The sequence below is a fragment of the Falsihalocynthiibacter sp. BN13B15 genome, assembly GCF_041205415.1.
In the GTDB taxonomy this organism is placed as follows: Bacteria; Pseudomonadota; Alphaproteobacteria; order Rhodobacterales; family Rhodobacteraceae; genus Falsihalocynthiibacter; species Falsihalocynthiibacter arcticus.
The window spans coordinates 169,589-227,259 of record NZ_JBGFCE010000006.1 but is presented as its reverse complement, the minus strand read 5'-3'; the positions used below and the strand labels follow the sequence as shown (position 1 = coordinate 227,259).

General features: G+C 54.1%; 46 protein-coding genes, 1 tRNA gene and 2 pseudogenes (2 of these 49 running past the window's edge). 32 read left to right on the top strand and 17 right to left on the bottom strand.

What is annotated here, in order from left to right:
* Positions 1 to 67: the end of a glutathione-dependent disulfide-bond oxidoreductase gene (yghU, locus tag AB9F26_RS12600; protein WP_335585853.1), read on the top strand. 788 nt of this gene lie to the left of the window's left edge; only the last 67 of its 855 coding nucleotides appear in the window; its start codon lies beyond the left edge, outside the window; its stop codon occupies positions 65 to 67.
* Between the two features lie 66 nt (positions 68 to 133).
* On the opposite strand, the gene AB9F26_RS12595 is transcribed toward yghU, so the two are convergent.
* The 3 genes from AB9F26_RS12595 to AB9F26_RS12585 all read right to left on the bottom strand — a co-directional run bounded on the left by AB9F26_RS12595 (position 134) and on the right by AB9F26_RS12585 (position 1,818).
* On the bottom strand, positions 134 to 535 hold the full coding sequence (locus AB9F26_RS12595; RefSeq protein WP_369768197.1) for a rhodanese-like domain-containing protein: 402 nt from the start codon (positions 533 to 535) through the stop codon (positions 134 to 136).
* A gap of 118 nt (positions 536 to 653) precedes the next feature.
* Positions 654 to 1,631 (bottom strand): zinc-binding alcohol dehydrogenase family protein, encoded by a 978-nt coding sequence (locus AB9F26_RS12590; RefSeq protein ID WP_369768196.1) that lies wholly within the window; start codon positions 1,629 to 1,631, stop codon positions 654 to 656.
* A 112-nt stretch (positions 1,632 to 1,743) separates the two neighbouring features.
* Positions 1,744 to 1,818, bottom strand: a tRNA-Gly gene (locus tag AB9F26_RS12585).
* Between the two features lie 137 nt (positions 1,819 to 1,955).
* Between AB9F26_RS12585 and AB9F26_RS12580 the strand changes: the two genes are divergently transcribed.
* Positions 1,956 to 2,180, top strand: coding sequence for a hypothetical protein (locus AB9F26_RS12580; protein ID WP_335585856.1), 225 nt, complete (start codon positions 1,956 to 1,958; stop codon positions 2,178 to 2,180).
* 436 nt (positions 2,181 to 2,616) lie between these two features.
* On the opposite strand, the gene AB9F26_RS12575 is transcribed toward AB9F26_RS12580, so the two are convergent.
* A complete protein-coding gene (locus tag AB9F26_RS12575) occupies positions 2,617 to 6,057 on the bottom strand; it encodes a pyruvate carboxylase (protein ID WP_369768195.1) in 3,441 nt (1,146 codons plus the stop codon).
* A gap of 342 nt (positions 6,058 to 6,399) precedes the next feature.
* On the opposite strand from AB9F26_RS12575, the gene AB9F26_RS12570 reads away from it, so the two are divergent.
* A complete protein-coding gene (locus AB9F26_RS12570; RefSeq protein WP_369768194.1) occupies positions 6,400 to 8,763 on the top strand; it encodes an ATP-dependent helicase in 2,364 nt (787 codons plus the stop codon).
* A 436-nt stretch (positions 8,764 to 9,199) separates the two neighbouring features.
* Here the strand turns inward: AB9F26_RS12570 and AB9F26_RS12565 are convergent, their stop codons facing one another.
* Positions 9,200 to 9,412 carry a DUF1127 domain-containing protein gene (locus tag AB9F26_RS12565; RefSeq protein WP_335585859.1) on the bottom strand — a complete coding sequence of 71 codons (213 nt, stop codon included), beginning with the start codon at positions 9,410 to 9,412 and terminating at the stop codon, positions 9,200 to 9,202.
* Positions 9,413 to 9,667: 255 nt separating this feature from the next.
* Here AB9F26_RS12565 and AB9F26_RS12560 point away from each other — a divergent pair, with 255 nt between their 5' ends.
* The 21 genes from AB9F26_RS12560 to recN all read left to right on the top strand — a co-directional run bounded on the left by AB9F26_RS12560 (position 9,668) and on the right by recN (position 34,628).
* Positions 9,668 to 10,741 carry a P-loop NTPase gene (locus AB9F26_RS12560; protein ID WP_369754645.1) on the top strand — a complete coding sequence of 358 codons (1,074 nt, stop codon included), beginning with the start codon at positions 9,668 to 9,670 and terminating at the stop codon, positions 10,739 to 10,741.
* A gap of 623 nt (positions 10,742 to 11,364) precedes the next feature.
* Positions 11,365 to 11,865 (top strand): division/cell wall cluster transcriptional repressor MraZ, encoded by a 501-nt coding sequence (gene mraZ, locus AB9F26_RS12555; RefSeq protein ID WP_062628378.1) that lies wholly within the window; start codon positions 11,365 to 11,367, stop codon positions 11,863 to 11,865.
* A 3-nt stretch (positions 11,866 to 11,868) separates the two neighbouring features.
* Positions 11,869 to 12,861, top strand: a complete 993-nt coding sequence (gene rsmH / locus AB9F26_RS12550; RefSeq protein ID WP_369768193.1) for a 16S rRNA (cytosine(1402)-N(4))-methyltransferase RsmH — start codon at positions 11,869 to 11,871, stop codon at positions 12,859 to 12,861.
* Entirely contained in the window at positions 12,861 to 13,223 is a 363-nt protein-coding gene (locus AB9F26_RS12545) for a cell division protein FtsL (RefSeq protein WP_335585862.1), read from the top strand. The genes rsmH and AB9F26_RS12545 overlap by 1 nt, the downstream gene beginning before the upstream one ends.
* Positions 13,220 to 15,004 (top strand): penicillin-binding protein 2, encoded by a 1,785-nt coding sequence (locus AB9F26_RS12540; protein ID WP_335585863.1) that lies wholly within the window; start codon positions 13,220 to 13,222, stop codon positions 15,002 to 15,004. Before AB9F26_RS12545 ends, AB9F26_RS12540 begins: the two co-directional genes overlap by 4 nt.
* A gap of 48 nt (positions 15,005 to 15,052) precedes the next feature.
* A complete protein-coding gene (locus AB9F26_RS12535) occupies positions 15,053 to 16,543 on the top strand; it encodes a UDP-N-acetylmuramoyl-L-alanyl-D-glutamate--2,6-diaminopimelate ligase (protein ID WP_369768192.1) in 1,491 nt (496 codons plus the stop codon).
* Entirely contained in the window at positions 16,540 to 17,967 is a 1,428-nt protein-coding gene (gene murF / locus AB9F26_RS12530) for a UDP-N-acetylmuramoyl-tripeptide--D-alanyl-D-alanine ligase (protein ID WP_369768191.1), read from the top strand. The genes AB9F26_RS12535 and murF overlap by 4 nt, the downstream gene beginning before the upstream one ends.
* An 11-nt stretch (positions 17,968 to 17,978) precedes the next feature.
* Positions 17,979 to 19,061 carry a phospho-N-acetylmuramoyl-pentapeptide-transferase gene (mraY, locus tag AB9F26_RS12525; protein WP_039001319.1) on the top strand — a complete coding sequence of 361 codons (1,083 nt, stop codon included), beginning with the start codon at positions 17,979 to 17,981 and terminating at the stop codon, positions 19,059 to 19,061.
* A 126-nt stretch (positions 19,062 to 19,187) separates the two neighbouring features.
* Positions 19,188 to 20,582, top strand: coding sequence for a UDP-N-acetylmuramoyl-L-alanine--D-glutamate ligase (gene murD, locus AB9F26_RS12520; protein ID WP_335585866.1), 1,395 nt, complete (start codon positions 19,188 to 19,190; stop codon positions 20,580 to 20,582).
* 138 nt (positions 20,583 to 20,720) lie between these two features.
* The gene (gene ftsW, locus AB9F26_RS12515) at positions 20,721 to 21,911 is read left to right on the top strand and encodes a putative lipid II flippase FtsW (protein WP_335585867.1); all 1,191 of its coding nucleotides are present in this window, start codon (positions 20,721 to 20,723) and stop codon (positions 21,909 to 21,911) included.
* Entirely contained in the window at positions 21,911 to 23,023 is a 1,113-nt protein-coding gene (locus tag AB9F26_RS12510) for a glycosyltransferase (protein ID WP_369768190.1), read from the top strand. Before ftsW ends, AB9F26_RS12510 begins: the two co-directional genes overlap by 1 nt.
* The gene (murC, locus tag AB9F26_RS12505; RefSeq protein ID WP_335585869.1) at positions 23,020 to 24,432 is read left to right on the top strand and encodes a UDP-N-acetylmuramate--L-alanine ligase; all 1,413 of its coding nucleotides are present in this window, start codon (positions 23,020 to 23,022) and stop codon (positions 24,430 to 24,432) included. The genes AB9F26_RS12510 and murC overlap by 4 nt, the downstream gene beginning before the upstream one ends.
* Before the next feature lie 19 nt (positions 24,433 to 24,451).
* The gene (locus AB9F26_RS12500) at positions 24,452 to 24,715 is read left to right on the top strand and encodes a DUF2484 family protein (protein ID WP_369768189.1); all 264 of its coding nucleotides are present in this window, start codon (positions 24,452 to 24,454) and stop codon (positions 24,713 to 24,715) included.
* 57 nt (positions 24,716 to 24,772) lie between these two features.
* Positions 24,773 to 25,711, top strand: a complete 939-nt coding sequence (murB, locus tag AB9F26_RS12495; protein ID WP_369768188.1) for a UDP-N-acetylmuramate dehydrogenase — start codon at positions 24,773 to 24,775, stop codon at positions 25,709 to 25,711.
* Positions 25,712 to 25,938: 227 nt separating this feature from the next.
* Positions 25,939 to 26,853 (top strand): D-alanine--D-alanine ligase, encoded by a 915-nt coding sequence (locus AB9F26_RS12490; RefSeq protein WP_369768187.1) that lies wholly within the window; start codon positions 25,939 to 25,941, stop codon positions 26,851 to 26,853.
* Positions 26,841 to 27,773, top strand: a complete 933-nt coding sequence (locus tag AB9F26_RS12485) for a cell division protein FtsQ/DivIB (RefSeq protein WP_335585872.1) — start codon at positions 26,841 to 26,843, stop codon at positions 27,771 to 27,773. Before AB9F26_RS12490 ends, AB9F26_RS12485 begins: the two co-directional genes overlap by 13 nt.
* Positions 27,770 to 29,104, top strand: coding sequence for a cell division protein FtsA (ftsA, locus tag AB9F26_RS12480; RefSeq protein ID WP_335585873.1), 1,335 nt, complete (start codon positions 27,770 to 27,772; stop codon positions 29,102 to 29,104). The genes AB9F26_RS12485 and ftsA overlap by 4 nt, the downstream gene beginning before the upstream one ends.
* A 179-nt stretch (positions 29,105 to 29,283) precedes the next feature.
* Positions 29,284 to 30,879 carry a cell division protein FtsZ gene (ftsZ, locus tag AB9F26_RS12475; protein ID WP_335585874.1) on the top strand — a complete coding sequence of 532 codons (1,596 nt, stop codon included), beginning with the start codon at positions 29,284 to 29,286 and terminating at the stop codon, positions 30,877 to 30,879.
* 211 nt (positions 30,880 to 31,090) lie between these two features.
* The gene (lpxC, locus tag AB9F26_RS12470) at positions 31,091 to 32,011 is read left to right on the top strand and encodes a UDP-3-O-acyl-N-acetylglucosamine deacetylase (protein WP_335585875.1); all 921 of its coding nucleotides are present in this window, start codon (positions 31,091 to 31,093) and stop codon (positions 32,009 to 32,011) included.
* Positions 32,012 to 32,119: 108 nt separating this feature from the next.
* On the top strand, positions 32,120 to 32,959 hold the full coding sequence (locus tag AB9F26_RS12465) for an outer membrane protein assembly factor BamD (protein WP_335585876.1): 840 nt from the start codon (positions 32,120 to 32,122) through the stop codon (positions 32,957 to 32,959).
* A gap of 16 nt (positions 32,960 to 32,975) precedes the next feature.
* On the top strand, positions 32,976 to 34,628 hold the full coding sequence (gene recN, locus AB9F26_RS12460; protein ID WP_335585877.1) for a DNA repair protein RecN: 1,653 nt from the start codon (positions 32,976 to 32,978) through the stop codon (positions 34,626 to 34,628).
* Positions 34,629 to 34,693: 65 nt separating this feature from the next.
* Here recN and AB9F26_RS12455 read toward each other — a convergent pair whose 3' ends face one another.
* Positions 34,694 to 36,064, bottom strand: coding sequence for an FAD-linked oxidase C-terminal domain-containing protein (locus AB9F26_RS12455; RefSeq protein ID WP_335585878.1), 1,371 nt, complete (start codon positions 36,062 to 36,064; stop codon positions 34,694 to 34,696).
* Between the two features lie 101 nt (positions 36,065 to 36,165).
* Between AB9F26_RS12455 and AB9F26_RS12450 the strand changes: the two genes are divergently transcribed.
* Positions 36,166 to 37,827, top strand: a complete 1,662-nt coding sequence (locus AB9F26_RS12450) for a chloride channel protein (RefSeq protein ID WP_335585879.1) — start codon at positions 36,166 to 36,168, stop codon at positions 37,825 to 37,827.
* Here the strand turns inward: AB9F26_RS12450 and AB9F26_RS12445 are convergent.
* From AB9F26_RS12445 to AB9F26_RS12425, 5 genes and pseudogenes are all read right to left on the bottom strand, one after another.
* Positions 37,824 to 38,108: pseudogene (locus tag AB9F26_RS12445) on the bottom strand (DUF427 domain-containing protein); the annotation flags it as partial. The gene AB9F26_RS12450 and the pseudogene AB9F26_RS12445 sit on opposite strands and share 4 nt — an antisense overlap.
* Before the next feature lie 69 nt (positions 38,109 to 38,177).
* Positions 38,178 to 39,977: pseudogene (locus AB9F26_RS12440) on the bottom strand (aminopeptidase P family protein); the annotation flags it as partial.
* Positions 39,978 to 40,012: 35 nt separating this feature from the next.
* Entirely contained in the window at positions 40,013 to 41,890 is a 1,878-nt protein-coding gene (gene cobT, locus AB9F26_RS12435; RefSeq protein WP_369768186.1) for a cobaltochelatase subunit CobT, read from the bottom strand.
* 28 nt (positions 41,891 to 41,918) lie between these two features.
* Positions 41,919 to 42,890 (bottom strand): cobaltochelatase subunit CobS, encoded by a 972-nt coding sequence (cobS, locus tag AB9F26_RS12430; RefSeq protein ID WP_335585881.1) that lies wholly within the window; start codon positions 42,888 to 42,890, stop codon positions 41,919 to 41,921.
* 236 nt (positions 42,891 to 43,126) lie between these two features.
* Positions 43,127 to 43,762, bottom strand: a complete 636-nt coding sequence (locus AB9F26_RS12425; RefSeq protein WP_039001333.1) for a DnaJ domain-containing protein — start codon at positions 43,760 to 43,762, stop codon at positions 43,127 to 43,129.
* 121 nt (positions 43,763 to 43,883) lie between these two features.
* Between AB9F26_RS12425 and AB9F26_RS12420 the strand changes: the two genes are divergently transcribed.
* Positions 43,884 to 44,147 carry a BolA family protein gene (locus tag AB9F26_RS12420; RefSeq protein WP_335585882.1) on the top strand — a complete coding sequence of 88 codons (264 nt, stop codon included), beginning with the start codon at positions 43,884 to 43,886 and terminating at the stop codon, positions 44,145 to 44,147.
* A 3-nt stretch (positions 44,148 to 44,150) separates the two neighbouring features.
* Here the strand turns inward: AB9F26_RS12420 and AB9F26_RS12415 are convergent, their stop codons facing one another.
* Together AB9F26_RS12415 and gatB are read right to left on the bottom strand one after the other, a co-directional pair.
* Positions 44,151 to 44,567, bottom strand: a complete 417-nt coding sequence (locus AB9F26_RS12415) for a DUF4177 domain-containing protein (RefSeq protein ID WP_369754626.1) — start codon at positions 44,565 to 44,567, stop codon at positions 44,151 to 44,153.
* Between the two features lie 121 nt (positions 44,568 to 44,688).
* Positions 44,689 to 46,200 (bottom strand): Asp-tRNA(Asn)/Glu-tRNA(Gln) amidotransferase subunit GatB, encoded by a 1,512-nt coding sequence (gene gatB, locus AB9F26_RS12410; RefSeq protein WP_335585884.1) that lies wholly within the window; start codon positions 46,198 to 46,200, stop codon positions 44,689 to 44,691.
* 190 nt (positions 46,201 to 46,390) lie between these two features.
* Here gatB and AB9F26_RS12405 point away from each other — a divergent pair, with 190 nt between their 5' ends.
* Positions 46,391 to 46,990 carry a transglycosylase SLT domain-containing protein gene (locus tag AB9F26_RS12405; RefSeq protein WP_369768185.1) on the top strand — a complete coding sequence of 200 codons (600 nt, stop codon included), beginning with the start codon at positions 46,391 to 46,393 and terminating at the stop codon, positions 46,988 to 46,990.
* Position 46,991: 1 nt separating this feature from the next.
* Here AB9F26_RS12405 and AB9F26_RS12400 read toward each other — a convergent pair whose 3' ends face one another.
* Together AB9F26_RS12400 and pepN are read right to left on the bottom strand one after the other, a co-directional pair.
* The gene (locus AB9F26_RS12400) at positions 46,992 to 47,744 is read right to left on the bottom strand and encodes an SDR family oxidoreductase (protein WP_335585886.1); all 753 of its coding nucleotides are present in this window, start codon (positions 47,742 to 47,744) and stop codon (positions 46,992 to 46,994) included.
* Positions 47,741 to 50,299: an aminopeptidase N gene (gene pepN / locus AB9F26_RS12395; RefSeq protein ID WP_335585887.1), complete on the bottom strand. Its 2,559-nt coding sequence runs from the start codon at positions 50,297 to 50,299 to the stop codon at positions 47,741 to 47,743. The genes AB9F26_RS12400 and pepN overlap by 4 nt, the downstream gene beginning before the upstream one ends.
* Positions 50,300 to 50,528: 229 nt before the next feature.
* Here pepN and AB9F26_RS12390 point away from each other — a divergent pair, with 229 nt between their 5' ends.
* From AB9F26_RS12390 to alkB, 4 genes are all read left to right on the top strand, one after another.
* Positions 50,529 to 52,658, top strand: coding sequence for a malate synthase G (locus AB9F26_RS12390; protein WP_335585888.1), 2,130 nt, complete (start codon positions 50,529 to 50,531; stop codon positions 52,656 to 52,658).
* A gap of 207 nt (positions 52,659 to 52,865) precedes the next feature.
* The gene (locus AB9F26_RS12385; RefSeq protein ID WP_038999812.1) at positions 52,866 to 53,642 is read left to right on the top strand and encodes a gamma-glutamyl-gamma-aminobutyrate hydrolase family protein; all 777 of its coding nucleotides are present in this window, start codon (positions 52,866 to 52,868) and stop codon (positions 53,640 to 53,642) included.
* Positions 53,643 to 53,703: 61 nt separating this feature from the next.
* Positions 53,704 to 54,390, top strand: coding sequence for a D-lyxose/D-mannose family sugar isomerase (locus AB9F26_RS12380; protein ID WP_335585889.1), 687 nt, complete (start codon positions 53,704 to 53,706; stop codon positions 54,388 to 54,390).
* A gap of 55 nt (positions 54,391 to 54,445) precedes the next feature.
* Positions 54,446 to 55,090: a DNA oxidative demethylase AlkB gene (alkB, locus tag AB9F26_RS12375; RefSeq protein WP_369768184.1), complete on the top strand. Its 645-nt coding sequence runs from the start codon at positions 54,446 to 54,448 to the stop codon at positions 55,088 to 55,090.
* A gap of 3 nt (positions 55,091 to 55,093) precedes the next feature.
* On the opposite strand, the gene AB9F26_RS12370 is transcribed toward alkB, so the two are convergent.
* Together AB9F26_RS12370 and kynU are read right to left on the bottom strand one after the other, a co-directional pair.
* On the bottom strand, positions 55,094 to 55,564 hold the full coding sequence (locus AB9F26_RS12370; protein WP_369768183.1) for a GNAT family N-acetyltransferase: 471 nt from the start codon (positions 55,562 to 55,564) through the stop codon (positions 55,094 to 55,096).
* Positions 55,561 to 56,754 carry a kynureninase gene (gene kynU / locus AB9F26_RS12365; protein WP_369754619.1) on the bottom strand — a complete coding sequence of 398 codons (1,194 nt, stop codon included), beginning with the start codon at positions 56,752 to 56,754 and terminating at the stop codon, positions 55,561 to 55,563. The genes AB9F26_RS12370 and kynU overlap by 4 nt, the downstream gene beginning before the upstream one ends.
* Positions 56,755 to 56,944: 190 nt before the next feature.
* Here kynU and AB9F26_RS12360 point away from each other — a divergent pair, with 190 nt between their 5' ends.
* A protein-coding gene (locus AB9F26_RS12360; protein WP_369757717.1) for a Re/Si-specific NAD(P)(+) transhydrogenase subunit alpha crosses the window boundary here: on the top strand, positions 56,945 to 57,671 show its start. 848 nt of this gene lie beyond the right edge of the window; only the first 727 of its 1,575 coding nucleotides appear in the window; the start codon lies at positions 56,945 to 56,947; the stop codon falls past the right edge of the window.

Sequence of the window (57,671 nt, the reverse complement as noted above, 5' to 3'; positions counted from 1 at the left end):
ATTGCTAGAGCGGCATGACGCGAGCGATTTTACGACGTCCACACAGGATAAAATCGCTGCCGAATAGGCCCGATTTCATGAAGACAGACCGCTCAGGGGGAAATAGCCTTGGGCGGTCTTTTTAGGGAATAGTCTAAGGTTTTCTTTGAGCAAATTCCACAGGTCCCCCCTGCTTTTCCCACGTCGAAAATCCTTCTTTTAGGTGGGCGGCTTCAAACCCCATATCCTTGAGCATGGACACCGAAAGGGCAGAGCGCCACCCCGATGCGCAATGAAAGATGAATCTCTTGTCCTCGGCAAATATCTCTTTGAAATAAGGGCTTTCTGGATCGATCCAGAATTCAAGCATCCCGCGCGGACAGTGAAAGCTGCCGGGGATGAAGCCCGAGTGTTGACGTTCACGCACATCTCGAAGGTCGACGATCACGACGTTTGGGTCGTTGACCAATGCTATCGCGTCTTTGGTTTCAATCTCTTGGATGCGCGCGCGTGCAGTCGCAACCATTTTGGCCACTGATGTTTTAAGTTTCGACATGAAATCACCGTTTTCGCGTTGAGGGGACGATATGAGCAGTTTGGCGTGAATGACTTGAACCAACAACCGTCAATAGAAAAACGGGCAGAAAACGTCTCCAAATCTTGCAGTAGAGGTTCTAGGTCACGACCACAATTTTACCGCCCGCCGTGTTGTTCTCCATTGCGGTATGTGCGGCAACGATGTCGTCAATTTTGAAGACTTTTCCAATTGGAACATTGAACTTTCCGGCGACAACCAAATCAGCGATGTCTTGCAACGGAGTTGCCAAAAAGTCTTCGTTGCCCCCCGCATAAGTGGTCAGATTTACCGCCGTTGGAATGGCGCCCATCGGGCTAAAGGCAGCCAGTTCCCATGCATTTCCAACCATGCCCGTCATGCAAACCGATCCCCCACGGGCCGTGCAGGCCAAGGAATCGAGCAATGTGGTTGTGCCGACCAGTTCAAGCACCTTGTTCACGCCCTCAGGATAGCGCTTTTTTACGTCTTGGGCGATTGCACCTGTATCTATGACGACATCATCCGCGCCGTTGTCCAAAAGGCTTTGGCGACGATCTTCGCGCCGCGTGGTTGCGATCACCGTGAGCCCCATGCGTTTGGCTAGGATGGCAGCACACAGACCCACTGATGTAGTGCCGCCCCGTACGAGGAGGGTTTCGCCCGCCTGCGCCTTTAAAGCCGTCTGAAGCGAGCCATTGGCCGTTTGGAGCATCTCGGGCAGGGCACCCAAAACATCCCACGCCAAAGTCGTTTTCAGGCGCATAACTTGGGCATTTGGCACCAATGTGTACTCGGCATAGCTGCCATCAAACATCCGCCCCAATCCCCCCATCGCTGTGGCCACGGTTTCGCCCTCGGTGAAAACGCCATCTACGGATTGCGCAACGACGCCCACGGCATCAATCCCCAAAATGCGTGGGAAGGGAACGTTGGGGGAATGCCCTTGGCGGGTAAATAATTCAGAACGGTTGAGGCCAAAAGATTTCACACGGATCAAAACCCAACCCGCTTTGGGTGTGGGGATCTCGCGGGTTTCGATCTTTAAAGCGTCGGGTCCGCCCGCTTCATGTATGACGACTGCTTTCATTTTGGACATGGTAAATCTTTCGTTGGCAAACGCAGTGCGTTAATCTGCGACAAGACGATAGGGCACCAAAAACAAAAACGGCCTAGGGCGGAAACCCAAGGCCGTTTTTTGTTTGACCAGATGGAGCGGGCGAAGAGATTCGAACTCTCGACCCTAACCTTGGCAAGGTTATGCTCTACCCCTGAGCTACGCCCGCACCGTCTGGTGAGGAGGGGTTTAGTCCGAACGATTGGGGGCCGCAAGGGGAATTTGGCAGAAAATTTAAATTATTTTCTAAGCGACGGAAACTGCCCGCTCGCGCGTGTGTCTCTTATAGAAAGTGAGAAGTTTTTAATGGAAAACGACCCTATCATGCGACGCGATATCCGCCTCATTGACTGTCTTTGCAAGTCACGCAGAGGGTTGACGGGAGGGACGGGGGCCATCCGCGGGGCAATTCTCACAATTGCCATCGGGATCGCATTTCTTGCACGCCTTATGACGGTTGTGCCTATGTTTGCGGCTTCAGCTCAAGAAATAGGCCTTTGTGCCATGACTTTGGTCTTTGGGGCTGCGTAACAAAATACCTCTTGTTTACGCGCTCTTTACAAAGGTTGGTTCAATATACCTCGAATAGGGCCGACTGGATTCGGCGCAAACCGGAACAAGATTGCCCGCGTTGTGGCACTCAAGAAAAGAAGAGGACAGCCTGTGACTATGTCTCAAGATCGACTCGTGACTCTCTGTTTTAAAAAAGGGGGAGAAACAAAAGTTTTCGCGAGTCGGAGCCATGCCAAACTAATGGAAAGCGTTTTTCGGAGTCACCTTGGCGGGACCTCCAAATCGCGTTGGTTGGAATCTACGCTGTCAGATGGCTCTATGGTCGTAGATATGAACGAATTGTCTGCCGTAGTGAATTGTGAATATACTGAAAAGTAAGTTTGATTGACGCGGAATGCGCATAAAAATACCCGCCGCAATCTCTTGCGACGGGCAATGTTTCTCTCGTTAGGTTCTATTCCAGCTCAACAAGCAGGTCTTTTGCGTCGATTTGGCTGCCCGGCGTAACATGGACAGCTTTGACGGTCGCGTCGCGCTCAGCATGAATGCCGGTTTCCATTTTCATCGCTTCAATCGTCAAGAGCAGGTCACCCTGATGGACCACTTGGCCGACCGTTACCGCGAGTGTTGCCACAACACCTGGCATTGGTGCTCCGATATGGTCGGTATTGCCATCCACGGCTTTTGGCCGCGCGGCGGTTTTTGCTTTCACCAGACGATTTGGAACACGGATAACGCGCGGCTGGCCGTTTAGTTCGAAAAAGACCTTAACTTCGCCATCTTCTGTTGTTTCGCCAACGGCTTGAAGGCGAATTTCAAGCTTTTTGCCCGGTCCGATCTCTGCTGTGATCTCTTCAGCAGGTTCCATTCCATAAAAGAACGTCCGTGTCGGAAGCGCCCGCACGGGGCCGTAGAGGCGGTGACGGCCCATGTAATCCAAGAATACTTTGGGGTACATGAGGTAGCCATTGAGGTCTTCGTTATCTACGGTGAACCCATCCAAAAGCGCGCTAAGTTCGGCCCGCGTTGCTTCTAGGTCTGTGGGTTCCATCGCGGCACCTGGGCGCGTCAGGTTAGGAGCCTCGCCCTTGAGGACTTTGCTTTGGATACCTGTCGGGAAGCCACCCGGAGGTTGGCCCAAATTCCCGCGCATCATGTCGACGACACTCTCTGGGAAGGATAGATCCACCTCGGGGTTTTCGACTTCTGCTCGGCTAAGTCCCTGAGAAACCATCATAAGCGCCATGTCACCAACGACTTTTGACGAGGGCGTAACCTTCACAATGTCACCAAACATCTGGTTCACATCCGCATAAGTTTGCGCAACTTCGTGCCATCTCTCCTCAAGGCCAAGGCTGCGCGCCTGTGCTTTTAGGTTGGTGAACTGGCCTCCGGGCATTTCGTGCAAATAGACTTCGCTGGCGGGGGCTGCGAGGCCGCTCTCGAAGGCCGTATATTGTGCGCGCACCGCTTCCCAATAGTTTGAGACTTCGCGGATTGAGCCGATATCGAGGCCAGTTTCGCGCGGTGTGTGACGCAAGCTTTCGACGATGGAGCCAAGACAAGGTTGGCTGGTGCCGCCCGAAAATGCATCCATTGCCGCATCGATGGCGTCAACGCCTGCTTCGCTTGCCGCAAGGATTGTGGCGCCTGCGATGCCGGAGGTATCATGTGTGTGGAAGTGAATCGGCAGGCCGACTTCTTCTTTGAGAGCTTTAATCAAAGCGCCTGCAGCGGTTGGTTTGAGGAGGCCAGCCATATCTTTTAGGCCGAGTACATGGGCACCCGCCGATTTGAGGTCCTTGCCCATTTCCACGTAATACTTAAGGTTATATTTTGCGCGGTCGGGATCGAGAATGTCGCCCGTGTAGCAAATCGTGCCTTCGCAGACCTTGTTCTCTTCCTGAACAGCATCCATCGCTACGCGCATGTTTTCGACCCAGTTGAGGCTGTCAAAGACGCGGAAGACATCGACACCAGTTTCGGCGGCTTGTTTGACAAAGGATTGTACAACATTATCAGGATAGTTGGTGTAACCCACACCGTTCGACGCACGCAAAAGCATTTGCGTCATCACGTTCGGCATCGCGGCCCGCAGGTCACGCAACCGTTGCCATGGGCATTCTTGCAAGTACCGATAGGCCACATCAAATGTCGCGCCGCCCCAGCATTCAACAGAGAAAAGCGATCCAAGATTTGCCGCATAGGTCGGTGCAACACGGATCATATCAATCGAGCGCATCCGCGTGGCAAGTAAGCTTTGATGCCCGTCGCGCATGGACGTGTCAGTGATCAAAAGTTTCGTTTGCGCGGTCATCCAATCGGCCACAGCCTGTGGGCCCTCGGCTTCTAGCAGGTTGCGCGTTCCAATGACGGGCGTGCCTTTGAGTGCGGGGGGAGCGAGCGAACGTTGGTCCGCCGAAGGCTTTGGTCTTCCAGCGGTTTCTGGATGGCCGTTGACTGTAATTTCCGCAACATAGGTCAGAATTTTGGTGGCCCGATCACGTCGTTTTTTGAATGTGAACAGCTCTGGTGTGTTGTCGATAAACGTCGTGGTGTAGCTGTTGTCTAGGAAGGTCGGGTGCTTGAGAAGGTTCTCAACAAAGGCAATGTTGGTGCTCACGCCACGGATGCGGAACTCGCGCAAGGCGCGGTCCATACGCGCAATCGCCGCCTCGGGTGTTGGGCCTTTGGCGGTCACTTTTACCAGCAAACTATCATAATAACGGGTGATGACGCCGCCAGAATAGGCCGTGCCGCCGTCAAGACGGATGCCCATGCCTGTGGCGCTGCGATAGGCAGTGATGCGGCCATAGTCTGGAATGAAGTTGTTTTGCGGATCTTCTGTTGTCACGCGACATTGAAGCGCGTGGCCCGTTAGGACGATATCTTCTTGGCTGGCTTTTCCGGTCGCTTGAGCAATGGTTTTACCTTCAGCAATCAGGATTTGCGCCTGCACGATGTCGATGCCTGTGACCTCTTCGGTGACTGTATGCTCGACTTGAACGCGGGGATTTACTTCGATGAAGTAGAACTCCTCGGTGTCCATATCCATCAGGAACTCGACGGTTCCCGCACATTCATATCCAACATGGGCGCAAATTTTGCGACCTAAGGCGCAGATGTCGGCGCGCTGTTTCTCAGATAGATATGGGGCAGGGGCGCGTTCAACGACTTTTTGGTTGCGACGTTGTACCGAGCAGTCGCGTTCAAACAGGTGATACATGCCGCCGTGTTTGTCGCCAAGGATTTGGACCTCAACGTGGCGGGCGCGTTGGATCATTCTCTCGAGGTATCCCTCGCCATTGCCAAACGCAGACTCGGCTTCGCGACGCCCTTCGAGGACTTTTTCTTCAACTTCTTCTGGGCCGTAAATCGGACGCATGCCACGGCCACCGCCACCCCAGCTCGCTTTGAGCATGAGGGGGTAGCCAACTTCTGCGGCTTCGCGGCGTACCTTGTCCATATCATCGCCAAGGACTTCGGTTGCGGGAATGACGGGCACACCCGCCTCAATCGCAACACGGCGCGCGCTGGCTTTGTCGCCTAGGGCGCGCATTGTCTCGGCTTTGGGGCCAATAAAGGCGATGCCCGCAGCGTCGCAGGCGTCTACAAAATCGGGGTTTTCAGAGAGGAGGCCGTAGCCTGGGTGGATCGCATCCGCACCAGCCATCAGGGCAACCCGAATGATTTCTTCGATGCTTAAATAGGCGGCCACGGGGCCAAGGCCTTCGCCAATGCGATAGGCTTCGTCGGCTTTGAAGCGGTGCAGGCCGAGTTTGTCTTCTTCGGCATAGACGGCAACAGTTTTCTTGCCCATTTCGTTTGCGGCTCGCATGATGCGAATAGCAATCTCACCGCGATTGGCGATTAGAATTTTCTTGAAGTCTGACATTTTGAATTCCCCGATAGCTCTCGGGAGTATCTTTTAAGAATTTTCTGCGTCGCCGTAAAGCTTTCTTCGCTGTTGCAGCAATTTTCGGTCACGATTGTTTACCAATTAGTGCTATTATTCCAATTTGGGCGTAGTATTTGGAAGAAGTGTCTGAAAGTAGATCGATTTGGGTCCTGTGTGCTGACCTACTTTTCGAATCCACGCCGGAACCTCCCTTGTGGATAGCAGGCGATGATCCGTGCTAGTTTTAAGGTGCCGCTATCAAATGCATCCCAAAATTCACTTGGAACATATTGAGAACACCCTCTTTTCCTTTGCAACAAAAACGGCTAGATTGCCCGCATGAGCAGTTTTGATGAAAATGACGCCTTTGAGGCCGCATCCCGCCCGTCCCTCGCCGCCCGCGCCATGGCGGCGCGGCCCGCACCCTATTTGGATGAGCTAAATCCCGCACAGCGCGAAGCCGTCGAGACAATGGATGGCCCCGTATTGATGCTCGCGGGGGCAGGGACGGGCAAAACCAAAGCCTTGACCAGTAGGATTGTTCATCTTCTCAATACGGGCCGCGCACGTCCGAACGAGATTTTGGCCGTGACCTTTACCAACAAGGCCGCTCGCGAGATGAAATTGCGGGTTGGACGCATGTTGGGGCAAACCATCGAAGGGATGCCGTGGCTTGGGACCTTCCATTCGGTGTGTGTGAAGCTTCTACGTCGTCACGCTGAACTTGTTGGTCTCAAAAGCAATTTTACGATCCTTGATGCGGATGATCAAATTCGCCTGTTAAAACAGTTGCTTACCGCCGCAAAGATTGACGATAAGCGTTGGCCCGCGCGGCAACTCGCGGGCATCATTGATGGTTGGAAAAACCGCGCGTGGACCCCAAAGCAAGTTCCAAGTGCTGAAGCGGGGGCGTTTGATGGTAAAGGGATTGAGCTTTACGCCCAGTATCAAACGCGCCTGCGCGAGTTGAATGCTTGCGATTTTGGCGATCTTTTGATGCATGTGGTGACGATTTTTCAAAAGCATTCGGATATTTTGGAACAGTACCAGCGGTGGTTCAAATACATCCTTGTGGACGAATACCAAGACACGAACGTCGCGCAGTATTTGTGGCTGCGGCTGTTGGCCAGTGGACATAAAAACATATGTTGCGTTGGGGATGACGACCAATCGATTTACGGTTGGCGTGGCGCTGAAGTCGGCAATATCCTGCGGTTTGAGCAAGACTTCCCCGGAGCGCATGTGGTGCGCCTTGAGCAAAACTATCGCAGTACGCCCCATATTCTGGCGGCGGCTTCTGGAGTTATTTCCGGCAATGCTGGACGGCTTGGAAAAGAGCTGTGGACGGATTTGCCAGATGGCGAAAAAGTGCGACTGATCGGTCATTGGGATGGCGAAGAAGAGGCGCGTTGGATCGGTGAAGAGCTTGAAACCCTTCAGCGTGGACGTCGGACAGAAAAAGGGCAAAGCCTTGAAACTATGGCGATTTTAGTGCGCGCAAGTCACCAAATGCGCGCCTTTGAGGATCGCTTCCTGACTATTGGATTGCCCTACCGCGTTATCGGCGGTCCGCGCTTTTATGAGCGACTCGAAATTCGCGATGCGATGGCCTATTTCCGTGTTGTTACCAGTCCCGACGACGATCTCGCGTTTGAACGCATCGTCAACACACCAAAGCGTGGGTTGGGAAATGTGGCGCAGCAGAAAATCCAGCTTTGCGCGCGTAAACACGAGGTATCTTTGCTCGAAGGGGCAAAGCATTTGTTGGCGGAAAACGGCATCGGCGGCAAGGGCGGCACAGAGTTGCGCAAGCTTGTCGAAGGTTTTGATCGCTGGATTGCTGAGGCAAGGTCGGAACGCTTATCACACATGGAGTTGGCCGAAATCATCTTGGATGAAAGCGGCTACACAGGCCATTGGCAGAATGATAAAACACCCGAAGGTCCTGGTCGGCTTGAGAACCTGAAAGAACTGGTCAAAGCCTTGGAACAGTTCGAAAATCTTCAAGGTTTTCTGGAGCACGTTTCCCTTATTATGGACAACGAAAATGAAGAGTCCGAGGAAAAGGTCACGATTATGACCCTGCACGGGGCCAAGGGACTTGAGTTTCCGAACGTATTTTTACCGGGTTGGGAAGATGGGTTATTCCCGAGTCAAAGATCGATGGATGAAAGCGGCGTGAAGGGTGAAGAGGAAGAACGACGGCTGGCCTATGTGGGCATCACCCGCGCCGAGCGACTTTGCACTATTTCATTCGCGGCCAATCGGCGAGTCTATGGCCAATGGCAGAATGCCTTGCCGAGTCGGTTTATTGATGAATTGCCTGAGGAGCACGTTGATGTCCTCACACCACCGGGTCTTTATGGCGGCGGCTACGGTGCGGCGGCAGGCGGGGCGCCGCAAATGGAGGCTCGTGCAACCAAAGCAGACGCATATAATTCACCGGGATGGAAGAGAATGCAGGCGCGCGCGAACGAACGTCCCACTGGTAATCCCCGCTCAAGCCGCCATTTGACGATTGACGCATCGGCAATCAGTTCCTTTACCGAAGGGGAGCGCGTGTTTAATCAGAAATACGGCTACGGAGTGATTGTCGAAGTCGATAACGACAAACTGGGGATTTCCTTTGACAAGGCGGGAGACAAGAAGGTCTTGGCCAGCTTTGTCGTGCCTGCGGATAAGGCCGGAGACGTGCCCTTTTAAGTTGTAAGTTTTGGTTGCTTTGTAAAGCTGGGCCCTGTGATGGGGCACCAGATTTTTTCGTGTCTGGAGAGGGAATTCTGGACATAAAAAAACGGCGATGTTCGGGAGGAGGTGAACATCGCCGTCTTATGTGTGCGCCTCGCCAAGCCTCTGGGAGGAGGAGAGTGGGTCGGCGCAGGTTACGTCGGATCTCAGGGAGGAGGAGAGAGATCCTTCGCAATAGTTGAGGCCGAAGCCCCGTGTATGCGACCTCTAGCACTTGGGAGGAGGATAAGTGCCTAAGGTCTATTGCGTCCGACCCAGGGAGGAGGAGAGGGTCATCAGCCGTTCGTTTTGGAGCTTCGCTCCGTGTAGGTGCGGCGACATCTGGGAGGAGGTAGATGTCACCGCTCTTTGCTCAGACCTAGGGAGGAGGAGAAGGTCTGATTAAGAATTCTTAGTTATACGCCGCTTCGATTGCGATACGTTTGATCATGGAACGGTGCATGCCCAAGTCGGCAAGGTCACGGTTCGAAAGAGCGTTCAGCTCGTTGAAAGTTGTGCGGTACACGTTGTAACGTTCGAACTTTTCGACCAACCCTTTATAGGCTGCGATGATACGGTCTTGAATGCCAGCTTCTGCGGCGCGGATGTCTGTAGCGAATGCCATTTGCATATCTCACTTTAATTTTCTGCTGCGCCGGATTGCGCTAACATGAGATCAATTTAGGGGCTGTGCTGCAGATGCACAATCCGGCTTGTCGTCAATGCTGCTATGCAGAAAATGCATAAGTAAGGCTGCCCTAAATTTAGGCCGATTTTCCGTCATTCGCCTTTAATTTAAGGTCTAAATTAACGCGAACTCTTGTGTTTAGGGGGAAAGCGGAACAATGCTCCCGCGTCGAAGTTCATAAGGAGTCGTTACATGGCTGTTACAAAACAAGAGATTCTTGAGGTTTTAGCGCGAATCAAAACAAGCGATGGTGCGAATCTAATTGCGCGGGATTTGGTGCGGGCCTTGGATGTCGACGGCGGGGCGGTGAAATTCGTGATCGAGGCGGCTTCTGCAGATGAGGCACGTATGCTGACCCAATCGCGCGATGAAGCCGAAGCTGCGGTGAAGGCGATGCCGGGGGTTCAATCTGTTTCTGTTGTTTTAACAGCCCATGGCCCAGCCGCCAAAAAGGCCGCGCCACCAGATTTGAAAATTGGACGTCATCCAACGCCGCAGGCTGGTCCAACGAAACCTTCGGGTGTTGCGCGTATTTTGGCCGTGGGGTCAGGGAAGGGCGGTGTGGGGAAGTCGACGGTATCGTCAAACCTTGCGGTAGCGCTTGCGAAACAGGGACGTCGGGTTGGCCTGTTGGATGCGGATATATATGGTCCGAGCCAGCCACGAATGATGGGCGTGAGTAAACGCCCCGCGTCGCCAGATGGCAAAACTATCATTCCTCTACAGGCGCATGGCGTCACGATGATGTCGATTGGCTTGATGGTAGACCCCGAAAAGGCAGTCATTTGGCGCGGTCCTATGTTAATGGGCGCGTTGCAGCAAATGCTGGGACAGGTTGAATGGGGTGAACTCGATGTTTTGATCGTCGATTTGCCGCCGGGAACGGGGGATGTGCAACTGACCCTGTGCCAGAAATCGGACCTCACGGGCGCGATTGTTGTCTCGACCCCACAAGACGTGGCGATGTTGGATGCGAAAAAAGCGCTCAATATGTTTGAACAGCTCGGCACACCGGTTCTGGGGTTGATTGAAAACATGAGCACCTTCATTTGCCCAAACTGCGATCATGAGACCCAGTTATTCGGGCATGGTGGCGTTGAGGCCGAGGCTAAAAAGTTGGACCTGCCGTTCCTTGGAGCCTTGCCGCTGGATATTGATGTGCGTCTCGCAGGAGATAACGGGACGCCGATTGCACTTGGGGACGGACCTATGGCGCAGGCCTATGCAAATATTGCCAAGCGTCTTGTTGATGGCGGAATGGCGTAGCACCTAAGCCCCAAAGAGTGATGACTGCGGAGCGTCCATGGGAAACCATGGGCGTTTTTCTTATTCACGGGATGGATAAAGGGCGAATCGCCGAATTTTATGAAGTGTTTACCGTAGATTTGCGCGAGGTTGAGGGCTTTAGGGCCCATATTTGGTAAATTTATGGGAATTCATGGTCTTTTTTGCATTTTTCTTATTTGCACTATATGTGGTGTTTTTATCTCCCATATTGCACCATGGGTGCCAAGAATCGAAACTCCCAGTCTAATTTGTACACTTTTTGTTCTCTCCTTCGGAGGCGCGTGTTGCGGAAGTGCCATAAAAAACACTTGATTCCCATGATTTCCCATGTCATTCCTAGTATCAAGATGAGGACGGGATCAGGGGCAGATTAAGAACCCCAAACAAAAAGAACCAAATAGGTTTCATACAGGCGCCCGCCATTCATCATAATTGAGATCCGGCGCGCGAGCGAGCAGACATCCCCCCAGGTGGCGCGCGCAGCTGGACATCCCGGCAACGGGACACGGACGGCGGATTGAACAGTGGCAGCTCGTTCAATCCGCCGTTTTCCATTCAAGGGGTCGATGACCCCCCCAAGATCACAAGGAGCCGCGGGGACAGTGGCGAGAACATTTAGAGGCGAAAGCAACCATAAGGTTGATGCGAAGGGTCGGGTGTCTATTCCCGCTCTTTTTCGCCGTGTTCTTGAGGGCGCTGATCCAGAGTGGCGCGAAGGTCTTCAGCCGCGTGTCGTCATTGTTTACGGTGATGAGAAACGCAAGCAGCTCGAATGTTTTCCCCAAGAAGCCATTGATGAGGTCGACGCTTTGATAGCAAAGCTCCCCCGTGGTTCCAGTAAGCGCAAAGCCTTGCAGCGTCTTTATAGTGCGCAGGCGCATCCAACAACCGTGGATGAAACGGGGCGCCTCGTTTTGCCCGCTAAATTGCGCAACAAGATCGGCCTCGACGGAGAGGCTTACTTTATCGGTAATGGCGATACGTTCGAAATTTGGACGCCCGATGCCTACGACGCTTCCATGTCCGAAGGGCTGGATGGAGATGATGATTTTGATCCGGATGTTGATCCGAGCGTCTATTTAGACGCGCTGGGAGAGGGCTAACCAATGACCGCTGCCACGGACCAAAAAAAACCTCACACTCCTGTTTTGCTGCGTCCCTTATTAAAGGCTGTTGCGCCTGTTTCTGGTGCTTGGCTTGATGGAACGTTCGGCGCGGGTGGTTATACGCGCGGATTGCTTGAGGCGGGTGCGGATGTTGTTTACGGCGTAGATCGCGATCCGGCCGTGTTTGAAATGGCCAAGGATTGGGCTGAGCCCTACGGTGATCGGCTGAAGCTGGTCGAAGGGACATTTGGCCAAATGGATGACTATGCCTCGGGTCTCGATGGCGTGGTTTTGGATCTTGGTGTCAGCTCAATGCAACTCGATCAGGCTGAGCGCGGATTTTCGTTCATGCGCGACGGGCCGCTTGACATGCGCATGAGTCAATCGGGCGTTTCTGCTGCCGATTTGGTCAATGGCTGCAGTGAAGCAGAGCTTGCGGATATTTTGTTTCAATACGGCGAAGAGCGGGCAAGCTGGCGTATCGCGAAGGCAATCGTTGCTGCGCGCGAGGTTGAGCCTTTTACCACGACACTTGCGTTGGCCAGTTTGATTGAGAAGGTACTGGGTCGCGGGAAACCGGGGCAAAGCCATCCCGCGACACGCAGTTTCCAAGCGATCCGCATCGCGGTTAATGACGAATTTGGGCAATTGATTGAAGGGCTTGAGGCTGCCGAACGGGCGCTTAAACTGGGTGGGAAACTTGCAGTAGTAACGTTTCACTCGCTTGAAGATCGTATCGCCAAGAAGTTCTTGCAAGCACGCTCAGGCGGCGGCGGGAACGCCAATCGCTATGCACCTGCCGACGTTGAGATGCAGCCAGCGTTTAAATTGACTCCCCGCAAAGCTATCGGGCCCGACACCGAAGAATTGTTGGAAAATCCACGGTCACGGAGTGCGATTTTGCGCGTTGCAACACGAACAGATGCCCCCGCGGAAGGGGCAGGGCGCGCCGGATTGGGCTTGCCGAAACTCGTCACACAGGGGCGAAATTAATGCGTTCTATGTTTATTGCCATAACAGCCTTATTTGTTTTGGGACTTGCGTTTTGGGCATATAATGAAAATTATAAAACTCAAACGACCCTCAAAGAAATGGCAAACGTTCAAACTGAGATCGGGTTAAAACGCGAGCATCTGGCAATTTTGCAAGCCGAATGGGCCTATCAGAACCGCCCGATGCGCTTGCGCCAACTTGCCGAGATTAATTTCGACAGTCTTGGCCTTTTGCCGCTGCTCCCCGAGCAATTTGGCCACGTCGATCAAATTGATTACGACGTCGAGATGTTTGTAAAAGGGTTCCCTGTTTTTGAGGGCGGCATCGAAGTTTCCTCCCCAATCGACGGGGAAGATCAATGATCCGCACACCACTTCGTCCCCTTGCTCGCATCTTGGAGGCGCGTGCCAAAGGGGAAAATCCTGACCAAATCGAGCGTGAAAATATTCGCCGCCGTCATGAAGATATGCGAGACAAGGCGCGCAACCGTGCCGAGGGGCGCTTGCTTGTTTTGGGCGCGTTCTTTGTCATCGCGTTTGCGACCGTTGGCGTGCGGATGGGGCACTTAAGTGCTACAGATCCTGTTGAGCCTCGCGGTTCGACTACGGGCGTTGGCATTACTGCCCAACGCGCGAATATCGTGGATCGCGAAGGGCGTATCCTTGCTACAAATATCTCTACCTATTCGCTCTATGCCAATCCGCAAATCATTGTAGACAAAGAACGGGTGGCCAAGGAATTGGTCGGCATTTTTCCAGAACTCAAAGAAGAGCGGTTAATCAAAGATTTCACAGGGAAGCGGAAGTTTTTGTGGATTCGCAAACGGTTATCACCTGAGCAAATGCAAGCGGTCCATGAAATTGGCGACCCTGGCCTTGAGTTTGGTCCGCGCGAAATGCGCTTATATCCTAACGGTCAATTGGCAGCACATATCCTTGGCGGTGCCAGTTTTGGTCGCGAAGGGGTGCGGTCTGCGGAGGTCATCGGAACGGCCGGTGTCGAGAAATACTTCGACGATTATTTGCGCGATCCTGCCAACCGTGGCGCGCCACTTGAGCTATCGATTGATCTTTCGGTTCAGGCCGCCACACGTGAAGTCCTTTATGGCGGCATGCGTTTGATGAATGCAAAAGGCGCGACGGCGGTCTTGATGGAGGCTTCGACTGGTGCCATCGTTTCGATGGTTTCCCTGCCAGATTTTGACCCCAATACACGCCCACAAGTTCTCACGGAGGGCGACGCTTCCGATAGCCCCTTGTTTAACCGTGCGGTTCAGGGCGTTTATGAATTGGGATCGACCTTCAAGATTTTCACTGTGGCGCAAGCCCTCGAGACGCAGCTGGTGAACCCCAGCACCCCCATCAACACAAGTGGTCCCCTAAGATGGGGGAAATTCTCAATTCGGGATTTCCACAATTATGGCCCGACGCTTTCTGTTACGGACGTGATTGTTGAAAGCTCAAACATCGGGACCGCTCGGATTGCAATGCAAATCGGGGCCGCGCGCCAACAAGAGTTTTTGCGCTCGCTTGGGTTCTTTGATGCAACCCCCGTTGAATTGACCGAAGCGGCTGGCGCAAAGCCATTGTTGCCTCACAACTGGAGCGAATTGTCGGCGATGACCATTTCCTATGGGCATGGTTTGTCGGCCAGCCCGCTGCACCTTGCGACGGCCTATGCGAGTCTCCTCAATGGGGGAACGCGCGTTAAGCCTACTTTGTTGAAGCAAAAAACGGCTGCAGTTACGGGGCCCCGAGTTGTTTCAGTGGCGACCTCTAAGGAATCGCGCAGTATGTTGCGCCAAGTTGTGTCGCGCGGAACTGCGAGTTTTGGTGAAGTTGAAGGCTATGCGGTCGGCGGGAAAACAGGTTCGGCGGACAAGCCAAAACCACGTGGCGGCTATTATAAAGACAAAGTTATCGCGACTTTTGCGAGTGTCTTCCCTGCGCATGACCCAAAATATGTGTTGATCGTGACGCTGGACGAACCTTCCATTTTTACAATGGGCGAGGATCGCCGCACGGCGGGTTGGACTGCTGTTCCTGTGGCGGCAGAGTTGATCACGCGCATCGCGCCCTTGTTGGGCCTGCGACCAGAGCTTGACACCGAAACACCTGTGGCGATTACTCTGACAAGCAACTAAAATCCTTAGGGGCAAGGATGCGATGATTTGGAATAACGGGGTAATGCCATGACACGAAAAGTTAAAGAAAAACGATTGGCCGACCTTGGTTTGACCGCGCGCGGCCTCGCGAATGTGCCGGTTACGGGATTAAGTGTGGATAGCCGAACTGTGGAGGAGGGCCATCTTTTTGCCGCCCTTCCGGGGGCGAAAATCCACGGTGCAACCTTCATTGAATATGCTCTGCGCATGGGGGCCACCTCGATTTTGACGGATGCTGTGGGGGCGCAGATCGCGCGCACGGTCCTAGAGAAATATGGAGTGGCGCTTGTTGTGGCGGAAGATCCGCGCATGGCGTTGTCGTTTGCCGCGGCGTTGTTTTTTAAAGGCCAGCCCGCCCATATGGTTGCGATTACAGGAACAAACGGAAAGACGTCGGTTGCGACCTTCACCCGCCAAATATGGATTGCCTTGGGGTTTCCTGCGGCGAATATCGGCACGACGGGAGTAGAAGGGGCGTTTCAAGTTCCGCTTTCTCACACCACGCCTGAGCCGATTACCCTACATCGATTACTCGCGAAAATGGCCAAAGCTGGTGTAACGCATGCCGCAATGGAGGCCTCGAGCCACGGGCTGGCCCAGCGGCGACTGGATGCGGTCCGTTTGATGGCTGCGGGTTTTACCAATTTCTCGCAGGACCATTTGGATTATCACAAGGATTTTGACGATTATTTCAATGCGAAGGCGGGTCTTTTTGAGCGGGTGCTCTCAGCTGAAGGGCGTGCTGTTATCAATATCGACAGCCCGCGTGGCCTTCAGATGGCAGAGATAGCTCGCAGTCGCGGTCAGCGCGTGTTGTCGGTTGGGCGCACTGCGGGCGCGGATATGTGTCTTGTAGGGCAACGTTTTGATGCGCAAGGTCAAGAGGTTTTGTTCACATTCGAAGGGGGCCAAAATGGCCTGCGCCTTCCATTGATTGGTGGATTTCAGGCCGAGAATGTGTTGCTTGCCGCTGGACTTGTGATTGCCTGCGGCGAGAAACCCGAACGCGTGTTTGAGGTTTTGCCAGAAATGGTCACCGTTCCCGGGCGCATGCAGCACGCGGCGACGCGCGAGAATGGCGCGACGGTTTTTGTTGATTTCGCCCATACTCCAGACGCATTGTCGACCGCACTTACGGCTTTGCGACCCCACGTGATGGGGCGAATTGTTGTGGTTTTGGGCGCGGGCGGCGATCGCGATGCCAGCAAGCGCGCCCTGATGGGGCGGGCCGCAGCACAGCACGCGGATGTTGTTTTCGTGACGGATGACAACCCACGCAGCGAAGATCCCGCCGCGATCCGCGACATGGTGATGGAGGGGTGTCCGCAAGCCTATAATGTTGGCGATCGGGCCGAAGCGATTTTACGCGCGGTGGATGCATTGGGGGCGGGGGATGCGCTGTTGATTGCTGGAAAAGGGCATGAAACGGGCCAAACGATTGGGGATGTGACATTGCCGTTTAATGACGCCGAACAAGCCAGCGTTGTCGTGGCCGCCCTTGAGGGGCGTTTGGCATGACCGCGCTTTGGACTTCACAGGATGCGCAAGCTGCAACGGGAGGCGAATCCACGCAGGAGTGGCAGGCCTCGGGGCTATCCATCGACACGCGGACCTTGCAAAAAGGCGATCTTTTTGTTGCCCTTAAAGACGTGCGCGACGGCCATGATTTCGTCGCACAAGCCCTTGAAAAGGGGGCTGCTGCCGCATTGGTCACGCATTTACCGGAGGGCGTTTCACCGGATGCGCCCCTGTTAATAGTGCCAGACGTTTTAGGCGCGCTTGAGGATTTGGCGCGTGCCGCACGGGCACGGACCGAGGCGAAAGTGATCGCCGTTACCGGATCGGTTGGCAAGACCTCAACCAAAGAAATGTTGCGCGTTGTTTTGGCACATCAGGGGCGCGTTCATGCGGCCGAAGCGAGTTACAATAATCATTGGGGCGTGCCGCTGACACTGGCGCGGATGCCGGTTGATACGGATTTTGCGATCATCGAGATCGGGATGAGCCATCCAGGTGAAATCGCGCCGCTTGCTAAAATCGCGGCGCCTAATGTGGCGATGATTACCAATGTCGCCGCTGCGCATTTGGAGGCCTTCGATGATATATCCGGAATCGCGCATGAAAAAGCGGCGATCTTTTCGGGGTTGGTTCACGGCGGGACGGCGATCATCAATGTTGACCTTGAGACCTCTAAAATCTTGTGGGACGCGACGCCAGAAAAGAAGGTAGGTTTCGGAACAGACACCAGCGCTGACTTCTTTCTTGAGGAGGTCAAGCTTTCCGATAATGTGACGGTGATTTCCGCGACGTTGAACGGCGAACCCGCCCTATTTAAACTGTCCACGGCAGGGCGGCATTTTGCGATGAATGCGGTTGGCGTTTTGGCCTGTGTGCAGGCAGTCGGCGCGGATATTGGCCTTGCGGCTTGTGATTTGGCACAGTGGCGCCCCCCTTTGGGGCGGGGTACCCGCGAGACGATTTACCTTGATCGCTATGCAGCTGAAGTGAGTCTGGAGCTGATTGACGATGCCTTTAATGCCAACCCCACGTCTCTTGCGGCCGCGCTTGAAGTGCTCGCGGCGGCCAAGCCACGCAATGATGTCGGGCGCGTCCGAATTGGGCGACGTATGGCGATCCTTGGCGATATGTTGGAGTTGGGGGACGACGCAATCGAGCAGCACCGCAAAATTGCAACGCTGGAAAGTGTCGCGCAGATCGATAAAATCCACTGTGTTGGCCCGATGATGCGGGCGCTGTTTGACGAAATCCCAGACCAAAAGCGCGGCCTATGGGTCGCAACTTCGCAGGAACTCGTGGCCAAAGCCAAAGATCTCATCGACGCGGGCGATGTGATCTTGGTAAAAGGCTCAAAGGGAAGCAAAACGGCACTCGTTGTTGACGCTATCCGAAAACTGGGCCATCCAGCCCCAACACTTGAATAAGGGGCAGTTTATTGCTGTATTGGCTCACTGATTTATCGGACGGGGGGGATTTCTTTAACCTCTTTCGCTATATTTCGTTTCGCGCAGGCGGCGCATTCTTCACGGCGCTCATCTTTGGTTTTATCTTTGGTCAGCCGCTGATTAACCTGCTGCGTGCCAAACAAGGACGCGGCCAACCTATTCGCGATGACGGACCAGAATCGCATTTCGCAAAGGCAGGCACGCCAACAATGGGCGGGCTTTTGATCCTTTCTGCCTTGGTCTTTTCAACGCTCCTCTGGGCGCGCATTGATAACCCCTATGTGCTGATGATCTTGTTCGTGACACTTAGCTTTGGGGCCATTGGGTTCGCGGATGACTACGCAAAAGTGAGCAAGAATAACACCAAAGGCGTGTCTGGAAAGATCCGCATGGGGCTTGGATTATTGGTCGCTGCGATCGCGTCCTATTGGGCGTCCTGCTATCATCCTGACGGTTTGGCCTACCAACTCGCGGTTCCCGTATTCAAAGATACACTCCTGAATCTGGGGATTTTCTTTGTGCCGTTCTCGATGATCGTGATCGTTGGGGCGGCCAACGCGGTCAATTTGACGGATGGTCTCGATGGGCTTGCAATTATGCCCGTTATGATCGCAGCGGCAGCCCTTGGGGTGATCGCCTACACCGTCGGACGGGTTGATTTTACCGACTACCTTGATGTGCATTACGTGCCAGGAACCGGTGAGATACTGATTTTTTCGTCGGCACTTATTGGCGGCGGTCTGGGCTTTCTTTGGTATAATGCTCCGCCAGCGGCGGTGTTTATGGGCGACACAGGGTCGCTCGCGCTTGGTGGCGCTCTTGGCGCGATTGCCGTGGCTACTAAACACGAGATCGTTTTGGCCATAGTTGGCGGTCTGTTTGTGGCCGAAGCGCTGTCCGTCATCATCCAAGTTCTGTATTTCAAGCGCACAGGGAAGCGGGTTTTCCTGATGGCGCCGATCCACCACCACTTTGAGAAAAAGGGCTGGGCCGAGCCGCAAATCGTGATCCGGTTTTGGATTATTTCGCTTGTTTTGGCGCTTATCGGACTGGCGACGCTTAAACTGCGTTAATTCGCAAGACTATTTCAATGCGGGCGTGTCCAATCATGGGCGCGCCCATTTTTGTTTCCGGTGGATTGCTAAAGTCGCTTTGACAAGGCATGAACGGGAAAAGCAACGTCGCGCAAGGAGCCTCCCATGATCCCAGTCCAAGGATATACCGACCAAAAAGTAGCCGTTCTAGGGCTTGGGCGCTCAGGAATCGCAACTGCGCGCGCCTTGCGCGAAGGCGGCGCAATCCCTGTCGTTTGGGACGATAACGCCGAAGCGCGGGAGCGTGCGCAAGCCGAAGGTTTTGACCCCGTTGATTTGGGTAAAACGAGCGCTTGGGAAGGCGTGGCCGCGTTGATCCTTTCGCCAGGTATTCCGCATCTCTACCCAACGCCTAACAAATATGTGTCCATGGCGTGGGACGTGGGCATTCCTGTCGATAACGATATTTCGCTGTTTTTCGCGGGGTTTGCCACGACGGAATGGGACGAATTCGTGACCATGCCGCGCGTCGTCACCGTGACGGGCAGCAACGGAAAATCCACCACCAGCGCGCTTCTTCATCACGTGTTGCAACACGTCAATCGCCCAACCCAACTTGCGGGGAATATCGGGCGCGGTGCCTTGGATGTCGATCCCGCCATTGATGGCGAGGTCGTGGTATTGGAGCTTTCTTCCTATCAAACCGACCTTGCGCGTAACCTGACGCCCGATATCGCCGTCTTCACCAATCTTTCACCGGATCACTTAGATCGCCACGGCGGGCTTGGCGGATACTTTGCCGCGAAACGACGGCTCTTTGCCGAAGGCGGTCCTGATCGCGCAGTGATCGGTGTAGATGAGGACGAGGGGCGGTATCTTGCCAATCAGCTGGCGACGGGGAAGGCGGATGATCGCGTGATCCGTGTGTCGACGAAAGCTAAATTAACGGGGCCGGGTTGGAATGTTTTTGTGCGCAAGGGGTTCCTTTCGGAGTACCGCAAAGGGCGTCAAACGGGCTCCATTGATTTGCGGGCGATTCAGGGGCTTCCCGGCGTTCATAATCATCAAAACGCCTGTGCCGCCTATGCCGTCGCGCGCTCGCTCGGACTGGCGCCCCGCGTTATTGAGGCGGCGTTCCACAGCTTTGAAGGTCTGCCGCATCGCTCCCAAACGATTGCCACCAAAAACGGCGTGCGTTTTGTGAATGACAGTAAAGCAACCAACGTCGACAGTGCCGCCTGTGCGCTGGACGCGTTTGAGAATATCCGCTGGATTTGTGGCGGCCTCGAGAAGGAAGGTGGCCTTGGCGCGCTGACATCGCATTTTGCCAACGTGAAAAAGGCCTATGTGATTGGACGCGACGCCGCCAATTTTGCGCTTGGGCTTGAAGGGCTTGAGGTCGAAATTTGCGAAACCATGGCCGTCGCCGTGGCGCGTTCTACCGCCGAAGCCCAAGAAGGGGATACGGTCCTTTTGGCACCCGCCGCTGCAAGTTTTGATCAATACGACAGTTTTGAGAAACGCGGCGATGATTTTGCCGATTGCGTTGCGGCGCTTTAAGCACTGTCGCGACACAGAAAAGACCCACTAAATCCATCCTTTGGGTGGGTCTTTTTGCTGGATTAATCTGCGGTTTTTGCGTAGACTTTTCCCCAGACCCGGCAAACGGGCGATCAGAGGCAGTATAGGCGGTACCCCATGACCGAGATGGTATATGGTTCTCTCCCCCATTCGGGCGGTGAACCCGTGCTCCCACGTTGGTGGCGCACAATTGATAAATGGACAGCAGTCTTTATTCTATTGCTCTTTGCAATTGGCATCCTTCTTGGGTTGGCTGCTTCTCCGCCTTTGGCCGAAAAGAACGGGTTTGCCCCGTTTCACTATGTTCAACGCCAAGCGTTTTTCGGGATGGTCGCCCTTGTGGTGATGATTTTCATTTCGATGATGTCGCCCGTTATGGTGCGCCGCCTTGGCGTTTTGGGCTTCGTTTGTGCCTTTGTTGCCCTGTTGTTTTTGCCCTTTTTGGGGACGGATTTTGGCAAGGGGGCGGTGCGTTGGTATTCCCTCGGTTTTGCCTCGGTTCAGCCGAGCGAGTTTCTCAAACCTGGTTTTGTGATTGTGACTGCGTGGTTGATGGCGGCAAGTCAGGAAATTAACGGCCCTCCTGGTAAAACCCTTTCGTTCGCTTTTCTGGTTTTTATCGTTGGTTTGCTTGCATTGCAGCCTGATTTTGGGCAAGCGGCGCTGGTTTTGTTTGGCTGGGGTGTGATGTATTTTGTGGCTGGCGCGCCGTTTTTATTGCTTATCGGCATGGCGGCTTTGGTGGTTTTGGGCGGCTCGTTTGCCTATAATAATTCCGAACACTTTGCCCGCCGTATCGATGGATTTTTAAATCCAGAAATTGATCCGACAACACAGATCGGTTACGCCACCAACGCCATTCAAGAGGGCGGATTCTTTGGAGTTGGTGTTGGCGAGGGGCAAGTGAAATGGTCACTGCCTGATGCGCACACCGATTTTATTATCGCCGTTGCGGCGGAAGAGTATGGTCTGTTGCTTGTTCTGGCGATCATTATGCTTTTTCTTGTAATTACAGTGCGCTCTCTCCTGCGGTTAATGCGCGAACGCGATCAGTTTACGCGACTGGCTGGCACAGGTTTGGCCTGTATGTTTGGCATCCAAGCCTTTGTGAATATGGGGGTTGCGGTGCGGCTTTTGCCCGCTAAGGGGATGACGCTTCCGTTTGTGAGTTATGGCGGCAGTTCTTTGGTCGCAGGTGGGATTGCACTTGGCATGTTGCTTGCGCTAACACGCAGTCGACCACAGGGCGTTATTGGCGACCATTTCGTTGGGCGTGGACGCGGAACTTTAGGGACGGATCAAGGTTAATGTCAGGACCACTTTTAATCATCGCTGCGGGCGGAACGGGCGGGCACATGTTCCCCGCACAGGCTTTAGCCGAAGCGATGTTGGCCAAAGGTTGGTCTGTAAAACTTTCGACCGATGCTCGCGGCGCGCGATATGCGGGCGGATTTCCACCAGACGTCGAGATCGAAACGCTCTCGAGCGCGACATTCGCGCGGGGCGGATTGTTGGCAAAGGCGATTGTGCCATTTCGTGTGTTCGGCGGAGTCCTCGCGGCGGTTTGGAAGATGTATCGTGATAAGCCTGCTGTTGTCGTGGGCTTTGGCGGATATCCGTCGATTCCGGCAGTTGCTGCAGCATGGATTTTGCGTCGCCCTCGAGCGTTGCACGAACAGAATGGCGTCCTTGGACGTGTGAATAAATTTTTTGCCAAACACGTGGATGCCGTGGCCTGTGGCACGTGGCCGACGGATCTTCCTGAGGGGGTTGAGGGGCACGAAGTTGGCAATCCGGTGCGCAGCGAGATTTTGGATCGCGCGGGGGCTGGGTACATAGAACCGGGTGATTATCCGATGTCGATCCTTGTGATGGGCGGAAGCCAAGGCGCGCGCATCCTTTCGGATATCGTTCCCGCAGCCATTGCCGCTTTGCCAGATAGCTTGCGCCGCAACATCCGTGTGGATCAACAAGCGCGCGAAGAAGATTTAGAGCGGGTCACTGCGTTTTATCGTGAGGCCGAAATCAAGGCGGACGTAAAGCCGTTTTTCAAAGACGTGCCGCGCAGAATGTCGGAATGCCAATTAGTCATTGCGCGTTCGGGCGCCAGTACGGTTGCTGATATTTCGATCATTGGTCGCCCCTCCATTTTGGTGCCTTATGCTGCCGCGACGGGGGATCACCAGACGGTGAATGCCCAAGGTTTGGTGGACGCGCAGGCCGCAAAACTCTTGCAGGAAGCCGATTTCACGGTCGAGAATTTGACCGCATCAATCTTAGGGGTAATCACCCATCCCGATAAAGCAAATTTGATGGCACGCGCAGCCCTTGGCTGTGGCAAGCCCGACGCGACTCAACGCCTTGTTGCGCTCGTCGACTCGCTCCGCGAACATCCCCTAAGCACCGAGGCTCACACATGAACCGTCAAGCGACCAAACTTCCCATCGAAATGGGTGCCATTCATTTTGTCGGGATTGGTGGTATTGGGATGTCGGGCATTGCAGAAATGCTTTTAGATCAAGGCTATCAGGTTCAAGGCAGTGACTTAAAAGCCAGCAAGATCACTGACCGTTTGGTCGGCCTTGGGGCGACAGTATTTTTTGGGCAAAAGGCCGAAAATCTCGAAAACGCCGAAGTGGTGGTTATTTCAAGCGCGATCAAGGCGGGTAATCCGGAGTTGGATGCCGCTCGCGCCACGGGGCTTCCCGTTGTGCGCCGTGCAGAAATGTTGGCCGAATTGATGCGGCTGAAATCCAATATCGCCGTTGCGGGAACGCATGGCAAAACAACAACGACGACTATGGTGGCCACGTTGCTGGATGCGGGCGGCCTTGACCCGACGGTGATCAATGGCGGTATTATTCACGCCTACGGGTCCAACGCGCGCATGGGTACGGGCGAGTGGATGGTGGTCGAGGCCGACGAGAGTGACGGAACTTTTAACCGTCTTCCGGCCACCATTGCGATCGTCACAAATATCGATCCCGAGCACATGGAGCATTGGGGTGATTTCGATACTCTGCGCCAAGGTTTCCTTGATTTCGTGTCAAATATTCCCTTCTACGGCGTTGCGGTTTGTTGCACGGATCACCCCGAAGTTCAGTCCCTTGTGGGCAAAATAACCGACCGCCGCGTGATCACATTTGGGTTCAACGCCCAAGCGGATGTACGTGCGACCAACCTGAAATATAAAGAGGGCGTGGCGCATTTCGACATCGCGTTGAAGGCCGAAAATCTGGTGATTGAGGATTGCTCCTTGCCAATGCCGGGGGACCACAATGTGTCCAACGCGCTTTCGGCTGTCGCGGTCGCGCATCATTTGGGTGTTTCGCCCGCAGACATCAAAACGGCTTTGAAAAACTTTGCCGGCGTGAACCGTCGTTTTACCAAGGTTGGTGAAGTGAATGGGGTCACAATCATCGACGATTATGGGCACCACCCCGTGGAGATTGCGGCGGTGCTTAAAGCGGCGCGGCAGGCCACATCCCATACCGAAGGCGCGCGCGTTATTGCGGTGCATCAACCGCACCGTTACAGCCGCTTGCATACTTTGTTTGAGGATTTCTGTACCTGCTTCAACGACGCGGATGTAGTCGGCATTTCCGATGTTTTCTCGGCGGGTGAAGACGTGATTGAGGGCGCGACCCGTGATGATCTGATTGCGGGCCTTATTCGTCACGGCCACCGCCACGCGCGCGCCGTCACCAGCGAAGAGGATTTGGTGCGTCTTGTGCGTGAGCAAACCAAACCCGGCGATATGGTGGTGTGTTTGGGGGCGGGGACGATTTCGGCTTGGGCAAATAATCTTCCAAACCTCATGAAAGACTAGGTAACACAGGGGCAAGAACATGGATTTAGGAATGCCGGTCTCAGGATTTCTAGCGCTGCTATGGCTTCTGATTGCCAACGTCGTTGGCTTTTTTCCGAGCAAAAAGAAACATTGGCCCGCAGCTTATATCCTTATGAGCATCGGTCTGCCTGTAACAATTTATCTGTTTTATGAAAGCGGATTCTGGATAGGGGTGCTTTTCCTAATTGCTGCGGGCTCGATTTTTAGATGGCCATTGATTTTTCTCCTCCGTCGCCTTGGTCTTCTGAAAGCCCCGTCTTAGGGCTGGAAACGCCTCTGTTTCGCGCTATAACCACCGAAATTATAACGGGCGCATAACATGACTCTTGATCCCAATTCCTTGCCGCAGGTGCGCGGTGTTCTGACTTTTGACAAGGACCTCTCGGGGTTGACGTGGTTGCGTGTAGGCGGGCCTGCGGATGTTTTATTTCAGCCTGCGGACATTGAAGATTTGCAACATTTTCTGCGCGAATTGCCGCGCGATATCCCTGTATTTCCGATGGGAGTCGGTAGCAATCTGATTGTGCGCGACGGGGGTATTCGCGGTGTGGTGATCCGTCTTGGGCGTGGCTTCAATGGGATTGAAATTGACGGCCAAAATGTGACCGCGGGGGCGGCGGCGTTGGATGCGCATGTCGCGCGAAACGCGGCGGCCGAGGGCGTTGATCTCACGTTCTTGCGCACTATCCCGGGTGCAATTGGCGGTGCTGTTGCGATGAACGCGGGATGCTATGGGCGCTACATGGCGGATGTATTTCAGTCGGCACGGATTGTGACGCGGGAGGGCGAAGTCAAAACGCTCTCAAACGCGGAGTTGACGTTTGCCTATCGCAATTCTGCTCTGCCGGAGGGCGCGGTTTTGGTTGATGCAATTTTGTGTGGCGAGCGAGGGGATTCGACAACGCTTGAGACCTTAATGGCGGCGCAACTCAAAAAACGCGACGAAACCCAGCCCACCAAAGACCTCACGGCTGGAAGTACCTTTCGAAATCCAGCTGGTTTTAGTTCCACTGGTCAGGCCGATGATGTGCATGATTTGAAGGCTTGGAAGGTTATTGATGACGCCGGAATGCGCGGTGCGCGACGGGGCGGGGCGGTTATGAACGAGATGCACAGCAACTTCTTGACCAATGCGGGGGGCGCGACGGCTGCTGATTTGGAAGAATTGGGCGAAGAAGTACGAAAAAAGGTTTTCAAAAACAGTTCAATAGAGTTAGTATGGGAAATTAAGCGCATCGGCGAACCGACGGCCCCGTAAATTTCGAATATTTTCTGGCAAACCGGTTAAAACAGACGCGCAAATGAAGAACTAGCGGCAGATCCGCGTAGATTCTGGCACAGGAAAAGCCAAGCTACGCATCAAAAACATAAAACGAACTATCTGGATTCGGGCGTTCTGCGTTTGAAATCTTGAGTAGAATCAGATGCCCAAAATCGGGCGCACCAAGATCCTCATAGAAGGGTCGCAAATGATAAGAGGCGGGCATGTCGAGCGGGGCATCCCAAAAAGTGGCAGTATTGCTGGGAGGACCTTCTGCGGAACGCGAAGTTTCTCTCTCAAGTGGGCGCGGTTGCGCAGCTGTACTTAGGGACGAAGGATTTGAGGTAGTTGAACTGGACGCGGGTCCGGACCTAGCTGCACGTCTTCTTGAGATCGCCCCAGAAGTTGTTTTCAACGCGTTGCATGGGCGTTGGGGCGAGGATGGATGCGTCCAAGGTTTGCTCGAATGGCTCAAAATCCCCTATACACATTCCGGCGTTTTGGCTTCGGCTCTCGCGATGGATAAGGAACGCTCCAAGGAAATGTTTCGCGCGGCGGGTTTGCCCGTTTGCGAGAGCGGTCTTTTTGCAAAATCCGAAGTTTCCGCGCGCCACGTGATGGCACCTCCCTACGTGGTGAAGCCAAATAACGAAGGCTCCTCCGTTGGCGTTTATCTGGTGGCCGAGGGTGCGAATACCCCGCCAACCCTTTCTGATGATATGCCCGAAATCGTCATGGTCGAGGCCTTCGCGCCGGGCCGTGAATTAACCACAACGGTCGTTGGCGACCGTGCCCTTGGAGTGACGGATATCCTGACCGATGGCTGGTACGATTACGATGCGAAATATGTGCCCGGCGGCTCTCGTCATGTGGTGCCTGCCGATCTTCCGCCCGAGATCACCGCAGCGTGCCTGGACTATGCCCGCCGGGCCCATGTGGCCTTGGGATGTCGCGGCGTGACGCGTACAGATTTCCGCTGGGATGAAGTGCGTGGCCTTGACGGGTTGATCCTGTTGGAAACCAATACCCAGCCCGGAATGACTCCAACGTCACTGACACCTGAACAGGCAGATGTGTTTGGCATCGGGTTTGGCGGGTTGTGTCGTTGGCTGGTGGAGGATGCATCATGTCAGAGGTAGGCTTTAATTCTGGCGCGCGTCAGGTCGCAGGTCTCTCTTCGCGTCGCACCCAATCCCCTAAACGTGACCCCGCCCCAAGCCGTGTCGCCTATCGCGCCCAGCGGCTTTGGCTCACACCGACGTTTCGTAAAATTGTGCGTGTTGGCTTGCCCGTTTTGGTTGTAAGTATGATTACTGGGGGCCTATTGGCGAGTGCCGATCGTCGGCAGGCGATTGTGGATTGGTCGCTGCAATTGCGCGAGGATATTGAGCATCGCCCCGCATTTATGGTGCATATGATGGCCGTGGACGGGGCTTCGATTGAGCTTGCCGAAGATATTCGCGAAGTTTTCCCTCTGGATTTTCCGATGAGTTCGTTTGATCTGGATTTGCAGCAAATGCATGCGGCTATTTCCGAACTTGATGCGGTGGCCTCGGTGAATGTGCAGGTGCGCGTTGGCGGCGTATTGCAGGTGAGCGTCGATGAGCGCGTGCCGGTAATTGTTTGGCGCGGCACGGACGCGGTTGAATTGTTAGATGCCGAAGGGCATCGGGTTGTACAGGTGCCCGCGCGGGCATCGCGCCCTGATTTGCCGTTGGTGACGGGATTTGGTGCCGATAAAGCCATTCCAGAAGCCCTTGAACTGTTGGCCTCTGCGGCTCCGATTTACGATCACGTGCGCGGTCTTGTGCGGGTGGGCGAGCGTCGGTGGGACCTTGTATTGGACAATGGCCAACGGGTTCTTTTGCCCGAAACAAATCCCCGCCAAGCGCTGCACCGCGTGATTGCGCTGAATACAGTCAGGGATTTGTTGGCGCGCAACGTGGCCGTCATTGATATGCGGCTTGAAAAGCGCCCAACCCTTCGCCTTAAAGAGCCTGTTCCAGATGTCTCGCCCGAAGATGCCCCCATTATTAATAGCGGAGCCCAGTATCCATGACCGATCTTTACCAAAGCCAACGAGCGATGCGCAACATGAGAGAAGCCGCCATGCAGCGCGGTGTTGTGGCAATTTTGGATGTGGGAACGTCGAAAATCGCCTGTTTGATATTGCGCTTTGACGGACCGGAAAAACCCCACGATTTTGATGGTGTTGGCTCGATGGCAGGGCAGAGCAGTTTTCGGGTTATTGGAGCGGCGACCACGCGGTCGCGTGGGGTGAGTTTCGGGGAAATTGACGCAATGGCCGAAACAGAGCGTGCCATTCGCACCGCTGTTCAAGCCGCACAAAAAATGGCCAATCTGCGGGTCGATCACGTGATCGCGTGTTTTTCGGGCGCACGGCCACGGTCCTATGGGTTGGCGGGTAGCATCGATGTTCAGGAACGGACCGTCAGCGAACAGGATGTCGCACGTGTTTTGGCGGCCTGTGAAGTGCCGGAGTTCGGGGCAGGGCGCGAAGTTTTACATGCCCAACCGGTGAATTTTGCGCTGGACCACCGCACGGGTCTTGGCGATCCACGCGGGCAAATAGGCAATCGTTTGGCAGCGGATATGCATGTTTTGACCGTTGACGCGAATGCCATTCAAAATCTGATTTATTGTATCAAACGGTGCGATCTCGAACTCGCGGGTATGGCCTCGAGTTCATATGCTTCGGCGATTTCGGCCTTGGTTGAGGACGAGCAAGAGCTTGGCGCGGCCTGTATCGATTTGGGTGGCGGTTCTACGGGGCTGTCGATTTTCATGAAAAAACACATGATCTATTCTGACTCGGTTCGACTGGGGGGCGATCACATCACCAACGATATTTCCAAAGGCCTTCAAGTGCCGATGGCAACTGCGGAACGGATCAAAACCCTGTTTGGTGGCGTTGTCGCCACGGGAATGGACGACCGCGAAAAAATTGAAGTTGGTGGGGACTGCGGCGATTGGGAAAAAGACCGTCGTACCGTTAGTCGCGCTGAATTGATCGGGATTATGCGACCACGGGTCGAGGAAATTCTCGAGGAGACGCGGGCGCGTCTTGAGGCCGCCGGATTTGATCACCTGCCAAGCCAGCAAATTGTTCTGACCGGCGGTGGAAGCCAAATTCCCGGCCTTGATGGTTTGGCCACGCGCATCCTAGGACAGCGCGTGCGGATGGGGCGTCCGCTACGGGTTCAGGGCTTGCCTCAATCGGCTACGGGGGCGGCTTTTGCCTCCTCGGTTGGGCTGTGTTTGTTTGCTGCAAACCCGCAAGATGAGTGGTGGGACTTCGATATTCCCACAGAACGGTATCCAGCACGGTCGGTAAAACGCGCCGTGAAATGGTTCAAAGATAATTGGTAAACGCAAAATATGGTAGTTTCGGCAAGATATCGCCAAACTTTTCGGCCTGACGGACTATATTTTGTGTCATTAACGCGTTTTTTTCGTGACGTTTGACAAATTTCTCGATAAAATCGGTGCAAATCAGGCAAATTTGTCGCCCCGGGACGGGTGGCACTGTATCACAGGCGGACCAGTCGATGACTTTAAATCTTAGTATTCACGAGCAAGACGATCTCAAACCACGGATCACCGTTTTCGGTGTTGGTGGAGCCGGCGGTAACGCCGTAAACAACATGATCGACAAACAACTCGATGGTGTTGAGTTTGTGGTCGCGAATACCGACGCCCAAGCGTTGCAGCAGAGCAAATCCACAGCACGCATTCAAATGGGCATCAAGGTCACTGAAGGTCTGGGCGCGGGGGCACGGCCTTCCGTAGGTTCCGCCGCTGCTGAAGAAAGCATCGAACAGATCGTTGACCACCTCGCGGGCGCGCACATGTGCTTCATTACCGCAGGTATGGGGGGCGGTACCGGAACCGGCGCGGCGCCAATCATCGCGCAGGCCGCGCGCGAGTTGGGTGTTTTGACCGTAGGCGTTGTGACCAAACCGTTCCAATTCGAGGGCGCGAAACGGATGCGTCAAGCCGAAGAGGGCGTTGAAGCGCTGCAAAAAGTTGTCGATACCCTGATCATCATTCCGAACCAAAACCTATTCCGTTTGGCGAATGAAAAAACAACATTTACCGAAGCCTTTAGTCTTGCGGACGACGTTCTGTATCAAGGTGTCAAAGGTGTAACCGACCTTATGGTTCGCCCCGGCATCATCAACCTCGACTTTGCAGATGTGCGTTCCGTGATGGACGAAATGGGCAAAGCGATGATGGGAACGGGCGAAGCCACAGGCGAAGATCGCGCCGTTCAAGCCGCCGAAAAAGCCATCGCGAACCCCTTGCTTGACGAAATTAGCCTGCGCGGCGCACGCGGCGTTCTTATCAATATTACAGGTGGCTACGACCTCACATTGTTCGAACTCGACGAAGCGGCCAACCGCATTCGCGAGGAAGTCGATCCAGAGGCGAACATCATCGTTGGCTCGACTTTGGACACTGAAATGGAAGGCGTCATGCGCGTTTCCGTAGTGGCCACTGGAATTGACGCCCGTGTCGGCGCCGGAGAAGTTCCCGTAGCGCGTCGTTCCCTCGCAGAACCGTTGAAGCATTCCTCACTTGCCGATGAAGTTGCTCAAGAATTGAGCCAAGCCGCAGAAGCACAAGGCAAAGAGCCTTCCTTGTTTGCGGAGCCGGAAGCTGAAAAAGAAACGCCTTCTTTCTTTGCGCCAACTCCACGGGCCAAGGAAGAAGTTCCTGCTCCGGCATACCAACCGCAACAACAAGCGGCTCCTTCGCCTCAGTTTGCTGAAGAGCCAGTACGGTTTGAGAACGAAGCCGAAGGTTTTGTCGCTCCTAAACCCAGGACACCGGGAACGCCTTCTCCTGAAGCGTTGGATCGTCTTCGCGCCGCGGCTTCGAAGGTTCCGCATGCTCCGGCTGGCTATGGTCAAACTGCAGCAAAACCTGCTCCTCAGCCACAAGCTGAACCTGAAAAACCACGCTTTGGGATCAACTCTTTGATCAACCGAATGACAGGCCACGCAGCCGAGGAGGGCGCGCGTACAGCCACTGCACGCCAGCAACCACAGGTGCAGGCCCCCGTTGCTGAAACCGAACATGAGCCGGATCCTGAGCAAGAGCGTATCGACATTCCAGCGTTTTTGCGCCGCCAAGCTAACTAAATATTTCAACAGTTGTAACAATTGGGCTGCCCCTCGGGGCGGCCCTTTTTTGTTTAATTACAATGTGTTGCGTATTTTTGCGCAAACAACCGCCTAGGTGAAAAGCGCATGTTTCATTCAGTTACAAAGATTGAATTGTACATAACACAGTGGGAGCTTATCTCTCCTGTGTCGGAGCAAAGAACGTTCCGAGGCCGTTATGGAGCATCCATTGCAAACTACTTTGAACAAGCCAATTACATTTCGCGGAATAGGTCTCCACTCTGGGGCCCCTGTTCGCATGGTTGTAAAACCGGCGGCAGTGGATAGCGGAATTTGGTTTGTCAGGAGCGACCTTGAAGGGGATAACCGTATCCCCGCGTTATATGATGCGACGACGCCTGCGCAGCTTTGCACCCGTGTCGCAAATGCCTCTGGCGCTTCCGTTTCAACGATCGAACATATCATGGCCGCGCTCGCAGGGTGTGGCGTACAAAACGCTGTGATCGACGTAGACGGCCCAGAAATCCCCGTTCTCGACGGAAGTTCCGCCGAATTTGTGACCGCTATTTTAATGGTCGGGCGCAAGGATCTTAAAGCACCAATCCGAGCGTTGAAGATTTTGAAAACTGTGGAAGTACGTGACGGCGACGCAATCGCCCGTATCGAGCCCGCAGAAACTTTGCATATCGATTTCCACATTCGTTTCAATGACGCTGCCATTGGCAAACAAGATAAGAAACTTAGCATGGCAAATGGCGCTTTTGTGCGCGAACTTTGCGATAGCCGGACTTTTTGTCGACAATCTGATGTCGATGCGATGCGTGCCGCAGGGCTTGCTTTGGGCGGTTCTGTGAAGAATGCCGTTGTGATTGATGGTGATGACGTCTTGACGCCTGGTGGCCTACGTCACCGCGACGAGGCTGTGCGCCACAAAATGCTCGACGCGTTAGGCGATCTTGCCCTCGCTGGCGGACCCATTTTGGGGCGCTACACAGGGATTCGCGCGGGGCATGCCCTCACCAACAAACTCCTCAGAGCAATTTTTGCAGACGCCAATGCTTGGGAATGGGTGAAATGCGACGCCCGCGTCTCTGCGCGTTTGCCCGGCGCTGGCCTGCACGCCACCGATATCCCGATTGCGGCCGAATAAATCCCTTCCTAATGTAACGTAAAGACGTTTTGCCTAGGATTTTTCTGTGCTAGAACGGCGTGAGGTTTGGGGTTTTCCCCTTCGAACAGATTTTAAAGGTGGCGCTGAATGAGACGCGCAGCGGCTTGGCCAACTCGAATTACTTTGCTTTGCGGTCTCACGTTGTTGATGGCCTGCGGCGGCAATTCCAGCAAAGATATCCCCCTCGAGACGTTTACTCCCGAGGAGATTTATACTCGTGCGGAATTTGATCTTGAGGCGGGTGACCCCGAAGAAGCCGCGCGGCTGTTTGGCGAAGTTGAACGCCTTTACCCCTATTCCGAATGGGCAAAACGCGCATTGATCATGCAAGCGTTCTCCTATCATCGCGATCAGGACTATGAAAATAGCCGTATCGCGGCACAACGTTTCATTGATTTCTACCCCGCTGAGGAGGATGTTGCTTACGCGCAATTCCTTTTGGCGCTGTCCTACTACGACCAAATTGATGACGTTGGCCGCGATCAGGGCCTCACGTATCAAGCGTTGCAGCAATTGCGACTGGTAATCGAACGTCATCCAGACAGCGAATATGCGCGGTCAGCGATTCTGATGTTTGATCTCGCGTTTGATCATCTTGCGGCCAAAGAAATGGAAATTGGGCGCTACTACCTCAAAAAAGGACACTACGCTGCGGCGATCAATCGATTCCGTGTTGTGATCGAGGACTTCCAAACCACAAGTCACACTCCAGAGGCCTTGATGCGCCTCGTTGAGAGCTACTTGGCCTTGGGGTTTGTCGAAGAAGCTCAAACGGCTGCCGCCATTCTTGGATATAACTTCCGATCCACGGTTTGGTACCAAGACAGCTATGAATTGCTAAAAGGGCAAGGCCTTGAACCTGGGTTGTTTGGCGCGAATTGGATGGGTAAATTCTATCGCCAAGCTATTCGTGGCGAATGGCTGTAATTCTGCGAGATTTGCTGTGCTGCGCGGCTTAGAAATTCGAGACATGTTAATCATTGACCGGTTGGAACTTGAGTTCCAGCCGGGGTTAAATGTATTGACGGGAGAAACGGGTGCGGGAAAATCTATCCTATTGGATTCACTCGGTTTTGTTCTTGGTTGGCGCGGGCGTGCGGAGCTTGTTCGCGCCGGGGCCGAGCAAGGGGAAGTGACCGCGAGCTTTGAATTGCAGGACGATCATGCCGCATGGGGTGTCCTGCGCGACGCTGGGTTTCCAACCGCTGACGGAGAACTCATCCTACGGCGGATAAATACCAATGAAGGGCGTAAAACGGCGTGGATCAATGATCGGCGCTGTTCGGGAGAAGTGCTACGAGCCTTGTCGGAAACCCTCGTCGAATTGCACGGCCAGCACGATGATCGTGGCTTGCTCAACCCGCGCGGTCATCGTCAGATTTTGGACACCTACGCCACCTTGGATGGCGAACTTTCCGACGTGCGTTTGAAGTGGCGTGGGTTAAACGACGCCACAAAAGAATTGGAGAAGGCTGAGGCACATTTGGCCGAAATTCGCAAAGAAGAAGACTTCCTACGTCATGCTGTAGAGGAGCTGGATTTGCTCGCTCCCATGGCCGGAGAAGAACCAGAACTCGATACTTTGCGCCGTCAATTACAGGCCGCAGAACGGGTTTTGGACGACATCAATAAGGCGAATATGGCCTTGGGCGGCCACGGAGCGGAGGCGCAAATTTCCAATGCTATGAACTGGTTGGAGGATTCCGCCCTACAAATTGACGGCCAACTTGACGAAGCAATTGCCGCGTTGGGGCGCGCAATGGCTGAACTTTCGGATGCCATTCAGGCTGTCGATAGCACGGTTGAGCATCTGCGGTTTAACCCCATTGATTTGGAGGAAACCGAAGAGCGTCTTTTCGCCATTCGCGGGTTGGCGCGCAAGTACGAAGTATTGCCTGATGAGTTGGGCGCCCATGCGGATTCCCTGCGCCTTCGGCTTGAGACGTTAGACCAAAGTGTGGGCAATATGGCAGGTTTGAAGCGGGCCGTGGTCACCGCTCAATCTGCATATGATCTCGCGGCCCAAGACCTGTCAGAAAAGCGCGTTGACGCCGCCCGTAAACTGGATGCGGCTATGGCCAAGGAACTTGCGCCGCTCAAAATGGAGCGGGCTGTTTTTGCCACCGAAATTTCCGCCACAGAGCCGGGTCCAGAAGGGCAAGATGAAGCGATTTTTACCGTTGCCACCAATCCCGGTGCGCCGTCGGGGCCACTCAATAAAATTGCATCTGGCGGGGAGCTTTCTCGGTTTCTTCTGGCGTTGAAGGTTTGTCTCACTTCCGAAACGCGCGGAACCACAATGATTTTTGACGAAATCGACCGCGGGGTCGGTGGGGCGACGGCAGATGCCGTTGGGCGCCGTTTGGCTGAGTTGGCGACGCTGGGGCAAATCCTTGTTGTGACTCACTCGCCGCAAGTCGCGGCCCTTGGCGCGCATCACTGGCGGGTTCAGAAATCGGTCGAGGATGGCATGACTCTTTCCACGGTTGTTGCTTTGGGGACAGATGAACGTGTGGATGAAGTGGCACGGATGCTGTCAGGCGATAGGATCACAGATCAGGCCCGCGCGGCCGCAAAAACTCTGCTTGCCGGATAGCATATTTCACACATTTTTTGCTTAATTTTTGGCTTTGAACGCGTGTTCTTTGACCTATTCTAGCATTAGGGCACGATTTTTCCCGGATTGAGGATGCCCGTTGGATCAAGTGCATTTTTGATTTGGCCCATCAAATCCCACGCCTCCTGACCGTGTTCCTGCGCCATGAGGTGCCGCTTCCCAAGGCCGATTCCGTGCTCGCCCGTGATGGTGCCACCCAAGGATATAGCGCGTTCGGCCATGGCCTGAGCGAGGCGTTTTGCCTCGGCCACTTCGCCTTCATTCTCGCGGTCGATTAGCAGGATGGCGTGGAAGTTGCCGTCGCCCACGTGCCCCAAGATTGGACCAATGAGCGGTGAGGCATCAATATCCGCGCGGGTTTCGCGTACGGCTTTTGCAAGTTGAGAAATCGGAACGCAAACATCGGTGACGAGGGCGAAAGCGCCCGGTCGCAATGCCAAACACGCATAGTAGGCATTGTGGCGAATGCGCCAAAGAGCAGTGCGGTCTTCGGGTTTGTCGGACCAGTCAAAACCAGTGCCCCCCATTTCCTCAACGATCTCTCCAAACCTTTTGGCATCCTCGGCGACGGCGCGCTCGGAGCCGTGAAACTCCACCAGTAAATGTGGAGTCTCGGGCAATTTTGTGCCTGCGTAGGCGTTGAATGCCCCTGCGGTGGCCGCATCGACGAATTCTATACGAGCCATTGGAATGCCATACTGGATGGTCGTAATCACCGTTTCAATAGCGGCATCCATATTCTCAAATGCGCATGAAGCGGCGGAAATGGCCTCGGGTTGGCTTTGCAAGCGCAGGGTCAGCGAGGTGATGATTCCAAGTGTCCCCTCACTGCCCAAAAACAGCGCCGTGAGGTCGTAGCCCGAGGATGATTTACGCACTGGGCCACCCGTTTTGACAATCCGTCCGTCAGCCAGAACCACGGTTAAGCCAAGGACATTGTCGCGCATGGTTCCATAACGCACGCTGGTCGTGCCGCTGGCGCGGGTGGCGGCCATGCCTCCAAGCGACGCATTTGCCCCTGGATCGACGGGAAAAAACAAACCCGTTGTGCGAAGCTCTTGGTTAAGAGACTCGCGCGTTATTCCCGGTCCAACGGTCACGGCAAAATCTTCGATCCGAAGGTCGCCTATTTGGCTCATCCGGATCATATCAAGGCAAATACCGCCCTGTGTCGCCAGCGCGTGCCCCTCAAGAGAAGTGCCTGCGCCCCACGCCACGACTGGGCAATCCTCAGCATGACAAATTTTTAGGATCTCTGAAACCTCTAGGGTGGTATCAGGATAGGCTACAGCATCAGGCGGGGTGAGTGGGAAATATGTTTCGCTCTGCCCGTGGTTGTTCAGATCGGACTTGGAACGAGAGAGGCGATCGCCTAACAGTAAAGATAGCTTGGTTAAAGCGGAATGAATGGTCATCGCGGCCCCTCTATTTACACCACGCATGAGCCTAGGCGATGTTATACGCTGGGGAAACCCTATCGAGGGAAAACGCGCAGAAAGAGCAAAGAAAACCGTCTATGTCGTCAATGATTAAATCCTATACTTCACAGATTCTGCAGAGCCTTATTGATGCGGCGCGCCATGTGCGTCATCAGGGTCCTTCGCAAATTCAGTTTTGGTTTATTGCTTTGGTGATAGGCGTGGTTGCTGGGACGACGGCGCTCTATTTTCGAAAATCAATTACAAAACTCCAGAATTACTTTTATGCTAGCGATGATCTTGGCAGCCAATATGCGTTTGTCACCGATTTACCGTGGTACTGGATTCTCCTTATTCCGACCATCGGCGGCCTCCTTGTTGGGCTAATTCTAAATCACTTTACCGCGGACGGGCGCGTACGTTCTGTGGCGGATGTCATCGAGGGAGCGGCTCTGCACAATGGGCGTGTTGAGATCAAAGAGGGCCTTGCGAGCGGGCTCGCTTCTTTGATCACGCTATCTTCCGGTGGATCGTCCGGACGCGAAGGGCCTGTGGTTCACCTCGCCGGAGTGGTTTCGACATGGGTGTCCAATCGGATTAGCGCTGACGGAATTACAGCACGCGATTTGCTGGGATGTGCCGTCGCTGGGGCCGTTTCCGCGAGCTTTAACGCGCCCATCGCGGGTGCCCTCTTTGCCCTCGAAGTGATTTTAAGGCATTTTGCAGTCCACGCCTTCGCCCCGATCGTTATTGCATCGGTCGCTGGAACGGTGGTGAGCAGGCTTGAGTTTGGAAATGTCACAGAATTCACCTTGCTGCGCCAGGGAGAATTGGCATTCTACGTTGAATTACCCGCGTTCCTAATCCTTGGTTTGATTTGTGGCATCGTCTCTGTTGTGCTAATGAAATCAATCTTCTGGGCCGATGATATTGGTACCGTTGTTCAGGAGAACCTCCGGATACCGCGTTGGTTTCGCCCCGCAATTGCAGGGGCAATGCTGGGTGTTATCGCAATTTGGTTTCCGCATATTATCGGCGTTGGATATCAAACGACCTCGGCGGCGCTGACAGGAAACCTCGTTTTTCAAACGGCGATTATGTTCGCCGTTATCAAAACTATTGCCGTATCAATCACTATGGCAGGGCGCATGGGCGGTGGTGTTTTTTCGCCTGCATTGATGGTTGGCGCGTTGACTGGACTTGCCTTTGGGATCTTAGCGACAAGCATTTTTCCAAACGTGAGCGGTTCGGAAACTATTTACGCTTTGGCAGGCATGGGGGCGGTTGCGGCCGCAGTTCTCGGCGCGCCAATTTCCACAACGTTGATTGTGTTTGAACTGACGGGTGACTGGCAAACGGGACTTGCCGTGATGGTTGCCGTTTCCATGTCGACGGCTCTGTCGAGTCGCTTCGTAGACAAGAGCTTTTTCCTTACCTTGCTGGAACGTCGTGAGGTTCATATTGCGTCGGGTTCAGGTGAATATTTACTGTCAAAAATCGGCGTTTCTTCAATTATTCGCACGAATGACCACCCGCGTGCAGCTGATATTGACGTCTGCGCCGCCATGGTGGAGGAGGGGAAGTCGGTGCGTTTCGACGCAACATTGGAAGACATTTTACCGATGTTCAAAATGAAAAACTATGAATTTTTACCTGTTCGAAACGCGGAAGGCACGGCGATAGGAGCCGTTTTCCATATCGATGCTATCACGGCCTACAATGAAATTTTGCTCAGCACCGCCATTGAGGAGCATTCCTAAAGCTGTTCAACCGCCACATTTTCCCCCGAAAAGGCCAGATATCCAGCGATGTCTCTTACACCCAAGTTGGGCGTTTCATAACACCAAACAGCATCTTGGATCACCGTGCTTTTCGTGTGGATTGAGTAATAGGTCGCCACGCCTTTATGTGGGCAAATCGTGGTGCGTTCACTCGCTTCAAGCATCGCCATTGCCACGTCTTGTTTCGGGAAATAGATGACAGGTGGATAGTCGCCCTCGGTCAAGAAAAGAGCGTTATGGCTCTCGCCCAAAACGGCTCCCCCGGCACGGACCACACAAAGTGATTTGGCGGGTTTAACAGAAATATTTGGCGCCTTGCCCGTGTTGGGAAGGGGCGCGCAAGCAGTTTGAAGCCACGTAAGTGTAGTCGGCGAAACCTTGTCTTGGAGGCGTTGAAGAACGTCATAATGATAATAGTCCACCCACGCGCGTTCAGATTTTGTCAGCATATCGACCAAAATTAAACGGCGATCAAAGGGGGTAAAAGTTTGGGTGCGGAATTTCAAAAACTCACGCTCAGGATCTCCAGAAGGGCGCGTGGGCGCAGCCTCAACAACGACCAAGTTTTCCAACCGAATGCCAAAAGAACCTTCGCGATAGTATCCCGGTTCATTTGAAAGGATCATGCCCTCTTCAAGCGGCACTTTTCCTGTTTTTGACAAGCGTTGTGGGCCTTCGTGAACCGAAAGATAACTGCCTACGCCATGTCCGGTTCCGTGGTTGAAATCCTGCCCTGCGGCCCAAAGAGCAACCCGTGCAAGCGGGTCGAGGTCGCTGCCGGAGGTTCCGCGTGGAAATTGCACTTGGCTGATGGCGATAAGGCCTTGCAAGACGCGGGTATAGCAAGTTTTTTCGTTTTTTCCGACGTCGCCAATCGCGATGGTGCGGGTGATATCGGTGGTCCCGTCTTGGTACTGGCCGCCACTGTCCACCAAAAGGAGTTCGCCCAGATTTGCCGCGCGATTTGTCTCATTTGAGACTCGATAATGCATGATCGCCCCATGTGGGCCGGCGCCGGTAATTGTCTCGAAGCTGATCTCACGCAACTCATTGCTGGATGTACGAAAGCCCTCAAGCTTTTTGGTTACATCGATTTCCGTCAACTCACCGTTGGGTGCTTCGGCGTCGAGCCACGCGAGGAATTCCGCCATCGCGATGCCATCCCGCACCTGTGCCGCATCCGCGCCAGAAATTTCGACGGGGTTCTTACAAGCTTTGGCAAGCGCACAAGGATCATCGTCATGTACAATCTTTGCGGTTTTTAACAGTTTTTCAATAGCATAGGGCGCTGTTGCAGGGTCGATTTGGGTGGCTCCCGTGAGGGTCCCTAGGACAGTTCCGAGGCTGGCTTCGGGATGAATTCGGACACCCGTTCCCAGATGGACCTCCAGTTCAACAAACTTCTCAGGGGCGGCAAAGACGTCTACGCTGGCGTCGGCGTGTAATATACACATGCCTTGGACAACGGGATTGCGCGCAATGTCGGAACCACGAATATTGAGCAGCCAGCACAAACTGTCCGGTTGCGTGATGACGAGGTGTTCAATCCCGTTCTCGGTCATGATCTCGACCAGACGCAAACGTTTACTTTCGCTTTTTTCGCCAGAAAATTTAAGGGGGTGGGCGATGGCGGCGGTGCTTGGCGGGGCGGGGCGGTCGCTCCAAATATCGTTGACTAAATTGTTTTCCAGAGGCCACATTTGCACGTTCGAACCATCGAGAGTGCGTTTCAAATCGGCAATTTGTTTTACCGTGTGTAGCCAAGTATCAAACCCAATCCGGCTACCCGTTGGTGCATGTTCTGCAAGCCACGCGCCGAGGGAAGTTTCGGGCCACGAAACGGGGGTAAAATGGGCCAAGTCGACTTGGGATTTAACTTGCGTGCGATAGCGCCCGTCAATGAATACGCCCGCGCGATCCTTGAGGGCAGCGCAAAAGCCAGCGGAGCCTGTAAACCCAGTCAGCCAAGAAAGGCGCGCATCGCAATCGGCAACGTATTCGCCCTGAAACCGGTCAGCGCGTGGCACAAGGTAGCCGCTTACCCCCTCAGTGGCCATACGCTCCCGTAAGGCGGCCAAACGCGCGGGGCCATGTTCGGGGTGCGAGGTGTTCTCGAAGGATTGAAACATGGGGCGTCCTTTTTGTTGGTTTGGTCGACGTTCGCCTATTTGCGGACTTTGCTAATTCCCATTATCCGAGCGCGTGCACGAGGATCGTTGTCAAAGAGCGCGGCGAGTTGTTCCGTCATCGCGCCTGCAAGTTGCTCAACATCCGTGATCGTCACCGCGCGGTCATAATAACGCGTCACGTCATGGCCGATTCCGATGGCCAAAAGCTCGACCATTTTACGCTTTTCAACCATCGCGATCACGTCCCGAAGGTGTTTTTCAAGGTAATTTGGCGGATTTACCGAAAGGGTGCTGTCGTCCACGGGGGCTCCGTCGCTGATAACCATCAGGATTTTGCGGGCTTCGGGGCGGGAAATCATACGGCGGTGCGCCCATTCGAGTGCCTCGCCATCGATGTTTTCCTTCAGTAATCCTTCTTTCATCATCAACCCCAAATTGGGGCGGGTACGGCGCCACGGGGCGTCGGCAGATTTATAAATGATGTGGCGCAAGTCATTGAGGCGACCGGGTTGTTGTGGGCGTCCTTGGGCGAGCCAGCTTTCACGGGCTTGGCCGCCTTTCCACGCGCGTGTAGTAAAGCCGAGGATTTCCACTTTGACTGAGCAGCGCTCCAAAGTCCGCGCAAGAACGTCTGCACAGATCGCCGCAATCGAGATTGGCCGCCCGCGCATGGAGCCAGAGTTGTCGATCAAAAGCGTCACACAGGTATCACGGAATTCGGTGTCTTGCTCGACCTTGAAGGAGAGCGGCGTGGTGGGGTTTGCGATCACGCGCGCAAGGCGGCCCGCGTCCAGCATACCCTCTTCTTGGTCGAAATCCCAACTGCGGTTTTGCTGCGCTTGAAGGCGGCGCTGCAACTTATTGGCAAGGCGCGAAACTGCCCCTTTGAGCGGGTCGAGTTGCTGGTCGAGATAGGCCCGCAGGCGCTCAAGTTCGGCAGGTTCTGCGAGGTCCTCGGCGCGGATTTCTTCGTCATTTTCGGTGGAAAACACGAGATATTCGGGGTCGGCGTCCGAATGCCCAGCGGGGGGAGGCGGGTCCATCGGGGCGTCGCCCTCTGGCATTTCGGCCTCGTCGCCCTCTTCTTGGTCGGCCATATCATCAGAGGAAACCTGCGCTTGGCTCTGGTCTTGGCTGTCGTCCTGGCTTTGTTCGGGGGAAGCGTCGGATTCGTCGTCTTCCTGATCATCACCTGTGGAATCGGGGTCTTCGGCGTCCTCGGCTTCGGGTTCCGCCTCGTCGCTGGAGTCGTCATCTTGAGCATCTGGGTCTTCGCCGAGCTGGTCGCCATATCCGAGGTCTTGGATAATTTTGCGCGCGAATTTTGCAAACCCTGCCTGATCAGCGAGTTGTGCCTCAAGGTCGTCAAGGGTGCCGCCAGCTTGGTCCTCAATAAAGGGACGCCAAAGTTCCATCACGTTTTGCGCCCCAGCAGGGAGAGGGCGTTTGGTCGCCAAATGGCGGATCAAAAAGCCAGCCGCATCGGCAAGGGGCGCGTCGGCTTGAGCCGTGATATTGTCGAACCCGCGACGCACGGATTCCGCGTCAATTTTCGCGTCAATGTTGCTCAGAGCGCCAGGCATTTCGCGGCCACCGACGGCCTCGCAGCGAGCATTTTCCATCGCAACATAGAGATCCCGCGCCATTTGCCCTTCGGGCAAGTAACGGTTGTGGGTCTCTGGATTGTGAAACCTATGCCGCAGTGCCAGAGCATCGGCGGTGCCCCGCGCAAGCATCACTTCTTCGCGGGTCATGCGGCGGCTTACTTGTGGCAAGCGCACGGAATCGGCGGTTTTACCGGCCGGATCGACAGTGAAGGTGACCGAAAGCTCAGGATCATTCGCCAAAACACGAGTCGCGTCTGCGAGGGCCTTTTTGAACGGGTCAGCGGGATTGTCGGACTTAGAATTCATAGGTTTTGTCCTAACAACGACCTCATTTTTATCCCAAGCTCATGCTTGCAGCACTTTCTGGCAGTTCTTCATCAAAGCAACGTTGATAGAATTCAGCAACCGTTTGGCGCTCAAGTTCGTCGCATTTGTTGAGGAAGGACAGACGGAAGGCATATCCGACGTTGCGGAAAATCTGTGCATTTTGCGCCCATGCGAGGACCGTACGAGGCGACATAACCGTTGAAAGTTCACCGTTCATAAAGGCTGTACGGGTAAGGTCGGCAACAGTCACCATTTGGCCAATAGTTTGGCGCCCAGTTTTGTTATTATAAGATGGGTTTTTGCCGATCACGATGGCGGTTTCCGCATCGTGGCTCAAATAGTTGAGCGTCGCGACAAGGCTCCAACGGTCCATTTGACCTTGGTTTATTTGTTGTGTGCCGTGATAAAGGCCCGTTGTATCGCCAAGGCCGACGGTGTTCGCGGTGGCGAAAATCCGGAAATATGGGTGCGGGGTGATCACTTTGTTTTGGTCAAGTAGGGTAAGTTTGCCGTCTGTTTCCAAAACGCGTTGGATCACGAACATAACGTCAGCACGGCCCGCATCGTATTCGTCGAAAACGATGGCCGTGTTGGTGCGCAAGGCCCAAGGCAAAATGCCTTCTTGGAATTCTGTGATTTGCTTGCCGTCTTTGAGCTTGATTGCGTCTTTACCAATCAGGTCAATCCGCGAAATATGGCTGTCGAGATTGACGCGAACGGTGGGCCAGTTCAGGCGTGCGGCGACTTGTTCGATGTGGGTCGATTTTCCCGTTCCATGGTAGCCTTGGATCATGACGCGGCGATTGTAAACAAAGCCAGCAAGGATCGCGAGGGTCGTATCGGGGTCGAATTTATAGGTGTTGTCGATATCGGGAACGCGATCTGAGCGCTCGGCGAACCCCTTTACGACCATATCGCTGTCGATGCCAAAAACGTCGCGTACTGAAATTTCTTCGGTTGGTTTGACAATGTCATTCATCGTGCCAAGTGCCTTCTATCTGTCGGTTTTCGTTCGTGCAGCCATGAGAAAACATCGCAACGCTCTTTGATGTTGTTGGTGCCTTATCGCGGCCCGATACGCAAGGGGGGCGGGGTAATTTCCTCTCTCCTGAGGGCTGTTCCAGTGGGCAAACGCAAAAACGGCACGTGCATTACTGCAGTGCCGTTGTGTTCTGTAATAATCTTAGGTTTGCAGAGCCTTTACCGCGCAAAGGTCTATCCGTCTTTAAACGCGCGGCTTTCCTTGATCTGGTCCCAAGCCCAAACAACTTCTTGCAGCCGTTCCTCGTCGGAACGATCCCCGCCATTCATATCGGGGTGCAGGATTTTGATCAGCTTTTTATACGTCTTGCGGATTTCCGCTTTGGTCCAGTGATCCTTGGCTTCCAGAATTTCCACCGCTTTGCGCTCCGTGGGGGGGAGGCGCCGTGTACCGGTGATCGATTTTCCGGGATTACGGGTCGCATTCTCGCCCAAAACTTGATGCGGATCATCCACGCCAAGGCGTTCCCACGCGCGCTGTTCTGGGGTTTTCTTGCCCAATGGCTTGGTATCGCGATTCCAGACGCGGTCACTTTCTAGCTGTTCGTCGATTTCTTCTTCGGTCGCCCCGTTGAAGAAATTCCATTTCAAATTGAACTCGCGCACGTGGTCTTTGCAAAACCATAGGTATTCGTCCAAGTGATCAGGGGAGCGGGGCGCGCGATATTTACCGCCTTCCTCACAACCAGCATGCTCACATTTGCGAGTCGAGGTTTCAAACGCGCCAGACATGCCGCGCCGTCCTTTTGTGCGTTTCTTTTTGTCCGTAGACACGCTCATGTCAAACCCGAAGGGATCGTCTTTTTTCATGGTGGCGTCCTGTATGTGCATGTCGTAAATTTGACGTTAGGCTCAAAACTTCTTCGTCTCTGAGTCGGAGCAAACCAGCATAGAGAATTGAGCAGTAAGGTGAAGAGGAAACATACCAAAAATGTCTATTGAGAACGAAATAACCGCAAAACTAGCAGCGGAATTTGCGCCAGTGGAGCTTGAAGTGATAAACGAGAGCCATCTACATGCCGGTCACTCGGGCGATGATGGCTCTGGCGAGAGCCATTTCAGGGTGGTTATTCAGTCTGCGGCTTTCACGCCAATGTCGCGCGTGGCGCGTCATCGCGCGGTGCATACCGCCCTTGGCAAAGATTTGGTCGCACGCATTCACGCTTTGTCACTGGATATAACCCCCGTGGCATAAGCCTTAATCGTCGTTGGCTTTCGCGACGACGATTGGCTCAAGTTCGGGTGCCTTGGGAGAGATATCTCCCTTTGCCCCAAACAGCTTCAAGGGGGGAGGCGCTGACAGTTTTTCGTTTGCAATGATCGGTGCGCGCACCCGCGCTGTTTTTTCTACATCCAGCAACCGTGCACTTATCGTGTCGTCTTGGAGCAGGCGGCGAAACACGAGCAAATTCTGATAGGTCGTGGTTTTGGACCCGAAGGTCGAGCGCTCCTCACAAGGGAGCGTTTCGGCCCGCAAATATTCCCAACCTTCGCGGCCCAACTCATTCATCAAAGAGGCGAAAGCGTTTGCAAACCGCTCATCCGTCGTGCGTGCGCCCTTGGCTTTGAGGCCCTTAATTGGCGCGGGTACGACTTTGTATTGGTACGTTGGCATACTGCCCCCTGAAATTTATCCACGGATGTTCCCTAAAGAAAACTCAGGGAAACTCAAGTTAAACCAAACGGAACGCTCTTAAAGTTGCGCGTTCCGTCCTCAATCTTCACTGGTCTGCGCGCTATTCCGCCAACAGGCGTGCAACGATTTCGTTGACCGCTTGCGGGTTGGCTTTGCCACCCGTCGCTTTCATCACTTGGCCCACGAACCAACCGGCCAATTTCGGATTGGCGCGCGCTTTTGCGACTTGGTCTGGGTTGTCGGCAATGACTTTGGCCACAGCGGCCTCAATGGCACCAGTATCGGTGACTTGCTTCATGCCGCGCGCTTCGACGATCTCGGCGGGGTCGCCGCCTTCGGTATAGACGATCTCGAAGAGGTCTTTGGCGATCTTGCCCGAGATATCGCCGTTGGCAATTAAGGCGATAACGCCGCTCAATTGGGCGGGTGTAACAGGGCAGGCACCGATGTCTTTGTCGTCTTTTTTGAGGCGACCAAAGAGTTCGTTGATGACCCAGTTCGCGGCCAGTTTCCCATCGCGCCCTTCGGCGACCTGTTCGAAATATGTCGCGTTCTCGGCTTCAGCCGTCAGAACAGTCGCGTCATAATCGGATAGCCCAAAGTCCTTGATGAACCGCGCTTTTTTCGCATCTGGAAGCTCGGGAAGCGTTTTCGCAATGTCATCAACCCAGTCTTGCTCAATCTCAAGCGGGAGCAAATCAGGGCAGGGGAAATACCGATAATCATGCGCTTCTTCTTTGGAACGCATGGAGCGGGTTTCGTTTTTGTCCGCGTCATACAGACGGGTTTCTTGATCGATAGAGCCGCCCGCTTCGAGAATCGCGATTTGGCGTTTGGCTTCATAATCAATCGCCATTTGGATGAACCGCATCGAGTTCATGTTCTTGATTTCGCAGCGCGTTCCCAGATGGCCGAAATCTTCCGTGGCGCGGTATTTTTCGTACTGGCCGGGCAAACATACCGAAACGTTCACGTCTGCGCGCATGCTGCCGTTTTGCATATTGCCGTCACATGTGCCGAGATAGCGCAGAATCTGGCGCATCTTGGTCACATAGGCGGCGGCCTCTTCAGGGCCACGAATATCGGGGCGGCTGACGATTTCCATCAAGGCCACGCCCGTGCGGTTCAGGTCGACAAAACTCATCGTCGGATCCATATCGTGGATGGATTTGCCGGCGTCTTGTTCAAGGTGAATGCGCTCAACCCGCACTTCGCGTGCAATTCCTTCTGACATTTCCACCAGCACTTCGCCTTCGCCCACGATGGGGTGGTACAGCTGGCTGATTTGATATCCTTGCGGCAAATCGGGGTAGAAATAGTTCTTGCGGTCAAAGGCGGAATAGAGGTTGATCGCTGCCTTCAAGCCAAGACCCGTACGCACCGCTTGCTCGACACAAAATTCGTTAATCACAGGCAACATTCCGGGCATGGCCGCGTCAACCATGGCGACATTGCTGTTGGGTGCATTGCCGAATTTGGTGCTGGCGCCCGAAAAGAGTTTCGCGTTGCTTGCGACCTGTGCGTGGATTTCCATCCCGATCACAAGTTCCCAGTCGTGCTTTGCGCCAGCGATGGTTTTTACTTTTGGCGCTTCGTAGGTCAGGTCCAGCATGGTCTATTCCCTTGGGTCTTTGGATCAAGTTGTGCACGCATCTGTAAATCAGACCATGAGCCGAGGCAAGGGGGCGGGAAAGGAACACGGTGGCAAAAAACCGCGCGAATTGGCCCAAAATTTATACCGAGTTTGCCAAGCGGGATAAAAATGACCTAGATGGCGCAAGATTCCTCAGAAAGAAAACCTAATGGTTGTATTTAGTAAGTTTGCGGTTGCCGTCGTGGCGGTCCTAGCAGTTAGCGCCTGTGGCAATGGAAACAACGCAAATGCGGACATTGATCCGTCTTCTGATGATGTGATGCGGTGGGATCATCGCCCCGAATCTGATATTTGGACCAAGGCCACGCTGAAGGCGATTTCGGACAACGGATCGGTTCTCACAGAGCTAACACCCCGAGATATTGAAAAATGGTGTCCTGCTTACATTGAAAACGATCAAGAGCAACGTGCGTTGTTTTGGTCAGGTTTGGCCTCAGCTTTGGCAAAGCACGAAAGCACGTGGAATCCAAAAGCTGTGGGTGGCGGTGGCCGATGGATCGGTTTGGTGCAAATCGCCCCCGCAACGGCGCGAAACTATGGCTGTAATGCGACCAGTGTTGCCGACCTCAAAGTTGGCAAAAGTAACCTCTCCTGTGCGATGAAAATTTGGTCTACGACAGTATCACGCGATGGAGTTGTTGCAGATAATTTCCGCGGAGTTGCCGCCGATTGGGGCCCATTTCACAATCGCAAAAAACGCGAGGACATGCGCGCATGGACCAACGCCCAGAGCTATTGCACGACTTAAATTAGCGTCCGCCTCCTACATCTAGAATGGCGCCCGTCATATAGGACGCCTTCTCCGAGAGCAAAAACAGGATCGCTTCGGCGATTTCGGTGGCCTCGCCTGCGCGTCCCATTGGGATCAAATGAGCCAGTGCATCTTCGCGGCCAGGTTCGCCGCCTTTCGCGTGGATTTGCGTGCGCGTTATTCCCGGACGAACGGCATTGACGCGAATGTCATCGCGTGCGTTCTCTTGTGCCAATCCCGTGGTGAAAATATCGACCGCAGCTTTTGATGCCGCATAGTCCACATATTGCCCCGCACTTCCGGTGCGCGCAGCGACGGACGAGATATTCACAATGCAGCCGCCAACCCCACCGTATCTTTTTGCCATGCGCTTCACGGCTTGTTGGGCGCATTGTATCACGCCAACAGTGTTGACCATGAACATTTGCTCTAAACGGGCGCGCGACATGTCCTCCACACGCTGTGTCGTGTCGACAATTCCCGCGTTGTTTACAAGCCCATAGAGGGGGCCGAGGGCTGTGTCGCATTGAGTGAAAATCCGAAGAATATCTGCCTCAACCGCCATATCGCCTTGAAGAAGAACGGTTTTCGCACCCAAGGCGTGCGCCCGTTTGGCCACCTCCCGTGCGCCTTTTTCGTCGCTGCGGTATCCGATGCCGACATTATAGCCCTGCGCCGCAGCAAGTACGGCGGTGGCCGCACCAATGCCCGCACTTGCCCCCGTGATCAAAACTGATTTGCGTTCGGTCATGCATCGCTTCCCAAGATACGGGTCACCATTTCATGGGTGTCGCGCGATAGATTTGGCGTGGCTTGGATGCGTTTGAGTTGCTCTATCATCTGCCCTTGGCGCCCCGCATCATACCGACGCCAGCTGTCGAAAGCGGTGCTCATACGAGCCGTTGTTTGGGGGTTCGCCGCGTCTAGTTTGATCAACCAGTCGGCCACCAGCTTATACCCAGCTCCGTCGGCAGCGTGGAAGCCAGCGGTATTGGCTGTAAGACCGCCGAGGGCCGCGCGAAATCTGTTTGGATTTTTCCAATCGAAGGCCGCGTGTTTGGTGAGAGTCTTTGTGATCGCCGCTGCTTTCTGAGGTGCTGCGAGGCCGCTTTGAAGGCCGAACCATTTGTCCATAACAAGGCGATCCTGCGCCCATTGGGTCTCAAATGCTGCAAGTTCTGTTTGGCCGCGATCAATGCGCAAAAGGCACGCGAGCGCCTGTAATTGCTGAGTCATATTATCTGCGGCCGTATATTGCGCACGGGCTTGGTCGCCACCGTCAAGGCGCGAGATTAGGCCAAGAACTGCGCCTTGTAACGCGCGCTTTCCAGCGGGGGCGGCCTCTGAGCTAAACGGCCCATCGACATGATTGGCCGCGTAAATGCGTGGCAAGAGGTCTTGAAGATGTTGTGCAATCGACTGAGACAGCGTTTCAAGGGCGGTATAGATTGCCATCGGATCAGGTGTAACTCCGACATCGAACAAGGTTTGCGCGATGTCATCTTGGCTTGGCAACGCGAGCGCCAAAGCTTGAAATGCAGGATCAAGGTTTTCGTCCCGCAAGACCGCCGCGAGTGCATCAAGAAAGTCAGAATTCACGGGCGCATCCGCAGTCAGCATCGCCACAAGGGTTTCTTTGGCCAACGCGCGACCCGCTTCCCATTTGTTGAACGGATCGGTGTCATGGGCCAAAAGAAACGCGCGTTCTTTTGTGCTGCTTTGGCGCTCAAGGATCACAGGCGCTGAAAAAGTGCGTAAAATTGAGGGGATGGGCTTTGTACTGAGACCAGTGAAGCGAAAGCTCTGCTCCGCCTCTGTCATCTCAAGAATGCAGGTCTCGCGCACCTCATCACCATTGGGGTTCAAAAGCCCGACTGCAATGGGAATGACGCGTGGATCTTTGACGGGTTGCCCCGGCGTTGGCGGCGTCGCTTGCTTGAAGTGCAAGATATAGGTGCCATCCGAAAATTCATCCGTCACCGAAAGGCGCGGTGTCCCCGCTTGGGAATACCATTTCGAGAACTGTGTTAGGTCGCGGCCTGTTGTATCCTCAAAAATCTTGAGCCAATCTTCAATGGTTGCCGCGTCACCGTCATGGCGCTCGAAATAAAGGTCCAGCGCCCGTTTATAATTCTCATCTCCGACAAGGCGCTTCAACATGCCGATAACTTCGGCGCCTTTGTCATACACGGTTGCCGTATAAAAATTGTTAATCTCAACAAAACTTTCTGGGCGCACGGGGTGGGCGAGGGGGCCGTTGTCTTCGCGGAATTGACGAGCACGCAGGGTAATAACGTCGTCAATCCGCTTCACGGCGTGGCTGCGCATGTCGCCAGTGAACTGTTGATCGCGGAAAACCGTGAGGCCTTCTTTGAGGCACAATTGGAACCAGTCGCGACAGGTAATTCGGTTGCCCGTCCAGTTGTGAAAATACTCATGGGCGATGATACCTTCGATGCGCTCGAAGTTTGCGTCGGTTGATGTCTCGGGCGAGGCGAGAACGCAGGAAGAGTTGAAAATGTTCAAGCCCTTGTTCTCCATTGCGCCCATATTGAAGTCGTCCACGGCAACAATGTTGAATATGTCCAAGTCGTATTCACGGCCATAAACGTCCTCGTCCCACCTCATGGAGCGTTTTAGCGCGCCCATACCAAAAGCGCATTTATCTTCATCGCCCGGACGGACGTAGATATTCAGCGCGACATCTTTGCCCGATTTTGTTGTGAAACTATCGGTGTGCGCGATGAGGTCGCCCGCCACCAACGCGAATAAATACGCGGGTTTCGGCCAAGGGTCGTGCCACTCGGCAAAGCCTTCGTCTGACGTACCCGAATTGCCGTTCGAGAGTAAAACAGGTAGCGCGCTTTCGACCCGCACTTTAAAGGTCGCCATCACATCAGGGCGGTCGGGATAATAGGTGATTTTGCGAAACCCTTCGGCCTCGCACTGCGTACAATACATGCCGTTCGACATATAAAGCCCTTCAAGGGCCGTGTTGGTTTCGGGCGAAATTTCGACTTCTGCTTCGAATATGAAAGGGCCAGTTGGAACCTCGGCCGTGAGGCCAGTCTCGGTCAGGGTAGGGGAAATTTTGACGCCGTCAATATGCGCCGAAATGAGCTTTAAGTGCTCGCCGTGGAGGAAAAATGCTTGCTCTGGTGCTTTTGGATTGGGACGAAAGTGAATTTTGCTTTTAACACGTGTTTTTGTCGGAGACAGCTGAAACGTCAGTTCTACCCCGTCAATAAAATGCGAAAACTCTTTGTAATCGGACAGGTAAATCGTTTGTTCGGTGGTGCTTGTCATGTCGTCAATCCTTTTGGTTGCCCAAAGTTGAACAGTTTCGCTTGAGGGCTGCAAGGGCATTTCTTCGTGGAGAAGACATACGAATTTTGATAAAAAATATCGCGTGATAGGCCCAGAGTATTCTTTTGTGAGGCGTTCGAGTTCAATTGGTAATAAGACCTTACCAGCAGCTTGCGTTTCTCCCGTGTTGCCCGTAATTTGCGGCCAAATGACAATCGGAGAGACGACCATGACGCAATATCTGGAACGAAATGGCCTGCAGGTTGCCCCAGAAATGGTGCAATTTATCGAGGAGCGCGCCCTTGAAGGGACAGGCGTTTCTGCTGATGCTTTTTGGGCGGGCCTGTCTGGAATTGTGCATGATTTGGGTCCAAAAAATCGGGCGCTGCTAGAGACACGTGAGCGGCTCCAGTCCGAAATTGACGCATGGCACGTAAAACGTCGTGGCAAACTCCATGACGCGGCTGAGTATACTCAGTTTCTTAAGGATATCGGGTATTTGGTTCCCGAAGGCGCCGATTTTGTTATTGAAACCGCCAATGTTGATCCAGAGATTGCGACGATACCGGGCCCTCAATTGGTTGTTCCGATTACCAATGCTCGGTTTGCGCTCAATGCGGCGAATGCCCGTTGGGGCAGCCTTTATGATGCGTATTATGGCACGGATGCCCTTGGTGATTTGCCTACCGGACGCGCGTATGATGCTGCGCGTGGCGCCCGCGTTGTTGCGGCCGCAAAGGCGCATTTGGACAAAGCCATTCCATTGAAAAGTGGAACGTGGGCGGAAGTTAGTTCTATTGCTGCAGGGCCAAAGGGGCTTGATCTGGGTGATTTTGAATTGGCTGACCCTGCGCAATACGTGGGCTATGCAGACTCCGAAGTTTTGCTGGCGAAAAACGGTCTTCATATTCGTTTGATCATTGATAAGGCACATCAAATTGGTGCCACTGATCCCGCTGGCCTTGCGGATGTTATCCTTGAAAGTGCCGTTTCAACGATCATGGATTGCGAGGATTCCGTGGCCGCTGTCGATGCCGAGGATAAAGTTTTGGCTTATTCCAATTGGCTTGGATTGATGCAAGGCAACCTTTCGGAAACGGTCTCAAAAGGCGGTAAGACCTTTGATCGTGTGCTCGCGCAGGACGTGGTTTTCACTGCAGCGGATGGATCGACGCAAAGCTTGAAGGGGCGCTCGCTCATGCTCGTGCGCAATGTGGGGCATTTGATGTCCAACCCCGCTATTTTGGACCGAGATGGACTGGAAATCGGCGAAGGCTTAATGGATGCCATGGTGACCACGCTTATCGCAATGCATGACCTTAAGCGCGAGAGCGGAAATTCCATTGAGGGCAGTGTTTACGTTGTGAAACCCAAGATGCACGGCCCCCAAGAAGTGGCTTTTGCGGATGAGATTTTCACACGGGTTGAGGACGCCCTCGGCTTGCCTGCGAACACCGTCAAACTGGGGATTATGGACGAGGAACGGCGCACGTCTGCGAACTTGAAAGAGTGTATTCGTGCCGCCAAAAAACGGGTGGCCTTTATCAATACAGGCTTCCTCGATCGCACGGGCGACGAGATCCATACTTCTATGGAAGCAGGACCGTTCCAGAAAAAAGGCGACATGAAATCAATGCCTTGGATTCTTTCCTATGAGGATCGTAACGTCGATATTGGCTTGGCTTGTGGGTTGTCTGGCAAGGCACAAATCGGCAAGGGCATGTGGGCGATGCCCGATTTGATGGCGGATATGTTGGTCGCGAAATCTAGCCATCCGATGGCGGGGGCCAATTGCGCGTGGGTTCCAAGCCCCACTGCAGCCACGCTGCATGCAACGCATTACCACACCATCGACGTGTTTGAGCGTCAACGCGCGATCGCGGCGGGCGGACCTCGCGGCTCTTTGGCCGACTTGTTGACCATTCCTGTCGCAAATGGGGTCAACTGGAGTGATGAAGAAATTGCGGCCGAAATTGAGAACAACGCGCAGGGAATTCTCGGATATGTAGTGCGCTGGATTGATGCGGGGATCGGATGTTCCAAGGTTCCTGATATCAATGACGTTGGCCTGATGGAAGACCGTGCGACCTGCCGTATTTCAAGCCAAGCTTTGGCGAATTGGTTACATCATGGCGTTGTGTCCGAAGCACAAGTCATGCGTGCCATGCAGAAAATGGCGGCAGTCGTTGATGGACAAAATGCCTCTGACCCAACCTACATTCCCATGGCTCCTAGCTTTGCTGGTATCGCTTTTCAGGCGGCGTGTGATTTGGTGTTCAAAGGGCGCGTTCAGCCTTCTGGTTATACGGAACCCGTTCTTCATGCTCGCCGTTTGGAGCTGAAAGAAAAGAGTTCGTAAAGTCCAAAAACGCGTAAAGAAAAGGCGTTCAAGCCCCTAACTGCCAGCATTTTAAGTGACGGCACTGGTTTGGTTGGAAAAGCCTGTATTTACGTACAAATCTGCACAGGCGCTTGTGCGTTGGGGCACATTTTTATGTTGATTTGGCTCACCTTTCAGCAAATAAACGCGCTATAGTATATCTGTTACTCATGTTTCGGAGACGTTATGGCGCGCCCTATTGTAGGCATCATTGGCAATCACTTTCTAATTAATGATCAATATCCGGCGCAGTCGGCAGGAACAATGAATTGCTGTGCAATTTCAAACGTGTCCGGATGTACGCCTTTGATTGTCCCTGCTGACCCTCGCTATGTTTCGGTTGAAGATTTGCTAGAAAGTTGTGACGGGTTTCTATTTACGGGCGCTCGGGCGAATGTGCATCCTGAGGAATACGGCGAAATTGAAACCCTAGCGCATGGCGATTTTGATCGGGCGCGGGATGCCGTTACTTTACCCCTCGTGCGGGCCTGTGTTGAACGTGGCCAGCCCATTTTCGGCATTTGCCGTGGGTTTCAGGAGGTCAACGTTGCTATGGGCGGAAGCTTGTTTCCCGAAATCCGTGACCTTGAGGGGCGTGACAATCACCGCATGCCGCCCGACGGAACCTTGGAAGAAAAGTTCGAGTTACGCCACGACGTGACCCTCACACCCGACGGACCCTTCGCCGCCGTTTTTGGCACACATAAAGTATTGACGAATACGCTGCACGGGCAGGGGATCAAGACCGCTGGAAAACGGGTCGTTATTGATGGATATGCGCCCGATGGGACCCCCGAAGCGATTTACATTAAGGATGCTCCCGGATTTACGATGTCGGTTCAGTGGCACCCCGAATGGAACGCGGACGCCGATCTTGTGTCCCGCCCATTGTTTGAAGCTTTTGGTACTGCGGTGCATAAATGGGCGCAGAACAAAAACGTGATGTTCTCCAAAACTGCATAAATGTCTTGCCTGAGGCGTGTCGGTCTGTAAGACCCGAATAAAGTCTGGTTTGGAGGCCAATATGAAACGTTCGCGCATCAATGAAATTATGTCTGAGGCGGATGAAATGATCCGTTCGCACGGGTTTACTTTGCCGCCATTCGCCTATTGGTCGCCCGAGGAATTCGTCAGTAATAAAGACCGTGCAAAAGCAGTTATTTCTGCGCGCGCGGGGTGGGACATCACCGACTATGGCGAGGGTGATTTTGATGCGCTTGGCTTGTTTCTGTTCACATTGCGCAATGGCCGTTTGAGTGATCTGCAGCGCGGCGGCGGTATGTGTTATGCTGAGAAGCTGTTGATTTCCGAAGAAAACCAAATCAGTCCCATGCACACCCATGTTCTAAAGGCCGAGGATATTATCAACCGCGGTGGTGCCACTTTGGCGATTGAATTGTTTGGGTCGGATGCGGATGGCAACTTTGACGAGACCGCAGGTGGAACCGTTTATTGCGACGGGATTGAGCGCCAATTCACACCGGGTGAAATTCTGAAATTTGCCCCCGGCGAGAGCGTGACCTTAATGCCTGGTGATTGGCATGCGTTTTGGGGCGAGGGCGGCGCGGTTTTGATCGGCGAGGTTTCAACCGTTAATGACGACCTCACAGACAATATTTTCCGCGCGCCGATTGGGCGGTTTGCACAGATCGAAGAAGACGTGGCCCCAACGCATCTTTTGGTGTCGGACTACGAAAAATGGCTCGCGTAAAGCTTTTCGCAACAAACGGGGTGTAATTCCACAAATCTGCGCATAGATTTGTGGAATGCAATCCAGTTTCTTTGATGACATTCCACAATCGCCGATTCAACTCGCCCAAGGGGCGGTCGTTTTGCCACGGTTTGTGGGCGACGCGATGCCGAGCCTCTATCGCGCGCTCAAAGAGGTGGTCACCGCTGCGCCCTTTCGCCATTTAATCACCCCCGGTGGCCATAAAATGTCGGTCGGAATGACAAATTGTGGGTCTGCTGGGTGGGTGAGCGACGCTTCGGGCTATCGGTATTCAAAGCAGGATCCGATGACGGGAAATCAGTGGCCAAATCTGCCGGATTGTTTTTTGGAATTGGCGCAATCCGCTGCCGCAGCGGCTGGATATGCGCAATTTGAAACGGACGCCTGTTTGATCAATCAGTACCGCGTTGGCGCCAAGCTTTCGATGCATCAGGATCGCGACGAAGGGGGGCTGGAGCAGCCGATTGTCTCAGTGTCTTTGGGCCTTCCTGCGACCTTTCTTTTTGGCGGGTTGGAGCGCACAGATCCAACGCGGAAAGTCCTTTTGGAACATGGGGATGTCGTGGTTTGGGGTGGTCCCTCGCGCCTGTGTTTTCACGCTGTCAATGCCATTCAATCTGGTGTGCATCCCGATCTAGGCCCGCGCCGTCTAAACCTGACATTTCGCAAGGCTGTCTGATCGTTACTTCAAGTCTTTTGCCATCTGAAAGCGTTCAATTTCCACGCCGTTTCGCATGACGACTTCTGGAGCTGTTACGTGCCATCCGCGTTTTTCGAAGAAAGGCCGCGCAAGGTGGCTCGCTTCGGTAAAAAGACGCGCTAACACCAAACGTTGCGCATCTTCTGTGATTTTTTTATAGAGTTCGGCAGCTACCGCCGTACGTCGAAACTCGGGGGCGACATAAGCTAGACTTAAATGGCCGTCAGACTCGAGCGAAAAGAAGCCGACGAGTTTTTGCTCCACCGAGGCCACCCAGCAGGCTTGCTCCGCTAGTTCCAATGGCCAGCTTTCGGGCATTTTTGTATGCGGTGCCCAAGCGTTTCGCTGCGGTTCGGAATAGTATTGAGCGGCCCCAACGTGAACCGCTCGACAAAAAATTTCGTAACAGGCTGGGGCGTCAAAATCGCGATAGCGCCGCACAAATGGCGTCATGTGACACGCGCGCGGGTTTTGTATTCTGGTCGATCCCAGAGGTCGTTCGTCATGATATCTGCGATAATCGCGACGGCCCCTTGAACATCCGCCATATCGATATAGAGCGGTGTAAAGCCAAACCGAAGAATATTGGGCGCCCGAAAGTCGCCGATAACACCACGCGCAATCAGCGCCTGCATAATCGCGTAACCCTCCGGATGTGCGAAAGAAACTTGGCTGCCACGCGTGTTGGGATCGCGCGGCGAGGCGAGGGTGAGGCTAGGACAGGTCGCCTCAATTTCCGCAATAAAGGCTTGGGTTAGATCAATTGATTTAGCTTGAACGTCCTTCAAATCGGCTAAATCCCAAATATCCAGCGCGGTCTCAAGCGCGGCCATTTGCAAAACGGGGGGTGTGCCAACCCGCATACGCTCAATCCCCGTTCCAGCGCGATATTTTAGATCAAACTCAAACGGCGCGTCATGGCCAAGCCAACCCGCCAGCGCGGGTTGCACATTTTCGATATGTTCTGGCGCGACATAGATGAAGGCCGGCGCTCCGGGGCCGCCATTGAGGTATTTATAGGTGCAACCTACGGCGAAATCCGCGTTGCAACCCGCGACATCGACGGGAAACGCGCCCGCCGAATGCGCCAAATCCCAGATCACGATCGCGCCCACCGCGTGTGCCGCTTGAGTGAGGGCTTTCATATCGTGGCGACGGCCTGTGCGATAATCAACTTCGGTGAGCATCAAGACCGCGAGGTCGGTATCAATTTCATCCGCAACATCCTCGGGGGCGGGCGTACAAAGAACGTGACCCGCGTTCAGGCTTTCGATCAAGCCGCGTGCCATATAAAGGTCAGTCGGGAAGTTGCCATTATCGGAGACAATTTTTTTGCGATCCGGACGCAGGGCAAGGGCTGCGGCGAGGGCTTGATAGACTTTTACAGAAAGGGTGTCGCCCAAGGTGACAGTCCCATCTGGGGCTCCGATCAGGCGCGCGATGCGGTCCCCAAGGTGGCTTGGTTGCGCCATCCAGCCGGCTTTGTTCCATCCCGAGATAAGCATGTTACCCCATTCGCTCTCCACGGTTTTCTGAACCCGCGCTGCTGCGGCCTTTGGGAGCGGCCCCAAGGAATTCCCATCCAAATAGATTACGCCCTCCGGAAGGACAAAAAGGGATTTGGTATGGGCAAAGTCAGTCATGGTGCGCTCCTTGTTTTTTGCGATGCTGACGTTCGCGAATGGGGATTGCAAGGGGAACGCGGTTCCTAAATGTTTCATGTTAGCGCTAAACCTATGAACAAGTGTTGAGAAACAATCTTGCGCAAGATATGAGATACAACGCCAGAAGTTTCAATTTCAGGCAAAGAATGTGAAAAAGGGGAAATGTGCTGTGAAAATCGGAGCACCGAAGGAGACTTTTGAGGGCGAAAATCGCGTTGCGATGACACCCGATAGCGCTCTCCAGTTGCAAAAACTGGGGTATGAGTGCGCAATTGAAGCAGGTGCTGGTAAAGCAGCGGGCTTTGCCGACGCCTTGTACAAAGACGCGGGTGTCGAAGTTCTCAAGAGCGCAGCCGCGCTTTGGAAAGCTTCTGACATTGTAGTCAAAGTACGTCAGCCCAGTGCGGCGGAAACCAAACGATTGACCCAAGGGCAAACGTTGATTTCCTTCTTTAATCCTGCCGCGAATGCGGACGGAATGGAAGCGGCACGGGCGCAAGGCGCAAATGTGATTGCCATGGAAATGGTGCCGCGCATTAGTCGCGCCCAGAAAATGGACGCCTTGTCGTCTATGGCAAATATCGCGGGCTACCGCGCTGTTATCGAAGCTGGCAACAACTTTGGACGCTTCTTTACCGGCCAGATCACCGCCGCGGGCAAAGTTCCCCCAGCGAAGGTTTTGGTTGTGGGTGCGGGTGTGGCCGGATTGGCCGCTATTGGCACAGCGACAAGCCTTGGCGCGATCACCTATGCGTTTGATGTGAGGCCCGAAGTGGCCGAGCAAGTCGAATCCATGGGCGCACAGTTTGTCTTCCTCGATTTTGAAGAAGCCCAAGCGGATGGCGCGGCAACCGGTGGCTATGCTGCTGTTTCTTCCCCTGAGTTCCGCGAAGCGC

Bases quoted from the DNA above. Each gene is read 5' to 3' on its own strand.
- AB9F26_RS12580 (WP_335585856.1), top strand. From the start codon at position 1,956: ATGGAAAACGACCCTATCATGCGACGCGATATCCGCCTCATTGACTGT.
- AB9F26_RS12425 (WP_039001333.1), bottom strand. From the start codon at position 43,762: ATGAAAAAAGACGATCCCTTCGGGTTTGACATGAGCGTGTCTACGGAC.
- alkB (WP_369768184.1), top strand. From the start codon at position 54,446: ATGCAATCCAGTTTCTTTGATGACATTCCACAATCGCCGATTCAACTC.
- murB (WP_369768188.1), top strand. From the start codon at position 24,773: ATGACTCTTGATCCCAATTCCTTGCCGCAGGTGCGCGGTGTTCTGACT.
- AB9F26_RS12570 (WP_369768194.1), top strand. From the start codon at position 6,400: ATGAGCAGTTTTGATGAAAATGACGCCTTTGAGGCCGCATCCCGCCCG.
- AB9F26_RS12490 (WP_369768187.1), top strand. From the start codon at position 25,939: ATGTCGAGCGGGGCATCCCAAAAAGTGGCAGTATTGCTGGGAGGACCT.
- AB9F26_RS12415 (WP_369754626.1), bottom strand. From the start codon at position 44,567: ATGCCAACGTACCAATACAAAGTCGTACCCGCGCCAATTAAGGGCCTC.
- AB9F26_RS12565 (WP_335585859.1), bottom strand. From the start codon at position 9,412: ATGGCATTCGCTACAGACATCCGCGCCGCAGAAGCTGGCATTCAAGAC.
- murD (WP_335585866.1), top strand. From the start codon at position 19,188: ATGATCCCAGTCCAAGGATATACCGACCAAAAAGTAGCCGTTCTAGGG.
- AB9F26_RS12455 (WP_335585878.1), bottom strand. From the start codon at position 36,064: ATGACCATTCATTCCGCTTTAACCAAGCTATCTTTACTGTTAGGCGAT.
- AB9F26_RS12510 (WP_369768190.1), top strand. From the start codon at position 21,911: ATGTCAGGACCACTTTTAATCATCGCTGCGGGCGGAACGGGCGGGCAC.
- rsmH (WP_369768193.1), top strand. From the start codon at position 11,869: ATGACCGCTGCCACGGACCAAAAAAAACCTCACACTCCTGTTTTGCTG.
- AB9F26_RS12575 (WP_369768195.1), bottom strand. From the start codon at position 6,057: ATGTCAGACTTCAAGAAAATTCTAATCGCCAATCGCGGTGAGATTGCT.
- AB9F26_RS12595 (WP_369768197.1), bottom strand. From the start codon at position 535: ATGTCGAAACTTAAAACATCAGTGGCCAAAATGGTTGCGACTGCACGC.
- AB9F26_RS12465 (WP_335585876.1), top strand. From the start codon at position 32,120: ATGAGACGCGCAGCGGCTTGGCCAACTCGAATTACTTTGCTTTGCGGT.
- AB9F26_RS12545 (WP_335585862.1), top strand. From the start codon at position 12,861: ATGCGTTCTATGTTTATTGCCATAACAGCCTTATTTGTTTTGGGACTT.
- AB9F26_RS12380 (WP_335585889.1), top strand. From the start codon at position 53,704: ATGAAACGTTCGCGCATCAATGAAATTATGTCTGAGGCGGATGAAATG.
- ftsZ (WP_335585874.1), top strand. From the start codon at position 29,284: ATGACTTTAAATCTTAGTATTCACGAGCAAGACGATCTCAAACCACGG.
- murF (WP_369768191.1), top strand. From the start codon at position 16,540: ATGACCGCGCTTTGGACTTCACAGGATGCGCAAGCTGCAACGGGAGGC.
- murC (WP_335585869.1), top strand. From the start codon at position 23,020: ATGAACCGTCAAGCGACCAAACTTCCCATCGAAATGGGTGCCATTCAT.
- AB9F26_RS12485 (WP_335585872.1), top strand. From the start codon at position 26,841: ATGTCAGAGGTAGGCTTTAATTCTGGCGCGCGTCAGGTCGCAGGTCTC.
- gatB (WP_335585884.1), bottom strand. From the start codon at position 46,200: ATGCTGGACCTGACCTACGAAGCGCCAAAAGTAAAAACCATCGCTGGC.
- AB9F26_RS12450 (WP_335585879.1), top strand. From the start codon at position 36,166: ATGTCGTCAATGATTAAATCCTATACTTCACAGATTCTGCAGAGCCTT.
- AB9F26_RS12560 (WP_369754645.1), top strand. From the start codon at position 9,668: ATGGCTGTTACAAAACAAGAGATTCTTGAGGTTTTAGCGCGAATCAAA.
- ftsW (WP_335585867.1), top strand. From the start codon at position 20,721: ATGACCGAGATGGTATATGGTTCTCTCCCCCATTCGGGCGGTGAACCC.
- AB9F26_RS12370 (WP_369768183.1), bottom strand. From the start codon at position 55,564: ATGACGCCATTTGTGCGGCGCTATCGCGATTTTGACGCCCCAGCCTGT.
- ftsA (WP_335585873.1), top strand. From the start codon at position 27,770: ATGACCGATCTTTACCAAAGCCAACGAGCGATGCGCAACATGAGAGAA.
- kynU (WP_369754619.1), bottom strand. From the start codon at position 56,754: ATGACTGACTTTGCCCATACCAAATCCCTTTTTGTCCTTCCGGAGGGC.
- AB9F26_RS12540 (WP_335585863.1), top strand. From the start codon at position 13,220: ATGATCCGCACACCACTTCGTCCCCTTGCTCGCATCTTGGAGGCGCGT.
- AB9F26_RS12400 (WP_335585886.1), bottom strand. From the start codon at position 47,744: ATGACCGAACGCAAATCAGTTTTGATCACGGGGGCAAGTGCGGGCATT.
- cobT (WP_369768186.1), bottom strand. From the start codon at position 41,890: ATGAATTCTAAGTCCGACAATCCCGCTGACCCGTTCAAAAAGGCCCTC.
- AB9F26_RS12420 (WP_335585882.1), top strand. From the start codon at position 43,884: ATGTCTATTGAGAACGAAATAACCGCAAAACTAGCAGCGGAATTTGCG.
- cobS (WP_335585881.1), bottom strand. From the start codon at position 42,890: ATGAATGACATTGTCAAACCAACCGAAGAAATTTCAGTACGCGACGTT.
- AB9F26_RS12385 (WP_038999812.1), top strand. From the start codon at position 52,866: ATGGCGCGCCCTATTGTAGGCATCATTGGCAATCACTTTCTAATTAAT.
- AB9F26_RS12405 (WP_369768185.1), top strand. From the start codon at position 46,391: ATGGTTGTATTTAGTAAGTTTGCGGTTGCCGTCGTGGCGGTCCTAGCA.
- pepN (WP_335585887.1), bottom strand. From the start codon at position 50,299: ATGACAAGCACCACCGAACAAACGATTTACCTGTCCGATTACAAAGAG.
- AB9F26_RS12535 (WP_369768192.1), top strand. From the start codon at position 15,053: ATGACACGAAAAGTTAAAGAAAAACGATTGGCCGACCTTGGTTTGACC.
- AB9F26_RS12390 (WP_335585888.1), top strand. From the start codon at position 50,529: ATGACGCAATATCTGGAACGAAATGGCCTGCAGGTTGCCCCAGAAATG.
- AB9F26_RS12590 (WP_369768196.1), bottom strand. From the start codon at position 1,631: ATGTCCAAAATGAAAGCAGTCGTCATACATGAAGCGGGCGGACCCGAC.
- AB9F26_RS12500 (WP_369768189.1), top strand. From the start codon at position 24,452: ATGGATTTAGGAATGCCGGTCTCAGGATTTCTAGCGCTGCTATGGCTT.